The 57,671-nt window shown below is 71.5% G+C and carries 49 protein-coding genes (1 of these 49 running past the window's edge); 26 read left to right on the plus strand and 23 right to left on the minus strand.

All coding sequences use genetic code 11. The annotated features are described in order from the left end of the window. Positions 1-773: 773 nt before the first annotated feature. Entirely contained in the window at positions 774-836 is a 63-nt protein-coding gene (locus IE145_RS33905) for an albusnodin family lasso peptide (RefSeq protein WP_373296573.1), read from the minus strand. A 69-nt stretch (positions 837-905) separates the two neighbouring features. Then, entirely contained in the window at positions 906-1,604 is a 699-nt protein-coding gene (locus tag IE145_RS33910) for an ATP-binding protein (RefSeq protein ID WP_373296570.1), read from the minus strand. A 142-nt stretch (positions 1,605-1,746) separates the two neighbouring features. Between IE145_RS33910 and IE145_RS05230 the strand changes: the two genes are divergently transcribed. The 4 genes from IE145_RS05230 (at position 1,747) to IE145_RS05245 (ending at position 7,568) form a co-directional block, all read left to right on the plus strand. Further along, a complete protein-coding gene (locus tag IE145_RS05230) occupies positions 1,747-3,024 on the plus strand; it encodes an NsdA family TPR-like regulatory protein (protein ID WP_229825359.1) in 1,278 nt (425 codons plus the stop codon). Positions 3,025-3,147: 123 nt separating this feature from the next. Next, positions 3,148-3,288, plus strand: a complete 141-nt coding sequence (locus tag IE145_RS05235) for a hypothetical protein (protein WP_189519840.1) — start codon at positions 3,148-3,150, stop codon at positions 3,286-3,288. Positions 3,289-3,541: 253 nt separating this feature from the next. Continuing rightward, a complete protein-coding gene (locus tag IE145_RS05240; RefSeq protein WP_189519302.1) occupies positions 3,542-4,333 on the plus strand; it encodes a putative protein N(5)-glutamine methyltransferase in 792 nt (263 codons plus the stop codon). A gap of 238 nt (positions 4,334-4,571) precedes the next feature. Beyond that, entirely contained in the window at positions 4,572-7,568 is a 2,997-nt protein-coding gene (locus IE145_RS05245) for a bifunctional [glutamine synthetase] adenylyltransferase/[glutamine synthetase]-adenylyl-L-tyrosine phosphorylase (protein ID WP_189519304.1), read from the plus strand. A gap of 319 nt (positions 7,569-7,887) precedes the next feature. Here the strand turns inward: IE145_RS05245 and IE145_RS05250 are convergent, their stop codons facing one another. Both IE145_RS05250 and IE145_RS05255 read right to left on the minus strand, forming a co-directional pair. Continuing rightward, complete coding sequence (locus tag IE145_RS05250) at positions 7,888-8,922, minus strand: phosphatase PAP2 family protein (RefSeq protein WP_189519306.1); 1,035 nt, start codon at positions 8,920-8,922, stop codon at positions 7,888-7,890. Positions 8,923-8,998: 76 nt separating this feature from the next. Beyond that, entirely contained in the window at positions 8,999-10,042 is a 1,044-nt protein-coding gene (locus IE145_RS05255) for a LacI family DNA-binding transcriptional regulator (protein ID WP_189519308.1), read from the minus strand. Between the two features lie 357 nt (positions 10,043-10,399). On the opposite strand from IE145_RS05255, the gene IE145_RS05260 reads away from it, so the two are divergent. The 9 genes from IE145_RS05260 (at position 10,400) to IE145_RS05300 (ending at position 27,158) form a co-directional block, all read left to right on the plus strand. Continuing rightward, positions 10,400-11,671 (plus strand): extracellular solute-binding protein, encoded by a 1,272-nt coding sequence (locus IE145_RS05260; protein WP_189519310.1) that lies wholly within the window; start codon positions 10,400-10,402, stop codon positions 11,669-11,671. A gap of 19 nt (positions 11,672-11,690) precedes the next feature. Further along, the gene (locus IE145_RS05265) at positions 11,691-12,710 is read left to right on the plus strand and encodes a carbohydrate ABC transporter permease (RefSeq protein ID WP_189519312.1); all 1,020 of its coding nucleotides are present in this window, start codon (positions 11,691-11,693) and stop codon (positions 12,708-12,710) included. Further along, positions 12,707-13,585: a sugar ABC transporter permease gene (locus IE145_RS05270; protein WP_150195309.1), complete on the plus strand. Its 879-nt coding sequence runs from the start codon at positions 12,707-12,709 to the stop codon at positions 13,583-13,585. The genes IE145_RS05265 and IE145_RS05270 overlap by 4 nt, the downstream gene beginning before the upstream one ends. Positions 13,586-13,695: 110 nt before the next feature. Continuing rightward, entirely contained in the window at positions 13,696-15,372 is a 1,677-nt protein-coding gene (locus tag IE145_RS05275) for a glycoside hydrolase family 13 protein (RefSeq protein WP_150195307.1), read from the plus strand. Next, positions 15,357-16,412 (plus strand): LacI family DNA-binding transcriptional regulator, encoded by a 1,056-nt coding sequence (locus IE145_RS05280; protein ID WP_189519314.1) that lies wholly within the window; start codon positions 15,357-15,359, stop codon positions 16,410-16,412. The genes IE145_RS05275 and IE145_RS05280 overlap by 16 nt, the downstream gene beginning before the upstream one ends. A gap of 437 nt (positions 16,413-16,849) precedes the next feature. Next, positions 16,850-18,586 (plus strand): carbohydrate-binding module family 20 domain-containing protein, encoded by a 1,737-nt coding sequence (locus tag IE145_RS05285; RefSeq protein ID WP_189519316.1) that lies wholly within the window; start codon positions 16,850-16,852, stop codon positions 18,584-18,586. Between the two features lie 80 nt (positions 18,587-18,666). Next, on the plus strand, positions 18,667-23,985 hold the full coding sequence (pulA, locus tag IE145_RS05290; protein WP_189519318.1) for a pullulanase-type alpha-1,6-glucosidase: 5,319 nt from the start codon (positions 18,667-18,669) through the stop codon (positions 23,983-23,985). 160 nt (positions 23,986-24,145) lie between these two features. Further along, positions 24,146-26,296: an ATP-binding protein gene (locus IE145_RS05295; RefSeq protein WP_189519805.1), complete on the plus strand. Its 2,151-nt coding sequence runs from the start codon at positions 24,146-24,148 to the stop codon at positions 26,294-26,296. A 157-nt stretch (positions 26,297-26,453) separates the two neighbouring features. After that, positions 26,454-27,158 (plus strand): DUF2470 domain-containing protein, encoded by a 705-nt coding sequence (locus tag IE145_RS05300; protein ID WP_189519320.1) that lies wholly within the window; start codon positions 26,454-26,456, stop codon positions 27,156-27,158. A gap of 14 nt (positions 27,159-27,172) precedes the next feature. On the opposite strand, the gene IE145_RS05305 is transcribed toward IE145_RS05300, so the two are convergent. The 3 genes from IE145_RS05305 to IE145_RS05315 all read right to left on the minus strand — a co-directional run bounded on the left by IE145_RS05305 (position 27,173) and on the right by IE145_RS05315 (position 30,024). Next, positions 27,173-27,901 (minus strand): TetR/AcrR family transcriptional regulator, encoded by a 729-nt coding sequence (locus IE145_RS05305; RefSeq protein WP_189519322.1) that lies wholly within the window; start codon positions 27,899-27,901, stop codon positions 27,173-27,175. Positions 27,902-28,017: 116 nt separating this feature from the next. After that, positions 28,018-29,115, minus strand: a complete 1,098-nt coding sequence (locus IE145_RS05310) for a PDR/VanB family oxidoreductase (RefSeq protein ID WP_189519323.1) — start codon at positions 29,113-29,115, stop codon at positions 28,018-28,020. Between the two features lie 3 nt (positions 29,116-29,118). Next, complete coding sequence (locus IE145_RS05315; RefSeq protein WP_189519324.1) at positions 29,119-30,024, minus strand: metal-dependent hydrolase; 906 nt, start codon at positions 30,022-30,024, stop codon at positions 29,119-29,121. 91 nt (positions 30,025-30,115) lie between these two features. Here IE145_RS05315 and IE145_RS05320 point away from each other — a divergent pair, with 91 nt between their 5' ends. Together IE145_RS05320 and IE145_RS05325 are read left to right on the plus strand one after the other, a co-directional pair. Beyond that, the gene (locus tag IE145_RS05320; RefSeq protein WP_189519325.1) at positions 30,116-30,868 is read left to right on the plus strand and encodes a class I SAM-dependent methyltransferase; all 753 of its coding nucleotides are present in this window, start codon (positions 30,116-30,118) and stop codon (positions 30,866-30,868) included. A gap of 27 nt (positions 30,869-30,895) precedes the next feature. Beyond that, a complete protein-coding gene (locus IE145_RS05325) occupies positions 30,896-31,384 on the plus strand; it encodes a hypothetical protein (protein ID WP_189519326.1) in 489 nt (162 codons plus the stop codon). Positions 31,385-31,417: 33 nt separating this feature from the next. On the opposite strand, the gene IE145_RS05330 is transcribed toward IE145_RS05325, so the two are convergent. Together IE145_RS05330 and IE145_RS05335 are read right to left on the minus strand one after the other, a co-directional pair. Beyond that, the gene (locus tag IE145_RS05330) at positions 31,418-32,962 is read right to left on the minus strand and encodes a DUF1996 domain-containing protein (RefSeq protein WP_189519327.1); all 1,545 of its coding nucleotides are present in this window, start codon (positions 32,960-32,962) and stop codon (positions 31,418-31,420) included. Between the two features lie 76 nt (positions 32,963-33,038). Beyond that, positions 33,039-33,584, minus strand: coding sequence for a carboxymuconolactone decarboxylase family protein (locus tag IE145_RS05335; protein WP_189519330.1), 546 nt, complete (start codon positions 33,582-33,584; stop codon positions 33,039-33,041). Positions 33,585-33,616: 32 nt separating this feature from the next. Between IE145_RS05335 and IE145_RS05340 the strand changes: the two genes are divergently transcribed. Beyond that, complete coding sequence (locus IE145_RS05340; protein WP_189519332.1) at positions 33,617-34,111, plus strand: MarR family winged helix-turn-helix transcriptional regulator; 495 nt, start codon at positions 33,617-33,619, stop codon at positions 34,109-34,111. A gap of 16 nt (positions 34,112-34,127) precedes the next feature. Here the strand turns inward: IE145_RS05340 and IE145_RS05345 are convergent, their stop codons facing one another. Further along, positions 34,128-34,775, minus strand: a complete 648-nt coding sequence (locus tag IE145_RS05345) for a LuxR C-terminal-related transcriptional regulator (RefSeq protein ID WP_189519334.1) — start codon at positions 34,773-34,775, stop codon at positions 34,128-34,130. Next, entirely contained in the window at positions 34,760-36,028 is a 1,269-nt protein-coding gene (locus tag IE145_RS05350) for a sensor histidine kinase (protein ID WP_189519336.1), read from the minus strand. Before IE145_RS05350 ends, IE145_RS05345 begins: the two co-directional genes overlap by 16 nt. Positions 36,029-36,273: 245 nt before the next feature. Here IE145_RS05350 and IE145_RS05355 point away from each other — a divergent pair, with 245 nt between their 5' ends. Beyond that, the gene (locus tag IE145_RS05355; RefSeq protein WP_189519338.1) at positions 36,274-38,391 is read left to right on the plus strand and encodes an MMPL family transporter; all 2,118 of its coding nucleotides are present in this window, start codon (positions 36,274-36,276) and stop codon (positions 38,389-38,391) included. Between the two features lie 94 nt (positions 38,392-38,485). On the opposite strand, the gene IE145_RS05360 is transcribed toward IE145_RS05355, so the two are convergent. The 4 genes from IE145_RS05360 to IE145_RS05375 all read right to left on the minus strand — a co-directional run bounded on the left by IE145_RS05360 (position 38,486) and on the right by IE145_RS05375 (position 43,410). Continuing rightward, on the minus strand, positions 38,486-39,157 hold the full coding sequence (locus tag IE145_RS05360) for a winged helix-turn-helix domain-containing protein (RefSeq protein ID WP_189519340.1): 672 nt from the start codon (positions 39,155-39,157) through the stop codon (positions 38,486-38,488). A gap of 407 nt (positions 39,158-39,564) precedes the next feature. Next, complete coding sequence (gene glnII / locus IE145_RS05365; protein ID WP_189519342.1) at positions 39,565-40,599, minus strand: glutamine synthetase; 1,035 nt, start codon at positions 40,597-40,599, stop codon at positions 39,565-39,567. Between the two features lie 131 nt (positions 40,600-40,730). After that, positions 40,731-41,873: an ARPP-2 domain-containing protein gene (locus IE145_RS05370; RefSeq protein WP_189519344.1), complete on the minus strand. Its 1,143-nt coding sequence runs from the start codon at positions 41,871-41,873 to the stop codon at positions 40,731-40,733. 64 nt (positions 41,874-41,937) lie between these two features. Continuing rightward, on the minus strand, positions 41,938-43,410 hold the full coding sequence (locus IE145_RS05375) for a hypothetical protein (RefSeq protein WP_189519807.1): 1,473 nt from the start codon (positions 43,408-43,410) through the stop codon (positions 41,938-41,940). A gap of 253 nt (positions 43,411-43,663) precedes the next feature. Between IE145_RS05375 and IE145_RS05380 the strand changes: the two genes are divergently transcribed. After that, positions 43,664-44,578, plus strand: coding sequence for a Gfo/Idh/MocA family protein (locus tag IE145_RS05380; RefSeq protein WP_189519347.1), 915 nt, complete (start codon positions 43,664-43,666; stop codon positions 44,576-44,578). Here IE145_RS05380 and pdxR read toward each other — a convergent pair. Then, a complete protein-coding gene (gene pdxR, locus IE145_RS05385) occupies positions 44,535-46,043 on the minus strand; it encodes a MocR-like pyridoxine biosynthesis transcription factor PdxR (RefSeq protein WP_189519348.1) in 1,509 nt (502 codons plus the stop codon). The two genes, IE145_RS05380 and pdxR, sit on opposite strands and share 44 nt — an antisense overlap. Before the next feature lie 50 nt (positions 46,044-46,093). Between pdxR and IE145_RS05390 the strand changes: the two genes are divergently transcribed. After that, positions 46,094-46,642, plus strand: a complete 549-nt coding sequence (locus IE145_RS05390; protein WP_189519350.1) for a carboxymuconolactone decarboxylase family protein — start codon at positions 46,094-46,096, stop codon at positions 46,640-46,642. A 142-nt stretch (positions 46,643-46,784) separates the two neighbouring features. Here the strand turns inward: IE145_RS05390 and IE145_RS05395 are convergent, their stop codons facing one another. Then, the gene (locus tag IE145_RS05395) at positions 46,785-47,828 is read right to left on the minus strand and encodes a hypothetical protein (RefSeq protein WP_229825360.1); all 1,044 of its coding nucleotides are present in this window, start codon (positions 47,826-47,828) and stop codon (positions 46,785-46,787) included. 52 nt (positions 47,829-47,880) lie between these two features. Continuing rightward, entirely contained in the window at positions 47,881-48,246 is a 366-nt protein-coding gene (locus tag IE145_RS05400) for an arsenate reductase family protein (protein WP_189519352.1), read from the minus strand. Between the two features lie 119 nt (positions 48,247-48,365). Between IE145_RS05400 and IE145_RS05405 the strand changes: the two genes are divergently transcribed. From IE145_RS05405 to IE145_RS05430, 6 genes are all read left to right on the plus strand, one after another. Continuing rightward, the gene (locus IE145_RS05405; protein ID WP_189519354.1) at positions 48,366-48,671 is read left to right on the plus strand and encodes a hypothetical protein; all 306 of its coding nucleotides are present in this window, start codon (positions 48,366-48,368) and stop codon (positions 48,669-48,671) included. A gap of 134 nt (positions 48,672-48,805) precedes the next feature. Beyond that, positions 48,806-49,279, plus strand: a complete 474-nt coding sequence (locus IE145_RS05410) for a hypothetical protein (protein WP_189519357.1) — start codon at positions 48,806-48,808, stop codon at positions 49,277-49,279. Between the two features lie 34 nt (positions 49,280-49,313). Continuing rightward, positions 49,314-50,141 carry a M55 family metallopeptidase gene (locus IE145_RS05415; protein WP_189519359.1) on the plus strand — a complete coding sequence of 276 codons (828 nt, stop codon included), beginning with the start codon at positions 49,314-49,316 and terminating at the stop codon, positions 50,139-50,141. 62 nt (positions 50,142-50,203) lie between these two features. Next, entirely contained in the window at positions 50,204-50,737 is a 534-nt protein-coding gene (gene cpt / locus IE145_RS05420) for a chloramphenicol phosphotransferase CPT (protein WP_189519361.1), read from the plus strand. Positions 50,738-50,793: 56 nt separating this feature from the next. Next, on the plus strand, positions 50,794-51,360 hold the full coding sequence (locus IE145_RS05425) for a GNAT family N-acetyltransferase (protein ID WP_189519363.1): 567 nt from the start codon (positions 50,794-50,796) through the stop codon (positions 51,358-51,360). A 201-nt stretch (positions 51,361-51,561) separates the two neighbouring features. Then, positions 51,562-51,957: a cupin domain-containing protein gene (locus IE145_RS05430; protein ID WP_189519365.1), complete on the plus strand. Its 396-nt coding sequence runs from the start codon at positions 51,562-51,564 to the stop codon at positions 51,955-51,957. A gap of 225 nt (positions 51,958-52,182) precedes the next feature. Here IE145_RS05430 and glnA read toward each other — a convergent pair whose 3' ends face one another. After that, positions 52,183-53,592 carry a type I glutamate--ammonia ligase gene (gene glnA / locus IE145_RS05435; protein WP_069737923.1) on the minus strand — a complete coding sequence of 470 codons (1,410 nt, stop codon included), beginning with the start codon at positions 53,590-53,592 and terminating at the stop codon, positions 52,183-52,185. A gap of 297 nt (positions 53,593-53,889) precedes the next feature. Between glnA and IE145_RS05440 the strand changes: the two genes are divergently transcribed. Then, the gene (locus IE145_RS05440; RefSeq protein ID WP_189519811.1) at positions 53,890-54,297 is read left to right on the plus strand and encodes an RDD family protein; all 408 of its coding nucleotides are present in this window, start codon (positions 53,890-53,892) and stop codon (positions 54,295-54,297) included. A gap of 182 nt (positions 54,298-54,479) precedes the next feature. Here the strand turns inward: IE145_RS05440 and IE145_RS05445 are convergent, their stop codons facing one another. The 4 genes from IE145_RS05445 to lipB all read right to left on the minus strand — a co-directional run. Further along, positions 54,480-55,187 (minus strand): DUF4191 domain-containing protein, encoded by a 708-nt coding sequence (locus tag IE145_RS05445; RefSeq protein WP_006123960.1) that lies wholly within the window; start codon positions 55,185-55,187, stop codon positions 54,480-54,482. 101 nt (positions 55,188-55,288) lie between these two features. Beyond that, complete coding sequence (locus tag IE145_RS05450; protein ID WP_189519367.1) at positions 55,289-55,489, minus strand: SCO2195 family GlnR-regulated protein; 201 nt, start codon at positions 55,487-55,489, stop codon at positions 55,289-55,291. A 269-nt stretch (positions 55,490-55,758) separates the two neighbouring features. Then, complete coding sequence (lipA, locus tag IE145_RS05455) at positions 55,759-56,736, minus strand: lipoyl synthase (RefSeq protein WP_189519369.1); 978 nt, start codon at positions 56,734-56,736, stop codon at positions 55,759-55,761. Positions 56,737-57,015: 279 nt separating this feature from the next. Beyond that, positions 57,016-57,671 carry the 3' portion of a lipoyl(octanoyl) transferase LipB gene (lipB, locus tag IE145_RS05460; RefSeq protein WP_189519371.1) on the minus strand. 181 nt of this gene lie beyond the right edge of the window, so only the last 656 of its 837 coding nucleotides appear in the window; its start codon lies beyond the right edge, outside the window; it ends in the stop codon at positions 57,016-57,018.

Raw genomic sequence — 57,671 nt, forward strand, 5'->3', positions numbered from 1 at the left:
GACGCCTCACCGAAGACCTCAACCGCGAGTGATCAACGGCTTACCCAACACTTTCTGAGAGGTCGCAGGAGACCATGGGATCTGACATGACCCTCTCGGCCACGGCTTCGAAGAGCGCCGTACGCAAGCGTTCCGCGGGTGGCAGGAACTCGCACGGATCCGGTCTCCACACTGATGTGGTGTGTGGGGCGCCTCCGTCGATCGGTAGCACGATCCGGCTCCCGGGCGGGAGCTGCTCAACGCCGGAGAAGAAGGTTCGTCCCGCGGAGAGTGCGGGGACCGACGGCAGGAAGATCGAGCAGGCGAGCCGTTCGACGTCCACCGCAGCACGAGTGAGCGAGGCCAGGGCACGGGCTGAGCTGGACCACACCCACCCGCCGTCGTACCCGACGAGGTAGATGGGGCGAGCCGAGGCAGGGTCGGTATGGATGACGACAGTCTCCTCGGATTCCTCGATGACCGTGTAGGTGCCGGGCCACTTCCAGGTGACGTCGTCGGGCAGCGTCGAGCTCAGGCGACGTAAGTCGGAGTCCTTCGCTCCGCACCGTCCGAGAATGAGCACCTGCCGCCGACCGTCCGGGCAAGTCACTGAACGGGCGGGAACGGCACCGAGTGCCCATGTGTGAAGCCGCGAAGTGAGATGGCGTGAGCCCATGGGCCGGAATCCCGGCCGGGAAGGGGAACCGCTACCACCGAAGATCATGATCAGAGCTCCAGAGTTGAGGACGCTTCTGTGGGTGCGGACGCCGGGGTCCGCACCCACAGAGCACGAGTCAGCAGTTGTAGGCGCGGCGCTTGTCCTCGCTCTGGCCGCCGCCCTGGCCCTCGGTGAGCACGGTTGCTTCACCCGATCTCGACGGGGAGCAGGTCGCTTTCGTCGGTGTGCTCCGCGGTCTGAAGCGGGTTCATGTTCTCTCCTTCTGGTGGGGTGATGAGTGACTTGCTGCCGGGTCGGACAGACCGGGTCGGACAGACCAGGTCGGACCTGAGGCAGACGGTCCGTCAGCGGCCGCTGACAGCCGTCGGTTCGCCGGGCTTCGTACGGAAGGGGGGCGGAAGGCGTTGAGGAGCCGTTCCACGATGGCGGGCGGCGGGCCGAGACATTCGAAGGCCCGCCATCGCCCCGCCGATTCCCGGGGCAAGGTCAGCTCTGCCCAGACCCGCTTGCCGCGCACGGTGTTCTCGGCCCCGCAGGCGATCGACAGGTGTCCGACGAGCACCATGCCCCGGCCGCTTTCGGAGTCAGGACCCGGGCAGTGGAGCAGGGGCAGAACCGGGGAGTTGTCGTGGACTTCGAGCAGGAGCCTGCTTCTGCGCGTGTCGGCGCGCACGGTCACGCTGAGCGTGTCGCCTGTCCCGTGGGAGACGGCGTTGGTGACCAGTTCCGAGACCACGGTGGTCATGGCCGTACGGCTGTCCTCGTCCTCGGGCAAGCGCCACATGCTGACGAGTTCCACAAGCCGCCGACGGCTGATCTGTGCCGCAGTGGGGGCGCGGACCAAGAGGAAGCTTTGGCTGCTCACATGCCTCACAGGGACCCCTTCGTCGGAACGTGTGACCTGGAATCGATTGGGAAGCCCGTCCTTGGGAAAGGGGTGTTCCATCCACCGGTCACGTCTGCTGGTGTTTACTCAACTCCGTTACCGGCTGCCGGTCGTGGGCCATCCGGTGGTGCGAATTTCTGCCGGGGGCCGCTTTGGGGGGCCAGAATCCGATGGCGAATTTCCAGAGGCTTGGGGGACGGGCATGATGGCACCGGAAGGCATCGGGGCACTGCTGAGGGGAATCCGTGAAGCGGCTGGTCTGACGCGTGAGGAACAGGCGTCGGCGTTACAGGCCGCCCAGGGTGGAAAGTGGTTCGATCCGGAGAACCTGAAGCGCTGGGAGACCGAACGGCGTCTGCCCACACCGATGTGGCATGCGCTGCTGGCCGAGTGTTACGGCAGGTCCACGGAGGAAATCGTTCGTGCCGTCGTGGCCAGCCGACGCCACCGAAGGCTCCATCGGCTGATTGATCAAGAAAAGAGGGAGGAGGGCCCGGTAGTGGAACGACGGAAGTTTCTCGGCGTGGCAGCGGCGGCTACGGGAATGGCGGGCGTGCCGGAAATCTCGGAGGCGCGGCACGGGATCAACGCGGGCCTGTCCGCCTCGGACAGCAGTGATCTCGCCTATCTGAACGGGGCGTTCGAACGCCATCGCGGAGGATATCGAGGACGTCCGCCCCACGAGGTGCTGGAGCTGATGAAAGTTGATCTCGACCTGCTGAGGGAGCTTCTCGGTCGTCCTCACCCGGCTGCGGTCCGCAAAGACCTGGCGCGCACGGCAGCAGGCATCACCGGGCTGGTGGCTGTCATCCAGCATGATCGAGGCGAGCAACGGGACGCGGTCGGCTGGTTCGCCACGGCAGAAAAGGCGGCTCGCGAATCAGGCGATCGGCACATGCTCGCCTGGGTGCTCAGCCGGCACGCGATGGTGCCGCTGAACTATGGAGCGCCGAATGCCGCCGCAGCTCTGGCCATGCGAGCCCGTGCCGAAGCCGGCCGCTCGCCGAGTGCTGCCGCCGCCCTGGCCGCAGCCGTGGCCGCGCGGTCACTCGCCTCCGTCGGAGACCGGGAGGGAGCGCTGCGAGCGGTCGGTGACGCCCGCGCCACCGCTGCAAAACTCGATTCGGTCCAGGAAGCCGACACCTGGTTCGGCTACCCGCCGCAGAAGCACCACGTACACCTCTCCCAGGCATTCACGCTCATGGGGCGGACCCGTGAGGCGTATGCCGAGCAGGAGTCCGCACTCGCGCTCACCAAGGCCCCGTCCGTCATGACCCGCGCTCTGGTCGCCGTCGATGGGGCGGCCTGTGTCCGGGCGGACGGCGATCCGACCGCCGCGGCCGGCCTCGCTCTCGACGTCTGGCGTCAGCTTCCGCCTGCTTACCGGGGCGGCTTGGTCCGCTCCCGGGTCGAGTCGTTGTGCCAGTCACTTCCCGGACGTACGGGGAACACGTTGCGCGAGGCGCTGGCCAGCCGCTGAGGCATCGCGGGGGAGGCCAAACCCCGCCCTCACGTGAACCCCCGCCCCCTCGTCCAGGACCTTGTCGATCACCGCCGCCGGCTCCCGCGCCAGGTCCTCCTCGATCCACATCCGCATCGCGGCATGCCGATGCAGAACCTGGCGCCCGTCCCCCGGAACACCGTGCCGCTCAGCGGGATCGGCGCGGCCGGTATCGCCGTGATCGGTGTCATCGCGTCGCTGTTCCTGACGCCCGCCAAGCTGCGGGACAGCGTGGATCCGTGAGCCGCCCGCACGGCTCGTGCAGCCCGCTTCCGCGCCCCGCACGGGTGCGGAAGCGGGCTGTTGTACTGTTACGACCCCCGTACGCCACGGGGAACGAGAAGACCGGCCGAGGAGGTGAGACCCATTACCGCTGGATCAGGCTGGGTGCTCACCCCGCGCGATCACGTCGGACGACCGGCAGCAGCCGAAGCTGACCGGACGGACTAGAACGATCGTCGAGCGCCCATCGGTTTGACCGAAAGGCTTCGCTCGCATGTCGGTTCACCCCATCAGCTCCCTCTCCACCACCGTCCTCGCCCTCCGCCGTGCCGGTTGCGTCTTCGCCGAGGACGAGGCCCTCCTCCTCCACGAGGCCGCCGCGTCCCCGGACGAACTGGCCACCCTCGTCGAGCGCCGCGCCGCCGGGCTCCCGCTCGAACACGTCCTGGGCTGGGCGGAGTTCCACGGCCGCCGCATCGCCGTGGACTCCGGTGTCTTCGTGCCTCGGCGGCGTACGGAGTTCCTCGTGGCGCAGGCCGCCGCCCTCGCACCCCGCCGGGCCGTCGTCGTCGACCTCTGCTGCGGTTCGGGTGCGCTCGGCGTCGCCCTCGCCACCGCCCTGGACCGGGTCGACCTGCACGCCTGTGACGTCGAACCCGCCGCCGTACGCTGCGCCCGGCGCAACGTCGGCGAGCTGGGGGAGGTGTACGAGGGTGACCTCTTCGCCCCCCTTCCCGCCCGCCTGCGCGGCCGCGTCGACGTGCTCGTCGCCAACGTCCCGTACGTCCCGACCGCCGATGTCGAGCTGCTCCCCGCCGAGGCCCGCGTGCACGAACCGCGCGTCGCCCTCGACGGGGGCGGCGACGGCCTCGACGTCATGCGCCGGGTCGCGGCCGAGGCGCCAGCGTGGCTCGCCCCGGGCGGCAGCCTGCTGATGGAGGCCAGTGAGCGGCAGCGGGACGTGGCGGTGGAGATCCTGCGCGCCGCGGGGCTCGTCCCGCGGGTCCGGGTCTCCGAGGAGCTGTACGCCACCGTCGTCATCGGGACGGCCCGGCCGGTCACGTGAAGCGCTGGCGCGTCGCACGGGGGTGCACCGCGGACATCGGAGGAGGGCGGACCGCGAGCACCTGGGCGCGGCCCGCCCCGCCTGGCCGGAACGGGGTGCTGTCAGGTGTTTTCCCCGTGGGTGGACTCCGCCGCAGCCCCGAATCCATCGGCACGGGACTAGGCTCGGAGAGCTGTGACGCGGCGAGGAAGCGGCGAGCAGTTACGCAGTTCGGGTTCGGCTGGCAGGAGAGCACGGGATGACGACCTCGCCGGGGCGCAGAAGCAGTACGTTCACCAGGCTGCTGCGGCACGGTTTCACCGACCCGTCCGCAGCCGAGCAGCTCCTCGACCTGGACGCGCTCGCCTCCGTACGGTCCGATCCGGTCCTCCTGGAGGCGCTCGGGGCCACCGCCGACCCCGATCTGGCCCTGCGCGGACTGGTCCGGATCGTGGAGGCGGGTCAGGAGAGCGAGCGGCAGGTGCTGCTCGACACCCTCGTCACCGCCAAGCCCCTGCGCGACCGGCTCCTCGGGGTCCTCGGCGCCTCCGAGGCGCTCGGGGACCACCTGGCCCGGCACCCGCGCGACTGGCAGGCGCTCGTCACGTACGAATCGGCCGACCTGAACCCCGGCGTCGCCGAGTTCGAGCAGGGGCTCGCCGACGCCGTCGACCCGGACTCGCTGCGGGTCGCCTACCGCCGGTGCCTGCTCACCCTCGCCGCCCGGGACGTCTGCGGGACGACCGGTCTCGCCCAGACCGCCGCCGAGCTGGCCGACCTCGCCACCGCCACCCTGCGCGCCGCGCTCGCCATCGCCCGCACGGCGGCGCCCGAGGACGCCGCGCGGTGCCGGCTGGCCGTCGTGGCGATGGGCAAGTGCGGCGGGCAGGAGCTGAACTACGTCTCCGACGTCGACGTGATCTTCGTCGGGGAGGCGCGCGACGGGGTCGACGAGACCAAGGCCATGCAGGCCGCCACCCGGCTGGCCGCGCACATGATGCGGATCTGCTCCGACACCACCGTCGAGGGCACCATCTGGGAGGTCGACGCCAACCTCCGCCCCGAGGGCCGCAACGGGCCGCTCGTGCGCACCCTCAGCTCCCACCTCGCCTACTACCAGCGCTGGGCCAAGACCTGGGAGTTCCAGGCCCTCTTGAAGGCCCGGGCGGTGGCCGGCGACCCCGAGCTGGGCGCCGAGTACGTCGAAGCGGTGTCGCCGCTCGTCTGGGGGGCCGCCGACCGGGAGAACTTCGTCCCCGACGTGCAGAAGATGCGCCGCCGGGTCGTCGACAACATCCCCGCCGACCGCATCGAGCGCGAGCTGAAGCTCGGGCCCGGCGGGCTGCGGGACGTCGAGTTCGCCGTCCAGCTCCTCCAGTTGGTGCACGGGCGCAGCGACGCCTCGCTGCACAGCGGCTCCACCCTGGAGGCGCTGCGGGCGCTCGCCGAGGGCGGGTACGTCGGCCGCGCCGACGCCGCCCAGCTGGACGAGGCGTACCGCTTCCTGCGCGCCATGGAGCACCGCATCCAGCTCCACCGGCTGCGGCGCACCCACCTGGTCCCCGAGGACGAGGCGGATCTGCGGCGGCTCGGCCGGTCGCTCGGGATGCGCACCGACCCGGTCGCCGAGCTGAACAAGGCATGGAAGCGGCACGCCTCCGTCGTACGCCGGCTGCACGAGAAGATCTTCTACCGGCCGCTGCTGGACGCCGTCGCCCAGCTGGCCCCCGGCGAGTCCCGGCTCAGCGCGAAGGCCGCCGCGATCCGCCTGGAGGCCCTCGGGTACGCCGACCCGGCGGCCGCCCTGCGGCATCTGGAGGCCCTCTCCTCCGGGGTGACCCGCAAGGCCGCCATCCAGCGCACCCTGCTGCCGGTGCTGCTGGGCTGGTTCGCGGACTCCGCCGACCCGGACGCCGGGCTCCTCGGCTTCCGCAAGGTGTCCGACGCGCTCGGCAAGACCCCGTGGTATCTGCGGCTCCTGCGCGACGAGGGCGCCGCCGCGGAGAACCTCGCCCGGGTCCTCTCCGCCGGCCGCCTCGCCCCGGACCTGCTGATGCGGGCGCCCGAGGCGGTGGCGATCCTCGGCGACCCGGAGGGGCTGAAGCCGCGCACCCGGGAGCACCTGGAGCAGGAGGTGCTGGCCGCGGTGGGGCGCGCGGGTGACGCGGAGTCGGCGGTCGCGGTGGTGCGCGGGGTGCGCCGCCGGGAGCTGTTCCGTACGACGGCCGCCGACCTCATCGGTTCGTACGGCACCGAGGACAGCCCCGCCGAGCAGGACCACGGGGCCCTCGTCGACCGCGTCGGCTCCGCCGTCACCGACCTCAACGCCGCCACCATCGCGGGCGCGCTGCGGGCCGCCGTCCGCGAGCGGTGGGGGGACACCCTGCCGACCCGGTTCGCCGTCATCGGCATGGGCCGCTTCGGCGGACACGAGCTGAGTTACGGCTCCGACGCCGATGTCCTCTTCGTCCATCAGCCGCGCGAGGGCGTGAGCGACGAGGAGGCCGGGCGGGCGGCCAACGCCGTCGTGGGCGAGATGCGGCGACTGCTCCAACTGCCGACCGCGGACCCGCCGTTGCTCATCGACGCCGATCTGCGCCCCGAGGGCAGGACCGGGCCGATGGTCCGCACGCTGAAGTCGTACGAGGCCTACTACCGGCGCTGGTCGCTGGTCTGGGAGAGCCAGGCGCTGCTGCGGGCCGAACACATGGCGGGCGACGAGGAGTTGGGGCGGGCCTTCGTCGAGCTGGTCGATCCGCTGCGGTATCCGATGGAGGGGCTCGGCGAGGACGCCGTGCGCGAGATCCGCCGGCTCAAGGCGCGGATGGAGTCCGAGCGGATGCCGCGCGGCGCGGACCCCACGCTCCACGCGAAGCTGGGGCGGGGCGGGCTGAGCGATGTCGAATGGACCGTGCAGCTGATCCAGATGCAGCACGGGTGGGCGGAGCCCGGCCTGCGCACGACGCGTACCCGCGAGGCGCTGGCCGCCGCGTGCGCCGCCGAGCTGATCCCGGCCGAGGAGGCGCAGACGCTGGACGAGGCGTGGGTGCTGGCGGCGCGGGTGCGCAACGCGGTGATGCTGGTGCGGGGGCGGCCGGGCGACACGTTCCCGTCCGACGCGCGGGAGCTGGCGGCGGTGGGGCGGTACCTGGGGTACGAGCCGGGGCATGTCGGGGACATGCTGGACGACTACCGGCGGATCACTCGGCGGGCCCGGGCGGTGGTGGAGGAGCGGTTCTACGGGGCGGCGGGCTGAGAGGCGGGTGCTCCCGGGGCCCGGCCCCCGGGTCCTTCTCGGGGCCCCGCCCCGGGCCCCGCTCCTCACGCCGGAGGGGCTGGACGCCGGGCCGCCCGGAAGCGCGTCGCCGGGCTCTGCCCGGACTGCGTCGCCGGGTCGGCCTCGCGGGCCGTCTCAGCCGTCGCCCACGCTGCCCTGCAGGGTGAGGAGCCGTTGCGCGGGGGCGCCGGACCCGGTCAGTACTCGGCCGGACGCGCTCCGTGACCCCGTGGAGCCCTTCGCCTTGTCGTGGTCGTGTGCGCGCAAGAGGGTCTCCCGGGCGTTCACCGTGCGAGGACTACGACCTGCGCGCCCCGGCCGCCGTCCGCTCGGCTTCCGCCTCCGCCTCGGGCCCGGCACCCGGCTCCGCCCCCGTCTCCGGCTTCGGATCCGGCTCGGACGCCGGGCGGGGCAGGCGTGCCGCGCGCAGTCCGGTCAGCCGGCCCTGCGCCGCCCCGGGCACCCGCTTCGGCAGCCGGTGCGGCAGCGAGCCGTACCAGACGCGGGAGACCGCGTAGCCGAACGCGAGGCAGGCCATGCCGCCCACCGCGTCCAGCCAGAAGTGGTTGGCGGTGGCCACGATGACGACCAGGGTGAGCGTCGGGTAGAGCAGGCCCAGGACGCGGGCCCACGGCACCGAGGCCAGGGCGAAGATCGTCAGACCGCACCAGAGCGACCAGCCGATGTGCATCGACGGCATCGCCGCGTACTGGTTCGACATGTTCTTGAAGTTGCCCGACGCCATCGAGCCCCACGTCTCGTGGACGAGCACCGTGTCGATGAAGTTCGCGCCGTTCATCAGACGGGGTGGTGCCAGGGGGTAGAGGTAGTAGCCGAGCAGGGCCACGGCCGTCGTCGCGAAGAGGACGAGCCGGGTCGCGGCGTAGCGGCCGGGGTGGCGGCGGAACAGCCACACGAGGACGCCGATGGTCACGACGAAGTGCAGCGTCGCGTAGTAGTAGTTCATCGACACGATCAGCCAGGTCACGGAATTGACCGCGTGATTGACCGATTCCTCGAAGGCGAGACCCAGGGTCTTCTCCGCCGACCAGATCCAGTCCGCGTTGCGCAGGGCCGCCGCCTTCTGCTCGGGGACGGCATTGCGCACGAGCGAGTACAGCCAGTAACTGACTGCGATGAGCAGGATCTCGAACCAGAGCCGGGGGCGGCCGGGCATCCGCAGCGAGCGGATGCGGGCCTGCCAGCCGGTCTTCCCGGGGGCCGGGGGAGGGGCGGACGGGGCGTCGGCGGTCCTGGGGGCCACCTCGGCCGCGATGGGTGAAGGACCGACCGTCGACCGGCCTTCCTGTGCTGTCACCTGTGTCTCACCCATAGGCAGAGAGTCTTCCATAGAGCTTCCTCTGCCTACGATCATCCTCCGGTCGGGTTCCGGTCGCACGTCCTGCGCCTCAAGGACGAGAAGCCGACCCCGACCCGCCTGCGGGTCCGGCGGCCGTCGAGCCGCGTACCACCAGCTCGGGCATGAAGACGAACTCGCTGTGCGGGGCCGGGGTTCCGCCGATCTCCTCCAGGAGCGTACGGACCGCGGCCTGGCCCATCGCCGTCACCGGCTGGCGGATCGTGGTCAGCGGCGGGTCCGTGAACGCTATGAGGGGCGAGTCGTCGTAGCCGACCACGGAGAGGTCCCGGGGGACCTCCCGGGACTCCCGGCGGGCCGCCCGGATGGCCCCGAGCGCCATCATGTCGCTCGCGCACACGACCGCCGTGCAGCCGCGCTCCATCAGGGCGGCGGCGGCGGCCTGGCCGCCCTCCAGCGTGTACAGGGAGTGCTGGATCAGCTCCTCGATCTCCTCCTCGGACAGGCCCAGCTGCTCCCGCATCGTCGCGTGGAAGCCCTCGATCTTGCGGAGCACCGGCACGAAGCGCTTGGGGCCGACCGCCAGGCCGATCCGGGTGTGGCCGAGCGCCACCAGATGCGTCACCGCCAGCCGCATCGCCGCCCGGTCGTCCGGTGAGATGAACGGCGCCTGCACCTTCGCGGAGAAGCCGTTGACCAGTACAAAGGGGACCCCCTGGCCGCGCAGTTGCTCGTAGCGCTGCATGTCGGCCGAGGTGTCCGCGTGCAGTCCGGAGACGAAGATGATGCCCGAGACGCCCCGGTCCACTAGCATTTCGGTGAGTTCGTCCTCGGTGGAGCCGCCGGGGGTCTGGGTGGCCAGCACCGGGGTGTAGCCCTGCCGGGTCAGGGCCTGGCCGATGACCTGGGCCAGCGCCGGGAAGATCGGGTTCTCCAGCTCCGGGGTGATCAGGCCGACCAGCCCCGCGCTGCGCCTGCGCAGCCGCACCGGGCGTTCGTAGCCGAGGACGTCGAGCGCCGCGAGGACGGATTCGCGGGTGGCCGCCGCGACTCCGGGCTTGCCGTTCAGGACTCGGCTGACCGTCGCTTCACTGACCCCCGCCTGAGTTGCGATATCGGCAAGCCGTGCGGTCATGGGATGCGACTGTACCGGGCCCGTGTCGGATTGCCCACTGTGTGCGGGGCTGTACGGAGGCCGTACGGGAGGGAGGGCCGGGGCGGCTTCCGGCAACGGCTTGCAAGGACTTGCGGCGCCGGATCGCGGAGCGCGGTCGGGACGTCGCCCTGCGGTGATGGCCAGGCCCGCCCGCCTCTGGCAGAGGAGAGTGGCTGCCGTCAAGGGGCTTGACGGCAACCTTGAGGACACGCGAATGTAACGATCATCAAGGCTTGCAGAAATCTTCCGCAAGGTCTTTCGGTCGTCTTTCATCCTTGTTACGTTCACGTTGACCCGGCGCCGCGACGGAGCGGTACGGCAGTTGAAGGAGTTCAGATGCGACGTGGCATAACGACCACCGCCCTGGTCGCGGCCCTGGCGCTCGCGGCGACCGCCTGCGGCAGCGACGACGAGTCCGGCGGCAGCAAGAGCTCGGGCGAGCTCTCCGGCACCGTCACCTGGTGGGATACCTCCAGCGTCGGCAGCGAGGACAAGGTCTTCAAGAAGCTCGCCGAAGGCTTTGAGAAGAAGCACCCGAAGGTCGACGTCAAGTACGTCAACGTGCCCTTCGGTGAGGCACAGAACAAGTTCAAGAACGCCGCCCAGGCCGGCGACGGCGCGCCCGACGTGATCCGCTCCGAGGTCGCCTGGACGCCGGACTTCGCCAACCTCGGCTACCTGGCCCCGCTGGACGGCACCGCCGCCCTGAAGGACCAGGACGACTTCCTCAAGCAGGCCGTCGCGTCCACCAAGTACGAGGACAAGACCTACGCGGTGCCGCAGGTCATCGACTCCATGGGCATCTTCTACAACAAGAAGATGTTCAAGGAGGCCGGTGTCGAGGTGCCCGCCAACCTGGACGATCTCAAGACCGTCGCCAAGAAGATCAAGGACAAGACCGGCAAGACCGGCCTCTACCTCCGCGGCGACGACCCGTACTACTTCCTCTCCTTCCTGTACGGCGAGGGCGGCGACATGGTCGACGCCGGCTCCAAGAGCGTCACCATCGACAAGCCCGAGGGCGTCAAGGCGTTCAAGGCGGTCAAGGAACTGGTCGACGACGGCACCGCGAAGACGGACGCCTCGGACGGCTGGGAGAACATGATGCAGGCGTTCAAGAACGGCGACGTCGCGATGATGATCAACGGCCCCTGGGCCGTCGCCGACACCCTGACCGGCAGCGAGTTCACGGACAAGGACAACCTGGGCGTCGCCCCGGTCCCGGCCGGCTCCGCCGCCCAGGGCGCCCCGCAGGGCGGCCACAACCTCGCCGTCTACGCCGGCTCCAAGAACCTCGACGCCTCCTACGCCTTCGTCGAGTACATGACCTCCGTGGACAGCCAGGCCACCGCCGCCGGCGAGCTGAACCTGCTGCCCACCCGCACCTCCGCGTACGCCAAGAAGGAAGCGGTCAACAGCGAGATCGTCGGCTTCTTCAAGCCGGTCGTCGAGACCGCCGTCGAGCGCCCCTGGATCCCCGAGGGCGGCAGCCTCTTCGAGCCGCTGCGCGTCGAGTACACCAAGGTCCTCACCGGCCAGACCACTCCGGAGAAGGCCGCCAAGGCCACCGGCGACGCGTACCGCAAGCTCCTGAAGGACTGGAAGTAACAGGAAGGTTGGCCGACTCATGGCTGTCCACACCAGCCAGTCGGTGGTGAAGGCCGCGGGCGGGAACACCGCCCGCGGCCGGAGCCGCGGCACTGGCACCCCACCGCCGGCCCACGGCCGCCTCCGGCGCGCCCTGTCGGTCCACTGGTACGCCTGGGCCATGGTCGCCCCGGTCGTCCTCGTGATCGGCGTGATCATCGGCTACCCGCTGGTCCGCGGCATCTACCTCTCGATGACCGATGCCGACGAGCGCAACGTCGCCCGCTCCATCGGGGTCAACGAGATCCCCGCCACCTACGAGTTCATCGGCGTCGACAACTACGTCGACGCGCTGACCGGCTCGCAGTTCCTCGGCACGCTCGGCTGGACACTGGTGTGGACGGTCTCCTGCGTGAGCATCACGTTCGTCCTCGGCATGGCCCTGGCGAACATCCTCAACCGCCGCATCGCCGGACGCTCCGCCTACCGCATGGCCCTCATCCTGCCCTGGGCCATCCCCGGCTTCGTCTCGGTCTTCGCCTGGCGCTTCCTCTACAACGAGGAGCGCGGCCTGCTCAACAAGATCCTCGGCGGCGCCGGCATCGACGCCGTCCCGTGGCTCAACGACCCGACCTGGGCGAAGTTCGCGGTCATCGCCGTCAACGTCTGGCTCGGCGTCCCGTTCATGATGGTCGCCCTCCTCGGCGGCCTCCAGTCCATCCCCTCCGAGCAGTACGAGGCGGCCGAGATGGACGGCGCGACCGCCTGGCAGCGCTTCCGCCACGTCACGCTGCCCGGACTGCGCCCGGTCTCCACCACGGTGGTCCTGCTCTCCACCATCTGGACCTTCAACATGTTCCCGGTGATCTTCCTGCTGACCCGCGGCGGACCCGGTGAGGCGACCCAGATCCTGGTGACCCAGGCGTACAAGTTCTCCTTCGAGATCAGCCCGCGCGACTACGCGCAGTCCTCCACGTGGGGCGTGCTGATCCTCGTCCTCCTGATGGTCTTCGCCGTCGTCTACCGGCGGGTCCTGCGCTCCCAGGGAGACAACTGGTGACCACCGTGACCGACACCACCGCCCGGCACGCCGTCCGCAAGGTCCGCCTCCGCGGCGAGCGCTCCCCGCTCGCCTCCGTCGGCCTCCACCTCACCCTGATCGCCGCCTCGGTGATCGCGGTCTTCCCGGTGCTGTGGGTCCTGCTGACCTCGCTCAAGCCCGCCAAGTACGCGACCACCACGGACTTCTTCCGCGAGACGACGTTCGTCAACTACACGAACCTCATCCGCGACACCGAGTTCCTCAACTGGTTCGCCAACTCCGTGATCATCTCCGCGCTCTCCACGGCGATCGGCGTCTTCGTCGCCGCCACCACCGGATACGCCGTCAGCCGCTTCCGCTTCCCCGGCAAGCGCGGACTGATGTGGACGCTGCTGATCACCCAGATGTTCCCGGTCGCCGTCCTCATCGTGCCGATCTACAACATCATGTCGACCCTGGGGCTGCTCAACCAGCCCACCGGACTCGTCATCACCTACCTCACCATCTCGGTGCCGTTCTGCGCCTGGATGATGAAGGGCTTCTTCGACACCATCCCGCGCGAGATCGACGAGTCGGGCGAAGTCGACGGCCTCACCCCCTTCGGCACCTTCTTCCGGCTGATCCTCCCCCTGGCCAAGCCGGGCCTCGCGGTCACCGCGTTCTACTCCTTCATCACCGCCTGGGGCGAGGTGGCCTACGCGTCCGCCTTCCTGGTCGGCGACGAGAACCTCACGCTGGCCGGCGGGCTCCAGAAGTTCGTCAACCAGTACGGAGCCCAGTGGGGCCCGATGACCGCGGCCTCCGTGCTCATCGCCATCCCGGCCGCCCTGGTCTTCCTCTTCGCCCAGAAGCACCTGGTCACCGGCATGTCCGCCGGAGCAGTCAAGGGCTGACACCACCAGGACGCCCGAACCCCGCACGCACCACCGCACCCGTCACGGCGGCGCCGGAAACCCCGACCCGGTCCCGGCGCCGCTTCCCACCCAGACACCCCAGGGACGACATGACCCAGCACCTCGCTGCCCCCTCCACCGGCACGTCCGACGACGCCCCGGGCCACCGCACCGGCTGGTGGCAGGACGCGGTGATCTACCAGGTCTATCCGCGGAGCTTCGCCGACGGCAACGGCGACGGGATGGGCGACCTCCCCGGCGTCACCGCCCGCCTGCCCCACCTCAAGGACCTGGGCGTCGACGCGGTGTGGCTCTCCCCCTTCTACGCCTCCCCGCAGGCCGACGCGGGCTACGACGTCTCCGACTACCGGGCCATCGACCCCATGTTCGGCAACCTGCTGGACGCCGACGCCCTGATCCGCGAGGCACACGCCCTGGATCTGCGCGTCATCGTCGACCTGGTCCCCAACCACTCCTCCGACCAGCACGAGTGGTTCAAGCGCGCCCTGGCCGAGGGCCCCGGCTCCGCCCTGCGCGAGCGCTACCACTTCCGCCCCGGAAAGGGCGCGAACGGCGAACTCCCGCCCAACGACTGGGAGTCCATCTTCGGCGGCCCCGCCTGGACCCGTACGGTGAACCCGGACGGCACCCCCGGCGACTGGTACCTCCACCTCTTCGCCCCCGAGCAGCCCGACTTCAACTGGGAACACCCGGCCGTCGCCGACGAGTTCCGCTCCATCCTGCGCTTCTGGCTCGACATGGGCGTCGACGGCTTCCGCGTCGACGTCGCCCACGGCCTCGTCAAGGCCGAGGGCCTGCCCGACCTCGGCGCCCACGACCAGCTCAAGCTGCTCGGCAACGACGTCATGCCGTTCTTCGACCAGGACGGCGTGCACGCCATCTACCGCAGCTGGCGCACCATCCTCGACGAGTACCCGGGCGAGAGGATCGCCGTCGCCGAGGCGTGGACGCCGACCGTCGAGCGCACGGCCAACTACGTGCGCCACGACGAGATGCACCAGGCGTTCAACTTCCAGTACCTCTCCACCGCCTGGGACGCCGCCGAGCTCCGCAAGGTCATCGACTCCTCGCTCGACGCCATGCGCCCGGTCGGCGCCCCCACCACCTGGGTGCTCTCCAACCACGACGTCACCCGGCACGCCACCCGGTACGCCAACCCGGCCGGCCTCGGTACCCAGATCCGCACCCCCGGCGACCGCGAACTCGGCCTGCGCCGCGCCCGCGCCGCCTCCCTGCTGATGCTCGCCCTGCCCGGCTCCGCCTACGTCTACCAGGGCGAGGAACTCGGCCTGCCCGACGTCACCGACCTGCCCGACGAGGCCCGCCAGGACCCCTCGTTCTTCCGCGCCGAGGGCCAGGACGGCTTCCGCGACGGCTGCCGTGTCCCGATCCCCTGGACCCGCGAGGGCACGTCGTACGGCTTCGGCGAGGGCGGCAGCTGGCTCCCGCAGCCCGCCGGCTGGGGCGAGCTGTCCGTCGAGGCGCAGACCGGCGTGGAGGGCTCCACCCTGGAGCTGTACCGGGCCGCCATCGCCGCCCGCCGCGACCACCCGGGCCTCGGCGCGGGCACGGACGTCGAATGGCTGGACGGCCCCGAAGGCGTCCTCGTCTTCGCCCGCCCCGGCTTCGTCTGCACCGTCAACACCACCGGCGCCCCGGTCCGGATCGCCGCCCGCGGCCAGGTGCTGCTCGCCAGCTCCCCGGTCGCCGTGGACGGCGCCGAGGCCGAGCTGCCCGCCGACACCACGGTGTGGTGGACGGTGTGACACTCCCCGCGCCCAGGACCACGGCCACGCCCCGCCTCTCCGACATCGCCGGCCAGGCGGCGGTCAGCGAGGCGACGGTCAGCCGGGTCCTGAACGGGAAGCAGGGCGTCGCGGACTCCACCCGTCAGCGGGTGCTCGCGGCGCTCGACATCCTGGGCTACGAACGCCCCGTACGGCTGCGGCAGCGCAGCGCCGGACTGATCGGCCTGGTGACGCCCGAACTCACCAACCCGATCTTCCCGGCGTTCGCGCAGTCCGTCGAACAGGTGCTGGCCGGGCACGGCTACACGCCCGTGCTCTGCACCCAGCTCCCGGGCGGGGCCACCGAGGACGAACTCGTCGAGCAGCTCGTCGAGCGGGGCGTCGGCGGCATCGTCTTCCTGTCCGGGCTGCACGCGGACACCTCCGCCGACCCGGGGCGGTACGCCGCGCTCACCGAGCGCGGCGTACCGTTCGTCCTGATCAACGGCTACAACGAGCGCATCAGCGCCCCGTTCGTCTCGCCCGATGACAACGCTGCCGTCAGGATGGCCCTCCAGCATCTCGCCGATCTCGGCCACCGCCGGATCGGCCTGGCCATCGGCCCGCAGCGCTACGTCCCCTCCCGCCGCAAGCGCGACGGGTTCGTGGAGGCGGCCGTCTCGATCCTCGGCATGGACCGCTCCGAGGCCGAAACACTCGTCTGCTCCACGCTGTTCAGCGTCGAGGGCGGTCAGGTGGCGGCGGGCGCCCTGCTGGACGCGGGGTGCACCGGCATCGTCTGCGGCAGCGACCTGATGGCACTGGGCGTGGTCCGCGCCGCCCGGGGGAGGAGACTCGACGTACCGCGCGACGTCTCCGTCGTCGGCTTCGACGACTCCCAGCTCATCGCGTTCACCGATCCGCCGCTGACCACTGTGCGCCAGCCCGTGCAGGCGATGGCGGCGGCGGCCGTGGGGGCGCTGCTGGAGGAGATCGGCGGGAGCCCGGTGCAGCGCACGGAGTACGTCTTCCAGCCGGAGCTGGTCGTACGGAGCTCGACGGCGGCGGTACGCGCGTAGGAGCCGAGAGGGACACGTACAGGAGAGGCACCAGGAGTCGGCCCAGGGAGGGCCGGCGGGGAGTTGTAGCGACTCCGGGTGCCTCTCTCTGTCGTGACCGGCCCGGCCGGCCGGGCGCGTGGGGTCCGGAACCCACCCCTGCGGACGGGGACCGGAACCCTCGGCCGACCGGACCGGAGTCGGATGCAACGTAACAGGCCCGCAATGTCTTGCGAAAGACCTTGCAGCAAGAAACCGCGAAGAAGAATGGCTTGTTTCGTGGATGTGAGCGCTGGATGTCCAAAGGGTTGACCGGTGCCTGGCGGCCTCGTACGGTCTGGTCCGCAGCAAGGTTTGCATTCTTGCAGCAAGAACCTTCAGGAGCCTTGAGGGCATGGCGCGTTGCCGACTGAGGCTGCACCGTCACCCGCGTTTCCCCCACCCGCAGGAGGAAAGACATGGCACGCAGACCACTGTCTGCCGCTCTCGCCCTCGTGGCCGGCGCCGCCGCCCTCGTCGTCCCCACCGGATTCGGCGCCGCGTCCCCCGCGCAGGCCGCCGCTCCGGGCGACAAGGACGTCACCGCCGTGATGTTCGAGTGGAAGTTCGCCTCAATAGCCAAGGCCTGTACGGACACCCTCGGTCCGGCGGGCTACGGCTACGTCCAGGTATCCCCGCCCCAGGAGCACATCCAGGGCGGCCAGTGGTGGACCTCCTACCAGCCCGTCAGCTATAAGATCGCCGGCCGGCTCGGTGACCGGGCCGCCTTCTCCGCCATGGTCAACACGTGTCACGCGGCCGGTGTGAAGGTCGTCGCCGACTCCGTCATCAACCACATGTCGGCCGGGAACGGCACCGGCACCGGCGGCTCCGCGTACACCAAGTACGACTACCCGGGCCTGTACTCCGGCGCCGACATGGACGACTGCCGCACCCAGATCGGCAACAACTACAACGACCGGGGCAACGTCCAGAACTGCGAACTGGTCGGCCTCGCCGACCTGGACACCGGCGAGGACTACGTACGCGGCAAGATCGCCGGGTACCTCAACGACCTGCTCTCGCTCGGCGTGGACGGCTTCCGCATCGACGCCGCCAAGCACATGCCCGCCGCCGACCTGGCCAACATCAAGTCCCGGCTGACCAACCCGAACGTCTACTGGAAGCAGGAGGCGATCTACGGGGCGGGTGAGGCCGTCTCGCCCTCCGAATACCTCGGCACCGGGGACGTCCAGGAGTTCCGTTACGGGCGGAGCCTCAAGCAGGTCTTCCTCAACGAGAACCTCGCCCACCTGAAGAACTTCGGCGAGGGCTGGGGCTTCATGGAGTCCGGCAAGGCCGGTGTCTTCGTCGACAACCACGACACCGAGCGGGGCGGCGACACCCTCAACTACAAGAACGGCTCCGCCTACACGCTCGCCAACGTCTTCATGCTGGCCTACCCCTACGGCTCCCCGGACGTCCACTCCGGCTACGAGTTCAGCGACCACGACGCCGGACCGCCCGGCGGTGGCCAGGTCAACGCCTGCTACAGCGACGGCTGGAAGTGCCAGCACGCCTGGCGCGAGATCTCCTCCATGGTCGGCTTCCGCAACGCGGCCCGCGGCCAGTCCGTCACCAACTGGTGGGACAACGGCGGCGACCAGATCGCCTTCGGCCGGGGCAACAAGGCGTACGTCGCCATCAACCACGAGGGCTCCGCGCTGAACCGGACCTTCCAGACCTCTCTGCCCGCCGGTGACTACTGCGACGTCCAGTCCGGCAACGGCGTCACCGTCAACGGCTCCGGCCAGTTCACCGCCACCGTCCCGGCCGGCACCGCCGTCGCCCTGCACGCGAACGCCCGTACGTGCTCCGGGGGCGGCGGCACCAACCCCGACCCGGGCCCCGGCAACGGCTCCTCCGGCGCCTCCTTCGGCGTCAACGCCACCACCCAGCCCGGCCAGAACATCCACGTCACCGGAGACCAGTCCGCCCTCGGCAACTGGAACCCGGCGAACGCCCCCAAGCTCGACCCGGCCACGTACCCCGTCTGGAAGCTGGACGTCGCCCTGCCCGCCGGGACCACGTTCGCCTACAAGTACGTCCGCAAGGACGCGGCCGGCAACGTCACCTGGGAGAGCGGCGCCAACCGCACCGCCACCGTCCCTGCCTCCGGGAAGGTCACGCTGACCGCCGACGTCTGGCGCGGCTGACCCGTACCCCTCGCCCGACGGGCCGGTGGCATCGCCACCGGCCCGTCTCCGCACCGATCAAGCCCCGAGGAGCACCCTCCGTGTCCCGAACGACCCTCAGACGAGGGGCGGTGGCCGCCCTGTGCGCGGCGCTGCTGCCCGTCGTCCCGGCGGCCACCGCCGCCGCATCGCCCCGGCCGCCGTCCCCGCCCTCGGACGCGAAGCTCGCCCGTGAGGCGGCCCGGCACGACCTCACGCGCGAGCAGTTCTACTTCGTGCTGCCCGACCGCTTCGCCAACGGCGACGCCTCCAACGACCGGGGCGGGCTGACCGGTTCGCGCCTCGACCACGGCTACGACCCCACGGACAAGGGGTTCTACCAGGGCGGCGACCTCAAGGGGCTCACCCAGAAGCTCGACTACATCAAGGGCCTCGGCACCACCGCCATCTGGATGGCCCCGATCTTCAAGAACCGGCCCGTCCAGGGCACCGGCAAGGACGCGTCGGCGGGCTACCACGGCTACTGGATCACCGACTTCACCCAGGTCGACCCGCACTTCGGCACCAACGCCGACCTGGAGAAGCTGATCGACAAGGCCCACGCCAAGGGCATGAAGGTCTTCTTCGACGTCATCACCAACCACACCGCCGACACCGTCGACTACGCGGAGAAGGCCTACGGCTACAAGCCCAAGGGCGCCTTCCCCTACCTCGACGCGACCGGCCGCCCCTTCGACGACCGCGAGGGCGTGAAGAAGGTCGACCGGGACTCCTTCCCGTACACCCCGGTGCAGGCCCCCGGCACGGGCAAGAAGGTGCCGTCCTGGCTCAACGACCCCACCATGTACCACAACCGGGGCGACTCGACGTGGGCCGGCGAGTCCAACGAGTACGGCGACTTCTCCGGGCTCGACGACCTGTGGACCGAGCGTCCCGAGGTCGTGAAGGGCATGGAGAAGATCTACGAGAAGTGGGTCCGCGACTTCGACATCGACGGCTTCCGCATCGACACCGTCAAACACGTCGACCTGGACTTCTGGACCCAGTGGGCCACCGCGCTCGACGCCTACGCGGCCAAGCGCGGCCGGGACGACTTCTTCATGTTCGGCGAGGTCTACTCCGCCGACACCGAGATCACCTCGCCGTACGTCACCCGGGGCCGCCTGGACTCCACGCTCGACTTCCCGTTCCAGGACGCCGCCCGGCAGTTCGCCTCCCAGGGCGCGCCCGCCGACAAGCTCGCCTCGGTGTACGGCAACGACTTCCGCTACACCACCGACAAGGCCAACGCCTACGAGCAGGTCACCTTCCTCGGCAACCACGACATGGGCCGCGTCGGGACCTTCCTCAAGCAGGACAACCCGAAGGCCGATGACGCCGAACTGCTCAAGCGGGCCCGGCTCGCCAACGAGCTGATGTTCTTCGGGCGCGGCAACCCGGTGATCTACTACGGCGACGAGCAGGGCTTCACCGGCGCGGGCGGCGACAAGGACTCCCGCCAGACCCTCTTCGCCTCGAAGACCCCCGACTACCTCGACGACGACCAGCTCGGCACCGACCGCACGCACGCCTCGGACGCGTACGACACCAAGCACCCCGTCTACCGCTCCATCGCCGCCCTCTCGAAGCTCACCAAGGAGCACCCGGCGCTGCGGGACGGCACCCAGATCGAGCGGCTCGCGGACGGCTCGGTGTACGCCACCTCGCGCATCGAGACGAAGCGGCCGTACGAATACCTCGTCGCCTCCAACAACGGCACGAGCCCGAGGAAGGTCCAGCTCGCCACCGAGTCGGCCGACATGAACTTCCGTACGCTGTACGGCGGGTCCGGCGCGGTCCGCAGCGGCAAGGACAAGAAGGTGACCGTCACCGTCCCCGCGCTGTCCAGCGTCGTGCTGAAGGCGGACCGGACCGTCGGCGCGCCCGCCGCCAAGCCCGCGATCTCGCTGAAGGCTCCGGCCGCCGGTGCCACCGGCACCGTCGAGATCGCCGCCGACGTGGACGGCGGACAGCTCAACCGCGTCGTCTTCGCCGCCCAGGTCGGCAACGGCAAGTGGCAGACCCTCGGCACCGCCGACCACGCCCCGTACCAGGTCACCCAGCACCTCGACGAGACCGTCAAGGCGGGCACCCCGCTGCGCTACAAGGCCGTCGTCGTCGATCGCACCGGGCGTACGTCCAGTGCCCTCGCCTCCACCACCGCCGGGCAGGCCCCGCCGCCCGGCAAGCCCGTCGCCGTCGAGCGCGACCGGGCCGTCGTCCACTACCAGCGCCCCGACGGCGACTACGACGGCTGGCAGCTCAAGTCCGGTGACAAGACCGCCGCGTTCATCGGGCGCGACGCGTACGGCGCGTTCGCCTGGATCGACCTGGAGAAGGGCACCGACTCCGTCCCGTACACCGTCGAGAAGAACGGCACGGCCGACGGACCGCGGCGGACCATCGACCTCGGCGTGACCGGGCAGGTCTGGATCGAGCAGGGCAAGGACGGGCAGACGGCCGAAGCCCCCGAGACCCCGCCGCAGGACACCACCAAGGCGGTCCTCAACTACCACCGCCCCGACGGGAACTACGACGGCTGGGGGCTGCACACCTGGGCCGGCGCCAAGGAGCCCACCGACTGGGCCAAGCCGCTGATGCCGGTGAAGAAGGACGCCTACGGGGTCACCTTCGAGGTGCCGCTCGTCGACGGGGCCACCAGCCTCAGCTACATCCTGCACAAGGGTGACGAGAAGGACCTGCCCAGCGACCAGTCCCTCGACCTCGCCACCTACGGCCACGAGGTCTGGATGCTCGGCGGCAAGCCCGGCTACCTCCTGCCGCAGACCGGCGGCGGCGCGGCCCCCGACCTGTCGAAGGCCGAGGCGCAGTGGATCGACGCGAACACCGTCGTCTGGAAGGTGAAGGCCACCGACGCCACCAGCCAGCAGCTCGTGTACGCGAAGAAGGGCGGCATCTCCGTCGTCGACGGGGCGCTCTCCGACGAGGGGCAGTGGCTGCGGCTCCAGCAGGGCGAGCTGAGCGACGCGCAGAAGGCGAAGTTCCCCCACCTGAAGGACTATCCGGCGTTCACCGTCGACGCCCGCGACCGCGACCGCGTCCGCGAGTCCCTGCGGGGCCAGCTGATCGCGACCCAGCGCGCCGCCAACGGGGCCCTGCTCGCCGCCACCGGCGTACAGACGGCCGGGATCCTGGACGACCTGTACGGCAAGAAGGCCGCCTCCGCCGAACTCGGCCCCGTCTTCGCCAAGTCCAGGCCGACCCTCTCCGTCTGGGCGCCCACCGCACAGACCGTCGCCCTCGAACTCGACGGCCGTACCGTCCCGATGAAGCGCGACGACCGCACCGGCGTCTGGTCCGTCACGGGGAAGAAGAACTGGCGGGGCAAGCCCTACCGGTACGCCGTGACCGTCTGGGCCCCCACCGTCCAGAAGCTGGTGACCAACAAGGTCACCGACCCCTACTCCACAGCCCTGACCGCCGACTCCGCCCGCAGCCTCGTCGTCGACCTCACCGACCCGAAGCTCGCGCCGCGCGGCTGGTCCGGCCTGAAGAAGCCCGCCGCCACCCCGCTGCGGGACGCCCAGATCCAGGAACTGCACGTCCGGGACTTCTCGATCACGGACCGCACGGCGAAGCACCCCGGTGAGTACCGGGCCTTCACCGACACCCGTTCGAAGGGCATGCGGCACCTCAAGAAGCTCGCCGACTCCGGCACCAGCCACGTCCATCTGCTGCCCGTCTTCGACATCGGGACCATCCCGGAGAAGAAGAAGGACCAGGCGGCCCCCGACTGCGACCTGACCGCCCCCGCACCCGACTCCGAGAAGCAGCAGGAGTGCGTGAGCAAGGCCGCCGCCAAGGACGGCTTCAACTGGGGCTACGACCCGTTCCACTACACCGTCCCCGAGGGCTCCTACGCCTCCGACCCGGACGGCACCCGGCGCACGGTCGAGTTCCGGCAGATGGTCCAGGGCCTGAACAAGGCCGGGCTGCGCACGGTCATGGACGTCGTCTACAACCACACCGTCGCCTCCGGGCAGGACGACAAGTCGGTCCTTGACCGGATTGTGCCCGGCTACTACCAGCGGCTCCTGGAGGACGGCACCGTCGCCACCTCCACCTGCTGCGCCAACACCGCGCCCGAGAACACGATGATGGGCAAGCTCGTCGTCGACTCCGTCGTCACCTGGGCGAAGGAGTACAAGGTTGACGGCTTCCGCTTCGACCTGATGGGCCACCACCCCAAGGACAACATCCTTGAGGTCCGCAAGGCGCTGGACCGGCTCACCCCCGCCAGGGACGGCGTCGACGGCAAGAAGATCATCCTCTACGGCGAGGGCTGGAACTTCGGCGAGGTCGCCGACGACGCCCGCTTCGTCCAGGCCACCCAGAAGAACATGGCCGGCACCGGCATCGCCACCTTCTCCGACCGGGCCCGCGACGCCGTGCGCGGCGGCGGCCCCTTCGACGAGGACCCCGGTGTCCAGGGCTTCGCCTCCGGCCTCTACACCGACCCCAACTCCTCGCCCGCCAACGGCACCCGCGCCGAGCAGAAGGCCCGGCTGCTGCACTACCAGGACCTGATCAAGGTCGGCCTCACCGGCAACCTCGCGAACTACACCTTCACCGACACCTCCGGGCGCACGGTCAAGGGCTCCGACGTCGACTACAACGGGGCGCCCGCCGGATACGCGGCGGTGCCCGGCGACGCGCTCGCCTACTCCGACGCCCACGACAACGAGACCCTCTTCGACGCCCTCGCCTTCAAGCTCCCGGCCGGTTCCACGGCCGCCGAGCGGGCCAGGGCCCAGGTGGTCGCCATGGCCGCCTCCGTCCTCTCCCAGGGGCCCTCGCTCTCCCAGGCGGGCAGCGACCTGCTGCGCTCCAAGTCCCTGGACCGCAACTCCTACGACAGCGGCGACTGGTTCAACGCCCTGCACTGGGACTGCCGCGACGGCAACGGCTTCGGACGGGGCCTCCCGCCCGCCGCCGACAACCGGGACAAGTGGCCCTACGCGGGGCCCCTCCTGGCCGCCACCGGCACCATCGCCCCGAACTGCGGCCAGATCGGCGGGGCTTCGGCCGCCTACCGCGACCTGCTCACCATCCGCTCCACCGAGAAGGAGTTCTCCCTGCGCACCGCGGACCAGGTGCAGTCCGCCCTGTCCTTCCCGCTCTCCGGCAAGGACGAGACCCCCGGCGTGATCACCATGCGCCTGGGCAAGCTCGTCGTCGTCCTCAACGCCGCCCCGGACACCGCCACCCAGCGGCTCGCCGCACCGGCCGGGAAGACGTACGCGCTGCACCCGGTCCAGGCCAAGGGTGCGGATCTTACGGTCAAACGAGCCAGGTACGACGGGAAATCGGCCACTTTCACCGTCCCGGGACGCACCGCGGCCGTCTTCACTCTGCGCTGACCACCCGCGGCACTACGGTGACGGCAGACGTCGGCAACGGAGCCGCGACAGCCGTACCCGGTACCGTCCGGCCGGCCCCGCCCACCCCTTTTGGGGAAGGGCGGGGCCGGCCCGCGGCCGTCGGCCCGCCGGCGCACCCTGCCCCAGCGTGCGGACGGTGATGATGACCAAGGTGGGACACCTTCCCGAGGAGACGAGCAGCTTCGTCGGGAGGCGGGCCGAACTGACCCGGCTGCACACCGCGTTGACCACCCGCCGGATGACCACCCTGATCGGCCCCGGCGGGGTCGGCAAAACCCGGCTCGCGCTCCGGGCCGCTCGCGCGGCCGCCGACCGATACGCGGACGGCGCCTGGTGGGCCGACCTCTCCCCGCTCCACGACGACCGGCTGCTGCTCCCCACGGTCTCCGACGCGGTCGGGCTCGCCGACCACACCCTGCGGATGCCCGTCGAGGCGCTCTGCGAATGGCTCGGCGACAAGCAGCTCCTGCTCGTCCTCGACTCCGCCGAACACCTCCGCGCCCCCTGCTCGCACCTGCTGGCCGAGATCCTCACCACCTCGCCCGCCCTGACCGTCCTGGTCACCAGCAGGCAGCCGCTCGGCACCCGCGGCGAGTACGTCGTCGAGGTGCCGCCGCTCCCGGTCGACGGCGCGCCCGACGCCCTCCAGCTCTTCGCCGACCGGCTGCGCGCCACCGACCCCCGGGCCGGCCTCGACGCCCCCGGGGACGAGGCGGCCGCCGCCGCGATCTGCCGCCGCCTCGAAGGCATCCCGCTCGCCATCGAACTGGCCGCCGCGGGGATCGGCCGCCACAGCGTGGCCCAGCTCGCCGCCCGGATCGGCACCCGTTTCGACGCCCGGGGCGTCACCGTCGGCGTGCCCGGGGCGTACGGCTCCTCCGGCGCGGCCGGGCTCCCGGGCGGCCCCGGGGCCTCCCCGGCCCCCGGCACCTCCCGGCTCGACCTCCTCGCCGACGAGACGGTCTGGCCCCGCCGCCACCGCACCCTGCGCACCGCCATCGGCTGGTCCCACGAGCTGTGCTCCCCGCTGGAACGCCTCCTGTGGGCCCGGCTCACCCCCCTGCGCACGGACTTCGACGCCACGGTCGCCCGCGAGGTCTGCGCCGGGGGGCCGCTCACCCCCGACGCGGTGGACCGGGCGCTCCAGGGCCTCGTCGCCCAGTCCGTCGTCCAGCGCGACGGCGACCGCTACCGGATGCTCGACACCCTGCGCGAGTACGGCCGGATGTGGCTCACGGAACTGGGGGAGGCCCGCGCCGCCGCCGACCGGCACGCGCGAAGCTTCCTCGGCCTGGCCCGCCGCGCCCACGAGGGCTGGACCGGACCGGACCAGGTGTCCTGGTACCACAAGGTGGCCGACACCCACCTGGATCTGTGCGCCGCCCTGGAGCACCTGCTCGCCCACGACGTCGGCGGCGCCCAGGAGATGGCGGGCCGGGTCGGCTTCTTCTGGGCCTGCTGCGGCCACCTCGCCGAGGCCCGGAACTACGCCCGGCGCGCCCTGGACGCCGGCCCCGTCGAAGGGCCCCACCGGACCAGGCTGCACTGGGTCCTCGGCGTCGCGGCCCTGCTCCAGAGCGACTTCGCGACCGCCGAGAAGTACGGGGCGCTCTGCACGGCCGCCGCCCTGGACGACCGGGACGACGAGGGCATGCTCGGCGCCACGTATCTCACCGGCCTCACCCGGCTGATGACCGGGGAGCCCGAGGCGGCCCTGGAGGCGACCGGGCGCGTCCTGCGGATGACCGAGGGCGTCCCCGTGGACTCCGGTCACCGGCTGCGCTGCCGCCTCGTCATCGTCTTCGCGCTCACCGCGCTGGGCCGGTTCGCCGAGTCCGAGGCGGCGGCCACGGCGCTGCGCCGGGCCTGCGAACGCGGCGGCGAGTTCTGGACCCGCTCCTACGCGGACTACCAGCTCGCCCTGATCGCCCTGCTCCAGGGCCGCCCGGACGCTTCCGCCGCACACGCCCGGGCGATGCTCGCGGGCAAGCACCGGCTCCGCGACAGATTCGGCATCGCGCTGGGCCTGGACCTGCTGGCCGCCGCCATCGCCGCCCAGGGTGCGGGCGCCCAGGCCGCCCGGGTCTACGGCACCGGGCACGCGTACTGGCGGATGGTCGGCCACCCCCAGCGCGGCACGCCCGAGCTGGGCCCGGTCCGCGAGCGGTGCGAACTCCAGGCGCGGGCGGCCGTGGGCGACGAGGCGTACCAGCGGGCCTTCGAGCGCGGTCAGTCGGACAACGCGGAGGTCGGTCTCGCCGCCGCCCTGCGCACCGAACTACAGCTCTGAGCGGGCCGGCCCCCTCTCACCGGGGCCGAACCGCGACTCCGACCAGAGCGTGAGCGGCACTCGGGGCCCCGGACTACCCGCATCCACCACTTGTGGGTAAGGTTAGGCATACCTAAGTAGCCGCTTGGGTTCCGCTGCCCCTCCCTGGAGAACTCGGATGCGTCTTTCCCGCCCCCGCGCCACGCAGCCGACCCGCGCCGAGCGCGTCCGGTCGATCCTGACCGTCGCCCACTCCATGACGGTGGTCAGCGACGGGACGCACACCGAAGTCCGCCGCCTGGACGGCACGGGAGCGATGGGCCACATCCACCTGCATGCCCCGAACGACGGCAACCACGCGGTCGGCGCCGAACGCGTCCCGGCCCGCCTGGAGTTCACGGACATCGCCGCCACTCCCGTACGCGACCGGCTGCGCGCCCGCGTCACGGTCACCGGATTGCTGGCCGCCCCGTACAGCACCGACACCGAGCAGTCCACCTGCATGGAGTTCGGCCAGGCCGTCCTGGAGGACGCCGAGGGGCGCACCTTCGTCACCCTGGACGAGCTGGAGGAGGCGGAGACCGACCCGATCGCCGCCTGCGAGGCGGGCATGCTCACCCACCTCGTCGACGACCACGCCGAACTGGTCCCGCTCCTGCTGCGCCTGGTCCACCCCCGCCCCGAGCGCGGCATGACCCGGGCCGTGCCGCTGGCGATGGACCGGTACGGCGTCACCCTGCGGCTCGAATACCCGGGCACCCACGAGGACGTCCGGCTGCCGTTCCCCCGTCCCGTCACCGAGATCGACCAGGCGGGCCCGCAGATCCACGCCCTGCTGGCCGCCGCCCGCCGCGTCTCCCACCGCAACGGCCTGCCCGCCTGAGCCGACGACGCGCCCTACGGCCTCGGCAGCCGCTGCGCCGGTACGGCGGGCGCGTCCGGGCCGAACGCGGAGAGCCGGGCCAGCAGATCCCCGAACAGGCCGTCCGCCGGCTCCTGCGACAGCACCCGCAGCACGATGTCCGCCATCTCCTGGTCGTACGCGGCACTGACGGCGGCCAGCGCCCCGAAGTCGTGCACCAGCTGCATCTCCAGCTCCTCGCGCGGAATGCGCCGCCCGTCCAGCCAGATCAGCGCCGTCGACTCGGCGAGCGACACCCAGGAACGGACCACCAGCTCCAGCCGGGCGGGCGGTTCGGTCACCCCGAGGTGCGTGATGATCTGCTCGTACGCGGCCTGCCGCACCCCGTCGATCATGGCGTTCGCCGTCGAGGAGCCGACCGCGGGCCCGCCGCGCATCAGCGCCGAGAACCCGGGCCCGTGCTCGTCGACGAAGTCGAAGAACCGCCCCATCACCCGCAGCAGCCGCGTGGCCAAAGGCCCTTCGAGCGGCTCCAGGAAGCGGGCCGCCAGCTCGTCGGCGGCCCGCCGCAGCGCCGCCTCGTACAGGCTCTGCTTCCCGGGGAAGTAGTGGTACACCAGCGGACGGGAGATCCCCGCGGCGGCGGCGATCTCATCGATCGACACGTCCTCGGGCGAGCGGCGGCTGAACAAGTCCAGCGCGACGCCGATCAGTTGCTGTCTGCGCTCGTCGACGCCCATCCTGCGCCGCACCCCGGTCGTCATGCGATCAGCCTAGCGGGGGACCGGCCCCGATGACCCTAGGTCCTGTCGTCAAACTGCCGTCGTCGCCCGGAGGGCGGCCGCGCGGCGCGCGGCAGACGGCAGTTCGACGACAGGACCTAGAGGTCCAGGACGAGACGCCCGCCCCGGCACCGCGAGACGCAGATCAGCATCGAGTCGCCCCGCTCGTCCTCGGTCAGCAGCTCGTCCCGGTGGTCGATCTCGCCCTCCAGCACACGCTGTTGGCAGGTCCCGCAGAACCCCTGCTCGCAGGAGTACGCCACATGCGGCAGCTCCGCGCGGACGGCCGCCAGCACCGACTGCCCGGCCGCGACCGGCACCGTACGCCCGCTGCGCCTCAACTCCACCTCGAACGCCCCGGTGCCACCGGAGCCGTCGCCGGAGCCCGCCGTGCCGCCCGTCGCCGCCGAGAACCGCTCCAGGTGCAGGACGCAGCCCTCGGGCAGTGCGGCGGTGGCGGCGGCCATCAGCGGCTCGGGGCCGCAGCAGTAGACCGCCGTCCCCGGGGCGAGGTCCGCCAGCGCCCCCGCCACGTCGGGGTGGCCCGCCTCGTCCTGGGCGACGACCGTGACCCGGCCGCCGTCCGCGCCCAGCTTCTCGATCTCCTCCAGGAACGGCATCGACGCCCGCGACCGCCCCCCGTACAGCAGCCGCCACTCGGCCCCCGACGCGGCCAGCGCCCGGAGCATCGGCAGGACCGGGGTGATCCCGATGCCGCCGACGACGAAGACGTAACCCGGCGCCTCGGTCAGCGGGAAGCGGTTGCGCGGCCCCCGCACCTCGACCTCCAGACCCTCCTGGAGCTGTTCGTGCACCTCCCGCGAACCGCCCCGGCCGTCCGCCACCAGCCGGGCCGCCACCGTGTACGCCCCGGTGTCCTCCGGGTCGCCGCACAGTGAGTACTGCCGCACCAGACCGGACGGCAGCACCAGGTCCAGATGGGCGCCGGGCGACCAGCGCGGCAGGGCGGGCCCCTCCAGCCGGAGCTGGACGACCCCTTCGGCGACCTCGGTCCGCCCGGTGACCAGCAGCTTGCGGACCGCCGTCGCGCGCCGCTTCGAGTGACCCGACACCGGCTCGGGCAGGGCGGGCAGCGGCCACAGCGGGGACCGGGCGATGCGGCGTTTCAGGGCGCGCCGGGTGAGCAGGGCGGCGCCGGAGACCAGCACGACGGTACGGAGACGGGGCAGCGCCATCGGTCAGGCCCCCTTCGCCGTCTCGGCCTCGGCGGCCAGAGCGGCGGGGGAGCGGGTCAGATAGTCCACGGCCTGGGCCGTACTGCCCTCCTGCGAGGGGTGGTAGGACCGGCTGAGATAGCTGGGGACCGAGCGCAGGATCGAGCCCGTGCTCGGCAGCGTGCCCTGCTTCCCGCTCGCGTGGAACGCCTTGAAGGACGCTTTGCCGTCCAGCAGCGTGGGGTCGTTCTCCATGAAGAACCGGGTGCCGCGCTGCCACAGGAACACCAGCGCGGCGAACGCCGCCGCCCAGGTGCGCACCCGCCGCCGGTAGCCGCCGTCCACATGCATGAAGACGTCGAAGGCCACCGACCGGTGCTCCACCTCCTCGGCCCCGTGCCAGCGCAGCAGGTCCAGCATCGTCGCGTCCGCGCCCTTGCGGTCCAGGGCCTCGGCGTTGAGGATCCAGTCGCCGAGGAACGCGGTGTAGTGCTCGATCGCCGCGATCATCGCCACCCGCTCCATCAGCCACCACCGCGAGGCCCGCCCCGGCGGCAGCGTCCGGTCCCCGAGCAGCTTCTCGAAGAACCAGTCGACCTGCGCGGTGTACGGGGTCGGGTCGAGCCCCAACTCCCGCAGATGCGGCAGCACATCGTCGTGCGCCTGGGAGTGCACGGCCTCCTGCCCGATGAACCCGATGACGTCCTCGCGGAGCCGGTCGTCGTGGATGTACGGGAGGATCTGCCGGTAGACGTGGATGAACCAGCGTTCCCCGGCGGGGAGCAGCAGATGGAGCACGTTGATGGTGTGCGTGGTGAACGGGTCGCCCGGCACCCAGTGCAGGGGGGTCTTCTCCCAGGCGAAGGACACCTTGCGGGCCTTGAGGTGCGTCCGCTCCGACGCGACCGCCGCTGGCTGCGTGTTAGACATGCTGTCAATGTACTGAGGGGTATGCGGGCGGACCAGAGGCGTGCAGGGACTTTCCCTGCGGCTCCGGAAGGCGTCGCGCGATGATCGCTGTATGACGAAACCCTTGCAGGCCCGCTCCTTCGACGCCGTCGCCGCCGCCTACGACGCCCACCGCCCCTCCTACCCGCCCGCCCTGTTCGACGCCGTCGAGGAGCTGGCCGGGATCCCGCTCTCCGGGGCCCGGGTCGCGGACGTCGGCGCGGGCACGGGGCTCGGCACGGCCCGGCTGCACGAGCGCGGGGCCCGGGTCACGGCGGTGGAGCCGGGCGACGGGATGGCCGAGCAGTTCGCCCGGAGCCTGCCGGACGTGCCGCTGGTCCGGGGCGACGGGAACAACCTGCCGCTGCGGACCGGGTCGATGGACCTGATCACGTACGCCCAGGCCTGGCACTGGACCGACCGCGCCCGCTCGGTCCCCGAGGCCCGCCGGGTGCTGCGGCCGGGCGGGGCGCTCGCCCTGTGGTGGAACGACGGCGACCCGGCCGTGGAGTGGCTGGTCGAGCAGGAGAACCGGATGCGGGTCTTCTTCGGGGTGGACGTCCCGGCCGTCCCCGACGTACGGGCCCGTCACCGTGCCGTGCTGCCCGACGGGCTGGACTTCCGCACCCGGCAGGTGGCGTGGAGCCGTCGCGTACCGCTGGAGGTCCATATCGCCAACATGGCCACCCACTCCGACTTCCTGATCGGCGACCCGGTGGCGGTCCGCGACTTCTTCGACCGCGAACGGGCGCTGCTGACCGCCCTGTTCCCGGACGGCCAGGTCGAGGAGGCGTATCTCGTGAGTCTTGCCGTAGCCCACCCCTGAGCCCTGATCCGGGTGCAGGATGGGCCGATGGCGACCGAACCGGAATGGCGAGACGCGCGGCACGGCGGGGTAACTGCCGTGGTCCTGGCGGGATTTCTGCTGCTGGCCGGGTGCAGCACGGAACCGGCCGACGACAACGGCGGCCGGGAGCGGCCCACGCCGAAGCCGGCCGCGACGGGCACGCTGGAGGAGCTGGCGAGGAAGGCCGGCTGCGACCCGAACGTGCAGACCGACGCGGCCGAGCTCCGGCAGGCCAACTGCAGGACGCAAGACGGCCGTTACATCCTCACCACCTTCGCCGCCGACCGCGGTCAGTGGGAGTGGATCAACGAGGCCAAGAACTACGGCGGCTCGTACCTCGTCGGACGGCGGTGGGTGGCCGTCGGCGATCCGGAGGTGGTCGCGGCGCTGCGCGGCCGGCTCGGGGGGACGGTGGAGACCGCCTCGCCTCACCACTCGGGGGACAGTGGCGGAGGGGGGAGCGAGGACGGGCACTCCGGTCACCACCCGGGCTGACCGCGCAGGTTCACGGGGGCCGTGCGCGCCGCGTCAGCGGCAGCGGCGGCCGTCGTTGATGCACCGCACCATCTTCTTCATCAGCCGGTCGTCGAAGACGTTGATGAAGTCACCATGATCGGTGATCGGCTTGTGCAGTTGCTCCGGGAAGGAGTCCACGGCGAAGCCCGGCCCCGGCGGAACGTCGTAGACGATGCGCTGCACCAACTGCGGCACCGCCCGGAACCCGTCCGGGCACCGGCCGTTCCGCTGCGCGAACGCCACATGGGTGCGGTGGTTGGCACTGTCGGTGTTCTGCCCGTCCCAGCAGTTCTGGAAGGCGAACGTCCGCACCACCTGACTGCCCTCGGGGCAGATCGGATACTTGTCCGTCAGCCGGCGGTCCTCGAATCCGGTGCAGCTCCACGAGGCGTTGGCGTTGGCGTCGCCGTTGGTGAACGCCTTGGCGTCCCCGGTGATGATCCGCAGGAAGCGCGGCATCGCGGTGACCCGGCCGACGGGCGAGCCGACGAACTTCAGTGTCACCTGGGCCGGGGTCTGGATCTCCCCGACGTTCTGGTCCCGGCCGCCGCCGTCCGCGTTCACGTCGTCCTCGTCCTGCCCGTTCTGCAGGCGCAGGACCGGCCAGTAGTAGGTCGAGCGGTCGCCCTGGTTGCGGCAGGTGGTCGCGCCGTCCGCCAGATCGTCGTCGCTCGCGAAGGCGTCGTTGGCCTGGTTGCCGATGTAGTCGTGCATGTGGTGCGCGCCGTTGCTCACGCCGGGCGCGACGATGACGTTGTCGGGGTTGAACTTCCCGTTCTCATTACGGCCGCAGTCGGTGGTGAACGTGCCCCGGGACGCGCCCCGGCGCTGGCGGGGCCGGTCGACGTTGGGCTGGACGGACTGGATATCGACGGAATCGGCGGCCACGGGCCCGTTGCCGCCCTGGCCCTGGTCCTGCCCGGGGTCCTGCCCCTGGCCGGGGTCCTGCCCGGGGTCCTGGCCCTGCCCTTCGCTCTGACCCTGATTCTGGCCCTGGTCCTGGCCTTGGCCGTCATCCTGGCCGCCGTCGCCGCCCTTGCCGTCACCGTTGCCGTAACCGTCGCCGTTTCCGGGGCGGCTGCCGTCGGCGCGCAGGCTGCACCCGGCGAGGCTCTCCAGTCCCTCCGGCCGCTCGCCCACGCGTCCGATGGCGATGGCGATACGGTCCAGGCTCGCCGTCCGCTTGCTGCGCAACGGGCCGAGCACGGCGTTCTCCGCGAGCCCGGGGTCGCGGGCCATCTGCTCCTTCCGGTCCGCGAACTGCCGGTAGGCGTCGGTGATCTGGGTGTCCATCGCCGCGAGTTCACGGTCGACCTCTCCGCGTGCCCCGTCCGGCACCTCGGGCAGTCCGTTGACGGCTTCGGGGCAGTCGATGGTGGACAGCCGGCTGCCGGCGTTCTGCGCCCGCGTGGGTGGAGACGAACCGGACGGCCCTTCGCCCGCGGAGGCGTAGACATTGACCGCGACCAGCCCACCTCCCCCCAGGATCAGGGCTACGGCGGCGGCGATGGCCCGGTTGGCCGGCGTGGAACGTTTCTTGCGCGATATGCGTCGCATGGGACTCCTCTGCTTCGAGGGAGAAGCGTGACGTCCCATACGGACGGGGCGGCCGACCCGTTCACCCGGCCCCCGACTATCGCGCGAACGCCGCCAGTCGCTCGTCCACCGGGGCCCCGGTGAGCCGGTTGGCCAGGGTCGACAGGGTGTACGCGCCGATGCCCAGGACCACTTCCAGGGCGTTCTGCTCGGTGTGACCGTACGCCAGGAAGTCCCGCAGGTCCGCGTCGTCCACCGCACCGGCCGAGGCGAGCACCGCCAGCGTGAACCGCCGTACGGCATCGAGGCGTTCGTCGGGCAGCGGGACCTCCGTGCCGTCGCGCAGGGCGGCGATCAGCGGCGGGTCGGCCCCCAGGGCGGTCAGTTTCGCGGTGTGCATCGCGACGCAGACATGGCAGTCGTTGCGGGTGGCCATGGTCATGACGACGACCTCGCGGGAGAGCGGCTCCAGCGTGCAGGCGTCGAAGATCGCGCTGATCTTCAGGAAGCCGTCCAGCGTGTGCGGCGAGGCCGCGAGCCGGGCGACGGCGGCGGGCCGGTAGCCGAGGCGCTCCGTCACGGCCGCCATGGCGCGTCGCGACGCGGGCGGGGCGGTATCGGGGGTGAGATCGGCAAAGGGCATGGCGAACCTCTCGCGGAGATAGGATCGACAACATGGTTGACGAAAAAAAGGTAAACCAGGTTGTCGAAACTCGCAACGGCTTCGAGCTGCCGCTGCTGCTCTTCGCCGGCTTCCGCTCGATCATCGACGCCCTGCACCGGGACCTCGCCGAGCACGGGCACCCCGAGACCCGCCCCGCGTACGGCTTCGCCCTCCAGGCGGTGGGCCCCGACGGCGCGGCCATCAGCGAGATCGGGCGGCGCCTCGGGGTCTCCAAACAGGCCGCCGGGAAGACCGTCGACAAGCTGGAGACCCTCGGCTACGTGGAGCGCGCCCCGGACCCCGCCGACGGCCGGCGCACCCTGATCCGCCTCACCCCGCACGGCGTCGACCTGCTGAGCCGGTCCGCCGAGGGCTTCGACCGGCTGCGGGCGGAGTGGGCCCGGACGCTCGGTGAGGACCGGCTGACCGCCCTGGAGCGGGACCTGCTCACGATGGCCCCGGGCGGCGCGTTCCGGCTGGACGCGGCGGGCTGGTTCACCGGCTGAACGGAGGAGAAGCGGCTCAGCCGCGGTCCAGGTACGCCAGCACCGCCAGCACCCGGCGGTTGTCGTCGTCCGACGGGGGCAGGTCCAGCTTCCCGAAGATGTTCGACGTGTGCTTGGCCACCGCCCGCTCCGTGATGACCAGCTGCGCGGCGATGGCGGCGTTCGACCTGCCCTGCGCCACCAGCTCCATCACCTCCAGCTCGCGCGGGGTGAGCCCGCCGATCGGCTTGTCCTGCGAACGGCGCGACAGAAGCTGGGAGATGACCTGCGGGTCCATCGCCGTTCCGCCCGCCGCCACCCGCCGTACCGCGTCGATGAACTGGTCCGCGTCGAAGACCCGGTCCTTCAGCAGATACCCGACCCCGCCGTTGCCGTCCGCCAGCAACTCCCGGGCGTACAACTGCTCCACGTGCTGCGAGAGCACCAGCACCGGAAGCCCCGGCCGGGCCCGGCGGGCGGCCAGGGCGCACTGGAGACCCTCGTCCGTGTGCGACGGCGGGAGCCGGACGTCCACGACCGCGACGTCCGGCTCCAGCTCTGCGAGTGCCCTGGTCAGTTCGGGCCCGGTCTCCACAGCCGCGGCGATCTCGAAGTCGTACGCCTCCAGCATGCGCACCAGGCCGTCGCGCAACAGGAAGAGATCTTCGGCTAGGACAACTCGCAAGGGATCTCCATGGTCACCATGGTGGGGCCGCCCGCGGGACTGCTGACGGCCAGGACGCCGTCGAATGTACCCAGTCGCCTCTCGATCCCGCTCAGGCCCGACCCCGATCCGATCGCCGCTCCACCCTTGCCGTCGTCCGTCACCAAGATGCGGAGCATCCCCTCCGCATGGTGCAGGTCCACGTACACCCGCTCGGCCTCCGCGTGCTTCACCGTGTTCGTCAGGGCCTCGCTGACCGCGAAGTACGCCGCCGACTCCACCGGGGCCTCCGCCCGCCCCGGCAGCTCCACCGCGACCTCGGAGGCGAGCGGCAGCCGCAGCGCCAGCGCCCGGACCGCGTCGCCGAGGCCCCGCTCCGCGAGGACCGGCGGATGGATGCCCCGGACCAGGTCGCGCAGTTCGGTGAGCGCCTCCGCCGACGACTCCCGGGCCATCGCCAGCATCTTCCTCGCCTGCGCCGGATCCTTCTCGATCAGCGCCTCGATCGTGCCCAGGTTCATGCCCATCGCCACCAGCCGGGCCTGCGCCCCGTCGTGCAGATCCCGTTCGATGCGCCGCAGTTCGGCGGCGGCCGTGTCCACGGCCTCGTGCCGGGTCTCGGTCAGCCGCTCGACGCGCTGCGCCAGCTCCTCGTCCTGGGTCGGCGCCAGCACCGTACGGGCGAGCGAGAAGTGCAGCCGCAGCAGCGGCCTGTTCGCCCAGAGCCCGACGTGGAAGAGCACGATCCCCAGCGCCAGGGCCGCGAAGGCCGTCGCCTGGCTGTCCACCGGCACGAACCCGTACCAGTACGGATCGTCCCTGAACACCCGCCACAGCCCCGCCGCGAGGACTAGCCCCTCGACCGGGTAGACGATCAGCGCCGCACCCATGAACGCCACCACCGCGCCGACGGTCATGTCGATCAGCAGCCACTGCAGGTCCCGCCAGGTCGCCGGATCCCTCAGCATCAGCGTGGTGCGCTCCACCTGACCGGTGACGCCCGTCCGCAGATCCCTCGGGAACGGCCGGTACGGCACCGGGATCCGCACGTCCGACCAGGTCATCGCCCACAACCGCCGCTGGTTGGCGTGCTTGCGGACGGCCTCCAGCACCACCGGGGTGGTGAACACGCCGATGCCCAGCAGGATGAAGGAGATCGAGACCACCGCCAGCACGAACAGGGTGACGGACACCGTCATGGCGGCCACGAACAGCAGCAGCCCCCGTCCCGCCGCCAGTATCGACGGCCGCAGCCGCCCCGTGATCACCTTCATTGTGGATCCTCTCCCCTCGCCGGAGCCGGGCCGGTCCCCGGTCCGGGTGCCAGTCTCGCTCGATCCGCCCCCGCCGCGTCAGCCGGTCCACCACCGTCTCGGGGTGTATCTGGCACCACCCCCGCATCCACCCCCTGCCCCACCGCGACCGGGGGCTTCGACGGCTGGGGCGGACCGCCGCCGATTCCTAGATTCGAAGCGTCCCGATCCACTTATCTGACGCTTACCTCCGGGGGAGAGACCACATGAGGCGCAACCTCGCCGCACGCATCGGCGTGTGGAGCACACACCATCGCAAGACCGCCGTACTCGGCTGGCTGCTCTTCGTCGTGCTCGCCACGGGCATCGGCGGAGCCACCGGCATGGTCGAGATGACCAACGCTGAGAACGGCGCCGGAGATTCCGCCCGTGCCGAGCAGATCCTCCTCGACGCGGGACTCGACAAGCCCGCGGGCGAACTCGTCATGGTCTCCTCCCCAGCCGCGGGCGACTGGAAGCCGGCCGCCGACGCTCTCGCCACCGCCGTACGGGAGACCGGCGAGGCACAGAACATCGCCCCGCCCGTCGCCTCGAAGGACGGCAAGGACGCCCTGATCACCTTCGAGATGAAGGGCGATGCCGCGACCTCGTCCGACCGGGTCCAGCCCGTCCTGGACGCGGTCGCCGCCGTGGGCGACGACCACCCGGACGTCGAGATCCACCAGTTCGGCGAGGCCAGCGCGGGCAAGTGGCTCGGCGACCTCCTGGCCGACGACTTCAAGAAGGCCGAGTTCACCGCCGTACCGCTGGCCCTCGGCATCCTCGTCGTCGCCTTCGGCGCGATCGTCGCCGCCCTGCTCCCGGTCGGGCTCGCCCTCACCGCGTGCATGGCCGCCTTCGGCCTCCTCTCGATCGCCAGCCACCAACTGCACCTGTTCCAGACCACGTACTCGGTGATGTTCCTGATGGGCTTCGCCGTCGGTGTCGACTACTGCCTCTTCTACCTGCGCCGCGAACGCGACGAACGCGCCGCCGGACGGGACGCCGAGACCGCCCTGCGCATCGCGGCCGCCACCAGCGGCCGGGCGGTCCTCGTCTCCGGCCTCACCGTGATGGTCGCGATGGGCGGCATGTTCCTCTCCGGACTCCTGCTGTTCAAGGGCTTCGCGCTCGCCACGATCATCGTCGTGTTCATCGCCATGCTCGGTTCGGTCACCGTCCTGCCCGCCCTGCTCTCCTGGCTCGGCGACCGCGTCGACGCGGGCCGCATCCCCCTGCTGAACCGCCGCGCGAAGCACGGCCACTCGGGCAGCGGCCGCATCACCGGCCGGCTGCTCGGTCCCGTCCTCGCCCGCCCCCGCACCTTCGCCGTCGCCGCCGTCGTCCTGCTGCTCGCCCTCGCCGCGCCCGCCCTCGGCATGAAGACCGAATCCCTCGGCCTGGAGAAGCAGTTCGGCTCCGACTCGCAGCTCTCCATCGCCCACACCCGCATCACCGACAGCTTCCCCGGCGGCCCCGCCCCCGCCCTCGTCGTGGTCACCGCGCCCGACATCACCGCCCCGGAGGTCGCCAAGGCGCTCGACGGCTTCGAGGACGTCACCGTCCACCGAGACAAGAACGTCGCCGAGATCGAGATCCCCCTCCCCGGCGGCAGCACCGACCTCACCGAACTCCGCGAGAGGACCCTGCCCGCCGCCTTCGACGGTACCGGCGCGAAGACCCGGGTCACCGGCGAGATCGCGGGCTCCGTCGACTTCAACGACCAACTGCGGCGCGGCATCGTCCCCGTCTTCGCCTTCATCACGGCGGTCACCTTCCTGCTGATGCTCCTCTGCTTCCGCAGTTACGTCATCGCCATCACGTCCATCGTCCTCAACCTGCTCTCCGTGGCCGCCTCCTACGGCGTGATGACCGCCGTCTTCCAGCACGGCTGGGGCGCATCCCTCATCGGTTCGGAGGGAGTCGGCGCGATCGAGGCGTGGATGCCGCTGTTCGTCCTCGTCGTCCTGTTCGGCCTCTCCATGGACTACCACGTCTTCGTCGTCTCCCGGATCCGCGAGGCACGCGGCGCCGGCCTGGACAACCGGTCCGCCATCGAGACCGGTATCCGCCGCACGGCCGGGGCGGTCACCGGAGCGGCGGCGATCATGGTGGCGGTGTTCGCGGTGTTCGGGACGCTGTCCATGCAGGACATGCAGCAGATGGGCGTCGGCCTCGCCGTCGCGGTGCTGCTGGACGCCACCGTCGTACGGATGGTGCTGCTGCCCTCCGTGATGCTGCTGCTGGGCGAGCGCAACTGGCGGACCCCGCGCGGGCTTTCGCGGCTGCCGAGCCTGGAGCACGAGGAGCCCGTCGAGCCGGTGGGTGACACCGTACGGGTCTGAGCGGACGCGTACGGGCAACGGGTCGGCCCCGGAGCGCGGTGAACGAGAACCGTGCTCCGGGGCCGCCGGAGATGCGTTATGCCGAACCGGCCGGTCAGGGCGTGTACTTGTACCCGACCCGGCGGACCGTCTGGATCGAACGGCGGTACTCCGCGCCCAGCTTGCGGCGCAGCCGGGCGACATGGACGTCGACGGTGCGGCCGTCGCCCACATGCCCGTAACCCCAGACCGTCGTCACCAACTGGTCGCGGGTGTGCACCCGGTGGGGGTGGGCCACCAGATGGGCCAGCAGCTCGAACTCCAGGTACGTGAGATTGAGGGCGACGCCGTCGACGGAGGCCGTACGCCGGGCGGTGTCGACCCGCACCGGCCCGGCCGGCACCTCCTCGGCACCGACGGCGGTGGCAGTGGCGCCGGAGCCCGCGTCGGCCGCCGGCCGGAGCGGGTCGCCCGCGGCGGCCCCCGCGAGCGCGGGCTGCCGGTCGGCCGGCACGAGCACCAGGTACCCGATCATCGGCGGCCGGCCGGGCAGCGAGGGCAGGGTGTGCGGCGGGGCCGGCAGCCACGTGGCCCCGGGCGGGAGGAAGTCCGCCACATCGGCCGGGGCCGCGACCTCGTCGCGGTCGACCGCGCGCAGCCGGTGCCGGTTCGGGTCCGCGGGCAGGGAGCGGGCGGGGACGGGACGGGCGGGGGGGCGGGCCGCAGCGGATGCCGGGGATGCCGCGGTGGCGGCGGACGCGGCGGAGAAGGTACGAGTGTTCGCCATGAGGGTCAGCTCTTTCGCGCGAGAAGTCGTCAGGGACGGACGTTCGTCGTACGCGCGGACCGAAGGCCGGGGTGAGCGGCTTTAGTGGGCCTGCGCGTTCCACGCGCGGCAACACACCCGGTCGAAATCATGGTGCTGACGGGAAGGCCAGAACGGTTCGAGGTCGCTGCGACCCGACGCGATGTACTGGAAGCTGGCCATGTGCTCCATTGAAGCAGAGATCGCGGCGGTGCATCAGACTCCTCTCGGCCTCGATACGGACGCTCCGCGTCACGTCCCTCACGCGACGCCCGCCGGACCGTACGGGAGGGGCCCGCGCGGTCCGGCAGGAGGGCCCGCGCGCTCACGTGGGAGGGGCCCACCGGCGAACCGGCGGGCCCCTCCCACGTGAGCGGTCGGCGTCGGGATCAGACCTGGTCGGCCTTCTCCAGCGCGGTGCAGCAGGTGTCGACGATCAGCCGCGTGACGACGTACGGGTCGACGTTGGCGTTCGGCCGGCGGTCCTCGATGTACCCCTTGCGGTCCTGCTCGACCTGCCACGGGATACGGACCGAGGCGCCGCGGTCGGAGACGCCGTAGCTGTACTCGTTCCACGGGGCGGTCTCGTGCAGACCGGTGAGCCGGTCGTCGATGCCCGCGCCGTAGTTCTTGACGTGGTCCATCGGCTTGGAGCCCTCACCCAGCGACTCGCACGCGGTGATGATCGCGTCGTATCCCTCGCGCATCGCCTGGGTGGAGAAGTTGGTGTGCGCGCCCGCGCCGTTCCAGTCGCCCTTGACCGGCTTCGGGTCCAGCGTCGCGGAGACGTTGAAGTCCTCGGCGGTGCGGTAGAGCAGCCAACGGGCCACCCACAGCTGGTCGGAGACCTCCAGCGGGGACAGCGGGCCCACCTGGAACTCCCACTGGCCGGGCATGACCTCGGCGTTGATGCCGGAGATCCCGAGCCCCGCCGCCAGGCAGTTGTCGAGGTGCTTCTCCACGATCTGCCGGCCGAAGATCTCGTCCGCGCCGACCCCGCAGTAGTAGCCGCCCTGCGCGGCCGGGAAGCCGCCCTCGGGGAAGCCGAGCGGCCGGTGGCCGTCGAAGAAGGTGTACTCCTGCTCGATCCCGAAGATCGGGGTCTGGCCCGCGAACTGCTCGGCGACCGGGCGCAGCGCGGCCCGCGTGTTGGACTCGTGCGGCGTCATGTCGATGTTGAAGACCTCGCACAGGACGAGGACGTCCGCGCCGCCGCGGATCGGGTCCGGACAGGTGAAGACGGGCTTCAGCACCCGGTCGGACGCGTGGCCCTCGGCCTGGTTGGTGCTGGAGCCGTCGAACCCCCAGATGGGCAGATCCGCCACGTCCCCCGACGGCGCACCGTCCATGATCTTCGTCTTGGAGCGAAGCTTGGCGGTCGGCTCGGTGCCGTCTATCCAGATGTACTCAGCCTTGAATGTCACGGACGCCATCCTTTGCGGGTGCAGCGGTCTATGCAGCGCAGCTTGGCAAGACGCGATTTCCCGTCCGTTGCCCGGATGTGAACCCCGTGTTACCGAGGTTTCCCGCGGTTTTCCGTAGGACCACGGAGGGCTCAGAGACTGCTCCTGAGCAGAGCCGAGAACCCGGCCGCCCGCATCCGGCGCACCAGCTCCTCGCGGCTCGACCCCAGCGCGGCGGCCGCCCGGTCCAGCTCCCAGCCGGCCCCGGCCACGGTCCGCAGCAGATGCCCCCGGCGGATCTGCGCATCGGAGAGCCGGAACGTCTTGAGGTAGGCGACCCGCCCCTTGTGGTCGGTGATCGTCTCCCCGATGTGCTGCCCGCCACCGTCCCGGACGAACGGCGGCAGGAAGCGCCACAGGGTGAAGGACTTCATCCGGTACACCCGGTCGAACGCGTACGAGGTGTCCAGCAGCTCCCGCGCGAACAGCGTGCCGTGCGCCTCCGCCCACGCCCGCTCCTGCGCCCGCGCGGCCGCCCGCAGCTCGCCGAGGTCCCGGATGTGCTCCTCGCCCCCGATCCGCACCGGAGTCCCGGCCACCGGGGCCCCGTACAGCGCGTACTGGTGCACCAGCTCCCCGTAGAGGTCCTCCACCAGCGAGGCGTGCAGCAGGCGGTAGTCGTCCGGGTGCGGCACGGCGAACGCGGCGGCGAGCGCGTCGGAGACGTACACCATCACCCCGCACTGGCCCGGATGGATCTCGAAGATCCGCAGCGCGTCCCCGAGCCCGCGCACCGACCGCCCGAGGTAGGCGTCCTCGGCGCGCGGCGAGAGCCCGTCGCGCAGGGCCGAGCGCGACCACTCCTCCCAGGCGGTCGACGGACCGCCGAAGTGCAGCGCGAGATAGCCCTCCAACGCCAGGTGCAACGGCAGGAACCGCAGCCGGTCGCCGGACCGCCGCTTGGCCATCCGGTGATGTGGCACCGGCGGCAGGGGCACGGCCCGGGGCACGTCACCGCCGCCGAACTGAGTCCCGTACGCGGCCGACGGCCGGCCCGCCCCCGGGGCCCGGCCGTCCTTCTCGCCCGACCAGTCGGCGACCAGCCCGTGCGGAATGTACGAGATGTAGTGGCCCCGGGGCCCGAGCTCGACGACCCCCGCGCCGAGGCCGTCGTACACCTCGCGATGCAGCCGCAGCCCCTCCACCGGCGCCTCGCGGACCAGCGGGACGAGCCGGACACCGCCCCACACCTGCGACGGCCGGGTGGTGAATCCGGTCAGCTCCAGCCGGTTCACGGTGTCACGTCCTTTCCGGGCGCCCGCGCGGCGCGGGCGGTCGTCGGTGCCGGTTCCGGCCGCTTCACGAGGCCGGCTCCTTTCCGGTGAACCGGGCCACCCGCCGGTCCAGGTACGCGTACAGCTCCGCCGGTCCCGTACGCCCCTCCGCGAACCGGGCGATCTCCACCAGGGCGGGCAGATCCTCCGCGTCCCGGATTCCGGCCGTCGCCACCCCCGCCGCCAGCCGCCGCACGTCGAAACCCTCCGCGTCGTATACGGGGTTGACGTGCACCACCGCCGTCCGCCGCGCCGGATCCAGCCGACGCCGCCACACCCGCAGCACCTCGCCCGCCAGCCCCGCCGGGGCGTTGTCCCAGCCGTCCGAGACGATCACCAGCCGGTCCGGAGCGGCCCCGTCGGCCCCCGGCTCCAGCGCGTCCAGGATCCGCATCCCCAGCGGGGTCGGCCCCCACGGACGTACGAGCAGGGCGTCGCCCGCCCCCGAGGTCCACAGCCCCCGGTACGCACCCGGCGCGGCCAGCACCTCCAGCAGATGGTGGCAGGCCAGCGCCACGGCGAGCGGCCGACGCCGCTTCTGCCCCGACCCGGACGAGGAGAAGCTGTCGTCCAGCACCGCGTGCACCCGCCCCCAGCTCCCCGCGTGCGCGCCCGCCGCCCGCCGGGCCGCCGCGCGCAGGGCGCCGGTCAGCTCGGCCCGGCGCCCTGCGCGCTCCTCGAAGCCGAGCGACAGCACGTACAGGGCGAGCCGGGTCAGCGGCATCGCGGTCAGCTCGACGTCCGGCCGCCGGCCGTCCACCGTCCGCTGCTCCTGGGTGCGCAGCCGCTCCAGCCGGGTCATCCGGGGCGCTGCCCGCTTCAGGAACACCTCGCGCTTCATCCCGTGCCGGGCGGCGAACCCCTCCGCCACGGTGAACGGCAGCTCGGCCACGGCCCCCTGCTCGTAGTGGGCACGCCGCCAGGCGTCCAGCAGCGGGTGCTCGTACCGGCGGGCCCGACCGGGCCGGAACAGGAACGCCCCGATCTCGGCGAGCGGTTCGTCCCGCTCAGGACAGGCCAGGTGGATGTGGCGGGCGACGGTCTTCAGCCCGGCCCGGTACTTCACGGCGTCATGGCCCAGATCCGGCCGGCCCGCCAGCCAGTCCCGGATGATCGCCCGGGTACGGCGGTTGTTGACCCCGGCGCGGCGCAGCTCGCCGAAGAGCCGGTAGACACGCTGCGGCGGCAGCAGGGCAAGCCGCGCCGCGATGAGCCGGCCCTCGCGGCGTCGCTCCTCCGGGGACGCCTCGTCCGCGGTCTCCAGCAGCCGGCGCACGATGAGCGCCGCGTTGTGGTGGTTGATGTCCAGAGCCAGCGAAGCCGCGTACACCTGGCGGTAGTTGACCTGTACGTAGGTGTGCAGGAAGTCCAGGGAGAGCTGCTGGTCGACGGCGCGAGAGCGGAACTCGCGCTGCCCGGTCGCGGTGATCGCCGCGTTCACGAAGAGGAGGACGTCCTCGGCGGTGACAAGGTCGGCAGGGCTGTCGGGCGTGGTCATCATGGTCGTCCCCCGGGTGGCTGGAGCGCCGGCCGGGGAATGGGGGCGCGAACAGCGAAATCATTGCTTCACAGGCACGTCTCGGAAGTCGCACCGGAGTCCCGCGGCCGGCTCGGGAAACGTAACGGGGCGGGCCTGCTTCGCGCCACCGCATTCAGGGCCGGGTCCCGACGCTGTTCGTGGTCGGAGCGACGTGGGCCCCGCGCCCCGGGCCCCTGTCCGCCCGCCCGCCGCGCCCGGCACACTGGCACGCATGACGACATCCAGCACCACTCCTGCTCTGCGCATCGGCCTCCTCGGTGCCGGTCCCTGGGCCCGTAACACCCAGGCCCCCGCGCTCGCCGCCCACCCCGGCGTCGAGCTGAGCGGAGTGTGGGGCCGCAGGGCCGAGGCGGCGGACGCCCTCGCCGCCGCCCACGGGACCCGGGCGTACACCGGCGAGGAGGGCATCGACGCGCTGCTGGAGGCGAGCGACGCGGTGGCCTTCGCGCTGCCGCCGGACGTCCAGGCCCCGCTGGCGGTCCGGGCCGCGGAGGCGGGCCGCCACCTGCTGATGGACAAGCCGGTCGCCACGACGGTCGCCGGGGCCCGTGCGGTGGCGGAGGCGGCGGAGAAGTCAGGAGTGGCGTCGGTCGTCTTCTGCACGCTGCGCTTCGCGCCCGAGACCGCCGCCTGGATCGCCGAACAGGCGGCGGTGGACGGCTGGTTCACGGCACGTGCGCAGTGGCTGGGGTCGCTCTACGCTGCCGGTTCGAGCAGCGAGTACGCGGACTCCCCGTGGCGGCGCGAGAAGGGCGGCCTGTGGGACGTCGGCCCGCACGCGCTGTCCGTGCTGATCCCGGTCCTGGGCGACGTCGAGCACCTGACGGCCGCCGCGGGACCGGCCGACACCACCCATCTGATCCTGCGCCACACCTCCGGCGCGTCCAGCACGGTGACCCTCGGGCTGAGCGCCCCGCCCGGCGCGGCGGGTGTCGAGATCGAGCTGCGGGGCGAGCGGGGTACGGCGTCGGTCCCCGGCTGGGCCGGTGCGGAGACCGCGTTCCGGGGTGCGGTGGACGCCCTGGCCGAAGCGGTACGCACGGGAGTGCCGCACGCCTGCGACGCGCGCTTCGGCCTCCACCTCACGGAGCTGCTGTCGGCGGCGGAGGCGCAGGCGCGGGCGTAGCGGCAGACGGGGGCGCAGCGGCAGGCGGGGCGGCCGGCGGCAGGGAGCGGCACAGGGCTTCGAGCGCCTCCGGGTAGGCGGATTCGGCGGGGGTGGCGTACCCGACGACGAGCCCGTCGCGGCGGGGGGCTGGGGTGTCGTCGGCGGGAGCGGCAAGAAGGGCGTTCTCCGCACCCGGGTGCAGATAGTCGCCCAGGCCCTCCACCGCGAGCCCCTGCCAGGCCGCCGCCCGGACCGCCGACCGCTCGGTGCCGGGCGGCAGCTCCACCACGGCGTGCAGCCCGGCCGCGATCCCGGTGACCCGGACGTGCGGGGCCCGCGCGTGCAGGGCGGCCACCAACTGGTCCCGGCGGCGACGGTGGCGCTGCCGCATCCGGCGTACCTGCCGGTCGTACGCGCCCGACTCGATGAAGTCCGCGAGGGTGAGCTGCTCGGTGGCGCTGGAGAACTGCTCGCGCTCGCCCTTGGCCGCGACGACGGGGGCGACGAGCCGTTGGGGCAGCACCATCCACCCGATCCGCAGAGCAGGCGAAAGACTCTTGCTCACCGACCCCACCAGCACCACATGCTCGGGATCGAGCCCCTGGACGGCCCCCACGGGCTGCCGGTCGTAGCGGAACTCCCCGTCGTAGTCGTCCTCGACGACGAGCCCGCCGGTGGCCCGGGCCCAGTCGACGACGGCCGCCCGCCGCGCGGGGTGCAGCGGCCCGCCGGTGGGGAACTGGTGGGCGGGCGTGAGGAGTACGGCCCGGTCGCGGCGGGTGAGCCCGTCGACCCGGGCGCCGTCCGCGTCCACGCCGAGCGGCCGGGTGCCCACCCCGTGGGAGGCGAGCAGTTCGCGGTGGAAGGGCAGCCCGTACTCCTCCGCCGCCCACGGCCCGCCCACCACCTCCGCCAGGAGCCGCAGCCCGTGCGCGGCGCCCGAGCAGATCACGATGCGCTCCGGCGTGGCCCGCACCCCGCGCACCCGGGCGAGATAGCCGGCCAGCGCCCGCCGCAGCTCGGGCCGGCCGTGCGGATCGCCGGGCCCGAACGCGTCGTCGGGGGCGGCGGCCAGCGCACGCCGGGCCGAGGCCAGCCAGGCGGTGCGCGGGAAGACCGAGGGGTCCGGCTGCCCCTGGACCAGGTCGTGGACCGGGCGGGCGGCGCGCTCGGGGGTACGGGGCCGGTGCACCGGGGTCACGGGGGCGGCCCGCTCGGCGACCCGGGTCCCCGAACCCTGCCGGGCCGCCAGCCACCCTTCCGCGACCAGCTCCGCGTACGCGTCGGCGACGGTGTTGCGCGCCAGACCCAGGTCGGCGGCGAGGGAACGGTAGGGCGGCAGCCGGGTGCCCGGGGCGAGCCGCCCACTGCGCACGGCCTCGCGGAGCGCGTCCATCAGCAGGGCCCGGCGGTTACCGGTGCCGGAGAGTTCCAGGGGCAGATCGCTGCCCAGGATCTCCGCCGAATTGACCCATGAATTCATCACAGAAGTGCACCCCACACCCAGTCGCTTGTCGCCTTAGATTCGTACCCATGACGACGACGGAGATCAAGACGAACGACCGCACCTTCACCGAGGCCACCACCGTCCGGCCCAACATGACCACGACCACGACGACGGCTGCGACCGCGACCACCCCCCGGCTGAACTTCGCGAAGGCGGCCCCGAAGGCGTTCCGGGCGGTGATCGGCCTGGACGCGGCGGCCCGCGAGGGCCTGGACCCGGCCCTGGTCGAACTGGTCCAGATCCGCGCCTCGCACCTGAACCGGTGCGCGTACTGCCTGCACATGCACACCACGGACGCGCGCAAGGCGGGGGAGAGCGAGGAGCGTCTGCACATGGTCGCGCTGTGGCAGGAGGCGGACCACTTCTTCACGGCCCGGGAGCAGTCCGCCCTGGCCCTGACGGACGCGGTCACCCGGATCGGCGACGCCGGGGTGCCCGACGAGGTCTACGACCGGGCGGCGGCCCACTTCACCCAGGAGGAGCTGGCCCACCTGCTGGCCCTGATCTTCACGATCAACACCTGGAACCGCATCGCCCTGTCCACGGCCAAGCGAGCGGGCACGGACGAACGCTGAGGCGGGGGCCCGGCCCGAGGCCGAGCGCTCGCGACCGTCGGCCCCGGGCGCTCGCAACAGCCGGCCCCGGGCGCCCACATCAGCCGGCCCGGGCGCTCACATCAGCCGGCCCCGGGCGGTGACAAGAGCCGGCCCCGGGCGCTCACATCAGCCGGGTCCGAAGCTCCAGCCAGGCCTCCACCTCGGCCCGCAGCGCACGGTCCCGTACCCGGGGCAGCAGCTCACCGGCCGCGAGGGTGAGCCGCTTGGCGGCCCGGGAGGCGTTGACCGCCACCAGGTTCTCCCGTGCGTACGGAGTCGACTCGCGGGTCGCCACGTCCGCCCTGGACACCGGGACGGCGTCCAGGCAGGCCCGTACGGCCGCATCCGGTTCGAGCAGCCCGTACCGGACGATCTCGCAGACGGCATCCGTACGGTCGAGGACTCCGGCGCTCTCGCACGCGCCGAGCAGCCAGAGCGCCAACACCTCCCAGACAGACCGATCGTGCCCGAATCTCCGCTTGCCCTCGTCCGGCAGAAGCGGCCTGCACGCGACCCACAGAAACCACCACCGGCGCGCCGCTTCGTCCGCCTCGTCGGGCTGCCGCCGCGCCCAGGCCTCCCGCTCCGCCGCACCGAGCCCGACCAGATGCCGGACCCGGTCGCGTCCGGCCTCCCGGGACCAGGGCGACCGCTCGCCCCGAGGACCGGGCGCGAACCAGGCGGGTGCCGTCAACGCCAGCACCTGGCCGCTGCCTTCGTCGACCAGTACCCCCACCCGGCTGTCCGCCCGGACGAAGCGCCGGCATCCGACCCCGTCGGGCGCGACCTCCACGAGCGGGAAGCCGGCCCGGTCCAGGTCCGCGGCGAGCTCGTCGACCGGCAACGGGACGTCGAGCCGGTGTGCCTGCACGGTGATGCAGAAGCCGCGCAGGCCGTCGCCTTCCCGCTCCCACGCGAACTCCACCAGGTCGTAGCAGCGCAGCAACTGCCCCAGCCCGGTACGGCTCTCGACGAACCCGTCGCCGAGAAGCGCGGTCACCTCGGCCGGCGTACTCGTGGCGTCGGCACCACGCACGGCACCGGTGACGACGAAGTCGGTGAAGAACGCCATTCCGGGGGAGCCCTGCCACACCGCCGACGGTCCCACGCCCCCGGACACGACGCCCCCGGACACGACGCCCTCGGGCACTGCGCCTTCAGGCACCACACCCTCGAACACCACGCCCTCAGGCACCACGCCCTCAGGCACTGCGCCTTCAGGCACCACGCCCCAGCGCGTCCCGCACGGCCTCCTCGCTCCGCGCGACCACGGCCGTGCCGTCCTCGGCGGTGATGATCGGCCGCTGGATCAGCTTGGGGTGCTCGGACAGCGCGGTGATCCACCGCTCCCGCGAACCGGCGTCGCGGGGCCACTCCTTGAGCCCCAGCTCCTTGGCGGCCGCCTCCTGCGTCCGCGTGATGTCCCACGGCTCCAGCCCGAGCCGGTCCAGCACGGCCCGGATCTCCTCGGGCGAGGGCACGTCCTCCAGGTAGCGGCGGACGGTGTAATCGGCCCCTTCGGCGTCCAGCAGAGTCACCGCGCTGCGGCACTTGGAACAGGCGGGATTGATCCAGATCTCCATGGGGCCAAGGGTACGTGAGGGACTGCCGAAAACGCCTCTGGCCAGGGGCGATTGTCAGTGGGGGGCAGTAAAATGGAGGGAGTTCGTGAGGGTTCCACCACGCTGCCAGGAGGATGCCGATGGCCGTCGCCACAGCCACGACCGAGCCGCTCGACCGACAGCTCCCGATGCCCTTCCGCCCGCCGCTTCCCGCGCCGCCCGCGAAGAAGCGGCTGCCCGCGGGCCGCCCCCGCGAGTGGTACGTCTCCCACAACCGCCGCCTCAAGGCCATGCGCCTGGCCATCGCCCTGCTCGACAGCGGGGTCTACCAGCCCTCCAGCGCCGGCAACCACCGGATACGGATCGCCGCCGAGCGCATGGGCATCCACCCGCCGTCCGACACCACCTGCCGCATGGTCCGCGCCCTGATCCGCTACGGCCGCTGACCGAACCGACCACCGCCCCGACCACTGCCCCCGGACTCGTCGAGCGACGAGTCCGGGGGCACCCGGCTGCCGGGCGCCACCCGTACGGGACCATGGCTCCGACCGCACAAGGGCACGGGGGAAGGGGCATCACCATGGCTGCCGATCTATGGACCTCGGTCGTCTCGCTCGCAGGCGTGGCGCTGGGCGGCGGCCTGACGGCCCTCGCCCAACGCGCCACGCAACGCTCGGCGGAACGCACGGAGGAGCGTCGCCAGGCCGCCGCCACTACGGAGAGCCGCAGGGCCGAACAGATCGACGTCCTCAAGGAGTTCGTCTCCTGCGCCCAGGCCGCGGAACGGGCCGCCTACCGCCGCCCCGATCCGTGGGGCGACGACGAGGGCGGCTGGATGACGGAGACGGGCCCGGTCATGACCGCGCTGTGGACCGCGTCCGGCAATGTCACGCTCCTGTGCGACGAGGCCCTGCGCGAGCCGGTCAGAGCGTACGGCCACGCGCTGAACGCCGCCGTGTGGCGCGACATCGGGGACGTCGAGGTCAACGAGCACCTGGAGGAGGCCAAGACGGCGTTCATGAACGCGGCCCGGGCGAGCCTCGCGGGCGCCTGACCGGCGGAACGACGACAGGTAGGATCCCAGCCCCATGAAGGCACTCATCTCGGTCGACATGGAAGGCATCTCGGGGATCGTCCACTCCTCCGAGACGAACCCCGAGCGCTACGACTACCAGCGCGGCCGGGAGCTGATGACGGCCGACGCGAACGCGGTGATCGCGGGGGTCCTGGACGCGGAGCCCACGGCCGACGTCCTGGTGGCGGACGCGCACGGCACCTTCCGCAACCTCCTGCCGGAGCGACTCGACCGCCGTGCCCGCCTGGTCCGGGGCAAGCCGCGCGCGCTGAACATGCTCGCCGGGCTCGACGAGGAGACCGACGCGGCGCTGTTCGTCGGCTACCACGTCCGCGCGGGCGAGGGCCCGGGAGTGCTGGCGCACACCATGAACGGCGAGATCCTCGACGTACGGGTGGCGGGCCGCTCGCTGGGCGAGATCGGGCTCAACGCCGCCATGGCCGGCCACCTCGGCGTACCGGTCGTCCTGCTCAGCGGCGACGACGCGGCCTGCGCCGAGGCGACCGACCTGCTCCCCGGGACGGTCACGGTCCCGGTCAAGGAGGCCCTGGGCATGGCGGCGGCAGTGACCCTGCACCCGGAGGAGGCCCGGGACAGGCTGCGCCGGGCGGCGGCGGACGCGGTGACCCGCCGCACGGAGATCCCGCCCCTGGCCCTCACCGGTCCGCTGGACGTGGAGGCCGACCTCGCGAGCCCGCACACCGTCGACCTGGCGACGCTCGTACCGGGCGTCTCGCGCGCGGCGGGTGCCCGTACGGTCGCCTTCACGGCCCCCGACTACGGGAGCGCGTACCGCCTGATTCTGCTGCTCGCGCAGCTGGCCACGATCAGGCCCGCGTAGACCGCGCGGGGGAGACCCGAAAACAGGTCGAAGGCCGCACGCGTTGCCTCTACCGTGTCCGGATGACGACCCAGGTGATCGTGCTGAACGGCGGCTCCAGCTCCGGCAAGTCCGGCATCGTCCGCTGCCTCCAGGCGGAGCTCCCGACCCCGTGGCTCGCCGCCGCGATCGACACCTTCGTGGACTCCCTGCCCGCGTCCCTGAGGTCGGCGGGCGAAGGCATCGAGTTCGCGGCGGACGGCGGCGTGACCATCGGCGAGGAGTTCCGGAGACTGGAGGCGGCCTGGCGCGAGGGCGTGGCCGCTACGGCCCGGGCGGGCGCGCAGGTCATCATCGACGACGTGTTCCTCGGCGGCCCGGCCTCCCAGGAACCGTGGCGGAAGGCGCTGACGGGCCTGAACGTCCTGTGGGTGGGCGTCCACTGCGAGGGCGCGGTCGCGGAGGCCCGCGAGATCGCCCGGGGAGACCGCCCGCGAGGCATGGCGGCGGCACAGGCGGAGAAGGTGCACGAAGGGGTGTCGTACGACGTGGAAGTGGACACGACACACAGGGAGTCCCTGGCCTGCGCGAGGACGATCAAGTCCCACGTAGCCTGACCGACCACCCGACCTGCCCCCACCCCCTCACCCCCTCACCATCCGGCTGGAGCGAGATGACTGACCTGTGGACCGGCGAGAGAGTACGCCTGCGAGGCATCGAACCGCAGGACTGGGAGGGCTTCCGGGCCCTGGCCCTGCACACCGTGGACGCCCGCAACGCCGACGTGGTCGAGCCCCCGCGCTCGGACGAGAGCTTCCGCGCCTGGGCCACCGAGCGCGCCGGCCGCACCCCGAACGCGTCCGCGTACCAACTGGTCATCGAGACCCGCTTCGAGCACGCCTTCGTCGGCGCGGTGTCGGTCGGCGAGACGGACACCCGGGCGGGCCGCTTCCGCACGGGCATCGAGGTCACCCGCGAACACCGCCGCCAGGGCTACGCCTTCGAGGCCACGGAACTGATCCTCACCTACATGTTCGCCGAACAGCGCTGCCACAAGTGCGAGGTGGAGGTCTACGCCTTCAACGACGCCTCCCTGGCCCTCTACCGCAAACTCGGCTTCGTGGAGGAGGGCCGCCTGCGCCAGCACGAGTACTTCGCGGGCACGTACCACGACGTGGTCCTGCTGGGCATCACGGCGGACGAGTACTGGGCGGGACGGGCACGGCCTTTGCTGCGGTGAGGTCTTCCGGGGGGACCGTATGAACGTACGGAGGCCGAGCTACCCGGCGCAGCGAACACGTGGCATGCGCCGACGGAGAGCGCGTCCTGAGCGCAGGAGAGATCAGCTTCCCCCGCGAGGCGGACCGGTGGGTGGTGGACGAGGTCAGTAACTCGTCGACACCGCGTCGCCGCATGACCCGCGCTGCTAGCGTTCCCCCACGTGAGCGACAACGTGTACGTGGGCAAGGCGGGCAAGGACGCGGCACTGGACCGCGGGTGGCTCCTGGGGCATTTCAAGGACGCCCACGACCCACGCCACAGCGATGCCGTGGAGATCAAATGGGGCGTCCACCCCCGCGCCGACAGGCGATCGCAGTGGGTGAGGGGCGAGGAGCGCACGGCCCTGCTGGTTCTCATCAGTGGCCGCTTCCGCGTCGAACTGCCGGGCCGTGACGTCCTGCTGGAGGAGCAGGGCGACTACGTCGTGTGGGGACGCGGAGTCGATCACTCGTGGTTCGCGGAGGAGGAGTCGGTGGTTCTGACGGTCCGCTGGCCGTCCGTGCCGGGCTACGCGGTGCCGGAGAAGGACGGGGAGCACGGTCACAGGCACATGTGAAGCCCCCGACGATCAACGTTTCTGACAGCGGTATGACGCTGTGGGATCGCGAAAATGCCCTGTTGCGGCGCGACAACGAGATGGTGCGTGAGGCGCTGAGCGCGCACGAGGGATGGGATCGGGGCGGAGCTCCCCCGACATCCGCCCCGGGGGAGCAGAAAAAGGCCGTCGGCCGCGCCCCCGGAGGGGCACGGCCGACGGCCTGCGGTCTGTGTGACCCGTGGCTTAGATGTCGAAGTACAGCTCGAACTCGTGCGGGTGCGGCCGCAGCTGGATCGGGGCGATCTCGTTCGTGCGCTTGTAGTCGATCCAGGTCTCGATCAGGTCGGACGTGAAGACGCCGCCCGCCTGGAGGTACTCGTTGTCCGCCTCCAGGGCGTCGAGCACGGCCGGGAGGGACGTCGGGACCTGCTGGACGTTGGCGTGCTCCTCGGGAGCCAGCTCGTAGAGGTCCTTGTCGATCGGCTCGGCCGGCTCGATCTTGTTCTTCACGCCGTCCAGGCCCGCCATCAGCAGCGCGGAGAACGCGAGGTACGGGTTGGAGGACGGGTCCGGGGCGCGGAACTCGACGCGCTTGGCCTTCGGGTTCGAGCCGGTGATCGGGATGCGCATCGCGGCGGAGCGGTTGCGCTGCGAGTACACCATGTTGACCGGGGCCTCGAAGCCGGGTACCAGGCGGTGGTAGGAGTTCACCGTCGGGTTGGTGAAGGCCAGCAGCGACGGGGCGTGCTTCAGGATGCCGCCGATGTAGTAGCGGGCCATGTCCGACAGACCGGCGTAACCCTGCTCGTCGTAGAAGAGCGGCGAGCCGCCCTGCCACAGCGACTGGTGCACGTGCATGCCCGAGCCGTTGTCGCCGAAGATCGGCTTCGGCATGAAGGTCGCGGTCTTGCCGTTGCGCCAGGCGACGTTCTTCACGATGTACTTGAAGAGCATCAGGTCGTCGGCCGCGGCGAGCAGCGTGTTGAACTTGTAGTTGATCTCCGCCTGGCCGGCCGTGCCGACCTCGTGGTGCTGGCGCTCGACCTGGAGGCCGTTCTTGTCCAGCTCCAGGGAGATCTCGGCCCGCAGGTCGGCGAAGTGGTCCACCGGCGGAGCCGGGAAGTAGCCGCCCTTGTAGCGGACCTTGTAACCCCGGTTGTTCTCCAGCGCACCCGTGTTCCAGGCGCCGGCCTCGGAGTCGATGTGGTAGAAGCTCTCGTTCGCCGACGTCTGGAAGCGGACGTTGTCGAAGACGTAGAACTCGGCCTCCGGGCCGAAGTACGCGGTGTCCGCGATGCCGGTCGAGGCGAGGTAGGCCTCGGCCTTCTTGGCGATGTTGCGCGGGTCACGGCTGTACTGCTCGCCCGTGATCGGGTCGTGGATGAAGAAGTTGATGTTGATCGTCTTGTCGCGGCGGAAGGGGTCCACCCGAGCCGTCGACAGGTCAGCGCGCAGCGCCATGTCCGACTCGTGGATGGCCTGGAAGCCGCGGATCGACGAACCGTCGAAGGCCAGTTCCTCGGCCGGGTCGAAGGTCGCAGCCGGGATCGTGAAGTGCTGCATCACCCCGGGCAGGTCGCAGAACCGGACGTCGATGAACTTGACGTCGTTGTCCGCTACGTACTTCTGCACTTCGTCGGCGTTCTGGAACATCCAACTCCTCCTCCTCCCGACCCGGGAGGGGCGGGGGTTGTGTAGCTCGTGGTGCGGCCAGTGCGGTGGCGCACGCTGGACCCGACCATAGGCAGACTCGATTTCTCAAGCGTGACCCATTTGTTTCGCCCAAGTTAACCGGGCCGGTGGTGAGCGGCATCTCAGCGGCGGTCTCCGCGCGGCTGTCTCCGTGCCCCGCCCGGCCGGGCCCAAACCCGGGCGCAGTACCGTGGACGGGTGGACAACAGGCAAGCAATCGGATCGTGGCTCTCGGGGCCCCGCGCGGCCGCCGAGGAGATGGGCGCCGACTTCGGCTACCGGGGCAAGGGCCTCGGGCTGCCCGAGGAGGGGCCCGGCTCGATCGCGCCGCTGGGCCGGCGCTTCGGAGCCATCTTCATCGACTGGACCCTCTGCATGCTGATCGCATACGGGCTGTTCGCTCGCGGTGACCAGCAGGCGGCGGGCAACTGGGCGCTCGGGATCTTCCTCGTGATGAGCCTGCTGACCGTCGGCACCATCGGCTGCACCCCCGGGAAGCGGCTGCTGGGCGTGCGCGTGGTCGCCCAGGACGGCGGGCGGCTCGGGTTCGTGCGCGTGGCCGTGCGCACCGTGCTGCTCCTGCTCGTCATCCCCGCGCTGGTCTGGGACCGCGACGGGCGTGGGCTGCACGACCGGCTGTCGCGGTCCGTTCAGATCCGGATGTGACCTCTCCGTACGGAGACGAGGACCTCTTCCGTACGGACACGAGGGCCTCTTCCGTACGGAGACGTGGACCTCTTCCGTACGGCCACGAGGGGCCTCTTCCGTACGGGCATGGGAAACGGGGTGGCCCCGGACCGGTGAAGGTCCGGGGCCACCCCGTCGTGTACGTACGTCGGCCGCAGCCGTCAGCGCATCTTTCCGCCGCGCGGCATCCGCATGCCCTTCGGCATCGGGCCCTTCGGCAGCGGCATGTTGCTCATGAGGTCGCCCATCGCGCGCAGCCGGTCGTTGGTGGTGGTCACCTGCGGGCCGGTCAGGACGCGGGGGAGCTTCAGCATCTTGGTGCGGACCTTCTTCAGGGGCACCTGACCCTCGCCGTTGCCGACGATGATGTCGTGCACCGGCACGTCCACCACGATGCGGGCCATCTTCTTCTTCTCGGCCGCCAGCAGGCCCTTCACCCGGTTCGGGTTGCCCTCGGCCACCAGCACGATGCCGGCCTTGCCGACCGCCCGGTGGACGACGTCCTGGCTGCGGTTCATCGCCACCGCGGGGGTGGTCGTCCAGCCGCGTCCGATCCGGTCCAGGACGGCGGCCGCCGCTCCGGGCTGGCCCTCCATCTGGCCGAAGGCCGCCCGCTCCGCGCGCCGGCCGAAGACGATCGCCATCGCGAGGACGGCCAGGACGAAGCCCAGGATGCCCAGATAGACCGGGTGGCCGATCGCGAAGCCGATGCCGAGGAGGACACCGAACGTGACGATTCCGACACCCGCGACGACAAGACCGATCTTGCTGTCGGTCCGCCTGGTCATCTTGTAGGTCAGGGCGATCTGCTTGAGTCGCCCCGCGTTCTCGGCGCTGTCCGCGCCTTCAGTTTTTGCCTTCCTCGCCATGTACTGAAGTTTACGTGGCGAGGGGGCGACCCAGGAACGTGGGAGCGGTCCCGGTACGTGTGAGCGGTCCGGGGACGGGTCCGGGTCCGGGGAAGCGCGGCCTAGGAACGGTCGCCGGCCACCGCGTCCAGGACGTGCTGGGCCTCCACCCGGTCCTTGGCGCGGCGGCGGTCCTCCAGGACGGCCGTCCAGGCGTTGCGGCGGGCGGTGCGCTGGCCGCCGCTCAGCAGCAGCGACTCGACGGCGCGCAGGGCGGTGGTGACGGACGGAAGTGCGTGGGCGCGGACCGGTGCGGCCTGCATCGTGGTGTTCCCCCTCGGAATGGATGCGCCCGGTGGCGCGGATGAGCGTGGGAAGCGGTGACGGCGGCGGCTGCTGGGGTCGCTGCCGCACATGTACCCAGGGTCACTGCTCGGTGTTACCAGCGCGTGACCGGGCGGTCAAACACCAATGAAGCCCTGATTCCGGTGGAGCGCACGCCGAAGCGGTCCGTACGCGTCCCTCACCTGCGGGGAGCGCACGGACCGCTTCGGTCATGCGGTGGGGGCGTGGTGGTCGCTCGTGAGCGGATTCACACGGCCGGCGCGGCCGGGACGGCCTGGGCGGCGACACCGCGGGCGTCCATCGCCTGCTGGAAGAGACGCCCCGCGCGGTACGAGGACCGCACCAGCGGGCCCGACATCACGCCGGAGTAGCCGATCGCGTCGGCCTCGTCCTTCAGCTCGACGAACTCGTGCGGCTTCACCCAGCGCTCGACGGGGTGGTGCCGTACGGAGGGGCGGAGGTACTGCGTGATCGTGATGAGCTCGCAACCCGCGTCGTACAGGTCCTGGAGCGCCTCGCTGACTTCCTCGCGGGTCTCGCCCATGCCGAGGATCAGGTTCGACTTGGTCACCAGGCCGGCCTCGCGGGCCCGGGTGATGACCTCCAGGGAACGCTCGTAACGGAAACCGGGGCGGATCCGCTTGAAGATCCGCGGCACCGTCTCGACGTTGTGCGCGAGCACCTCGGGGCGTGAGGAGAAGACCTCGGCGAGCTGCTCGGGCTCCGCGTTGAAGTCGGGGATCAGCAGCTCGACCTTGGTCGCGCCGGCCTCCCGCTCCGCGGTGAGCGTGTGGATCTGGCGGACGGTCTCCGCGTACAGCCAGGCGCCGCCGTCCTCCAGGTCGTCGCGGGCGACGCCGGTGATGGTGGCGTAGTTCAGGTCCATCGTGACGACGGACTCGCCGACGCGGCGCGGCTCGTCACGGTCCAGCGCCTGCGGCTTGCCCGTGTCGATCTGGCAGAAGTCGCAGCGCCGGGTGCACTGGTCGCCGCCGATGAGGAAGGTGGCCTCGCGGTCCTCCCAGCACTCGAAGATGTTGGGACAGCCCGCCTCCTGGCAGACCGTGTGCAGGCCCTCACCCTTCACCAGCTGCTGGAGCTGCTTGTACTCGGGGCCCATCTTCGCCCGCGTTTTGATCCACTCGGGCTTGCGCTCGATGGGGGTCTGGCTGTTCCGGACCTCCAGGCGCAGCATCTTGCGCCCGTCGGGTGCGACAGCGGACACTCCGGCTCCCCTTTGCTCTCTGCTGCGTTGGATTCGCGTCGGGTTCGCGTGGGATGCGCGAGCGATGCGCGAGGGATTCACTTTGGATTCTTCGGCGAACACCAGGGTACGCCCCTACATCGAACGGCCTTACGTCTGGCCAACCTGCGGCCGACGGGGCCTATTCCCCGGACGGCCTACTGGTCGGTAGGGCCCGTGGTTCCCCGGCCGATGGTGATGGCCGGGCCACCGGTCGGTACGGCCGTGGCTCCCCGGGCGGGACCGTACGGCCGCGGTTCCTCACGCCGGCGCCGGGGCCGAGGCCTGCGGCGCCTGGGCCGGGGCCTGCGGCCGCTCGATCTCGCGCGGTGCGAGATCCGCGTTCTCCAGGATGTCCCGCAGGTGCCCCTCGATGACCGGCAGCACCTCCTCGATCGTGATCTCCCGCCCCAGCTCGTTCGAGAGGGACGTGACCCCGGCGTCCCGGATGCCGCACGGGACGATCCGGTCGAACCAGGTGTTGTCCGGGTTCACGTTGAGCGCGAAGCCGTGCATCGTGACGCCCTTGGCGACCCGGATGCCGATCGCGGCCAGCTTGCGGTCCTCGCGGCGCTGGCCCGCGTTGGACGGGGCGTACTCCGGACCGTTCAGCCGGGGGTCGAACTCCTCGTCCTGGAGCCTCGGGTCGAAGTCCAGCGACAGCCCGCCCAGCGCCTGGCGCTGCTCGATCGGGTCGCCGAGCACCCAGACGCCGCTGCGGCCCTCCACCCGGGAGGTCTCCACGCCGAATTCCGCGGCCGTGCGGATCAGCGCGTCCTCCAGCCGGCGCACATGGGCGACCACGTCGACCGGGCGCGGCAGCTTCTGGATCGGGTAGCCGACGAGCTGGCCAGGACCGTGCCAGGTGATCTTCCCGCCCCGGTCCACGTCGATGACGGGGGTGCCGTCCAGCGGAC

The sequence above is a fragment of the Streptomyces sindenensis genome (assembly GCF_014649035.1).
GTDB classification, from domain to species: Bacteria; Actinomycetota; Actinomycetes; order Streptomycetales; family Streptomycetaceae; genus Streptomyces; species Streptomyces sindenensis.

Coding starts and splice junctions, on each gene's coding strand:
- IE145_RS33910 (WP_373296570.1), bottom strand. CDS start 1,604: ATGGAACACCCCTTTCCCAAGGACGGGCTTCCCAATCGATTCCAGGTC.
- IE145_RS05230 (WP_229825359.1), top strand. CDS start 1,747: ATGATGGCACCGGAAGGCATCGGGGCACTGCTGAGGGGAATCCGTGAA.
- IE145_RS05235 (WP_189519840.1), top strand. CDS start 3,148: ATGCCGATGCAGAACCTGGCGCCCGTCCCCCGGAACACCGTGCCGCTC.
- IE145_RS05240 (WP_189519302.1), top strand. CDS start 3,542: ATGTCGGTTCACCCCATCAGCTCCCTCTCCACCACCGTCCTCGCCCTC.
- IE145_RS05245 (WP_189519304.1), top strand. CDS start 4,572: ATGACGACCTCGCCGGGGCGCAGAAGCAGTACGTTCACCAGGCTGCTG.
- IE145_RS05250 (WP_189519306.1), bottom strand. CDS start 8,922: ATGGGTGAGACACAGGTGACAGCACAGGAAGGCCGGTCGACGGTCGGT.
- IE145_RS05255 (WP_189519308.1), bottom strand. CDS start 10,042: ATGACCGCACGGCTTGCCGATATCGCAACTCAGGCGGGGGTCAGTGAA.
- IE145_RS05260 (WP_189519310.1), top strand. CDS start 10,400: ATGCGACGTGGCATAACGACCACCGCCCTGGTCGCGGCCCTGGCGCTC.
- IE145_RS05265 (WP_189519312.1), top strand. CDS start 11,691: ATGGCTGTCCACACCAGCCAGTCGGTGGTGAAGGCCGCGGGCGGGAAC.
- IE145_RS05275 (WP_150195307.1), top strand. CDS start 13,696: ATGACCCAGCACCTCGCTGCCCCCTCCACCGGCACGTCCGACGACGCC.
- IE145_RS05285 (WP_189519316.1), top strand. CDS start 16,850: ATGGCACGCAGACCACTGTCTGCCGCTCTCGCCCTCGTGGCCGGCGCC.
- IE145_RS05295 (WP_189519805.1), top strand. CDS start 24,146: ATGATGACCAAGGTGGGACACCTTCCCGAGGAGACGAGCAGCTTCGTC.
- IE145_RS05300 (WP_189519320.1), top strand. CDS start 26,454: ATGCGTCTTTCCCGCCCCCGCGCCACGCAGCCGACCCGCGCCGAGCGC.
- IE145_RS05305 (WP_189519322.1), bottom strand. CDS start 27,901: ATGACGACCGGGGTGCGGCGCAGGATGGGCGTCGACGAGCGCAGACAG.
- IE145_RS05310 (WP_189519323.1), bottom strand. CDS start 29,115: ATGGCGCTGCCCCGTCTCCGTACCGTCGTGCTGGTCTCCGGCGCCGCC.
- IE145_RS05315 (WP_189519324.1), bottom strand. CDS start 30,024: ATGTCTAACACGCAGCCAGCGGCGGTCGCGTCGGAGCGGACGCACCTC.
- IE145_RS05320 (WP_189519325.1), top strand. CDS start 30,116: ATGACGAAACCCTTGCAGGCCCGCTCCTTCGACGCCGTCGCCGCCGCC.
- IE145_RS05325 (WP_189519326.1), top strand. CDS start 30,896: ATGGCGACCGAACCGGAATGGCGAGACGCGCGGCACGGCGGGGTAACT.
- IE145_RS05330 (WP_189519327.1), bottom strand. CDS start 32,962: ATGCGACGCATATCGCGCAAGAAACGTTCCACGCCGGCCAACCGGGCC.
- IE145_RS05335 (WP_189519330.1), bottom strand. CDS start 33,584: ATGCCCTTTGCCGATCTCACCCCCGATACCGCCCCGCCCGCGTCGCGA.
- IE145_RS05340 (WP_189519332.1), top strand. CDS start 33,617: ATGGTTGACGAAAAAAAGGTAAACCAGGTTGTCGAAACTCGCAACGGC.
- IE145_RS05350 (WP_189519336.1), bottom strand. CDS start 36,028: ATGAAGGTGATCACGGGGCGGCTGCGGCCGTCGATACTGGCGGCGGGA.
- IE145_RS05355 (WP_189519338.1), top strand. CDS start 36,274: ATGAGGCGCAACCTCGCCGCACGCATCGGCGTGTGGAGCACACACCAT.
- IE145_RS05360 (WP_189519340.1), bottom strand. CDS start 39,157: ATGGCGAACACTCGTACCTTCTCCGCCGCGTCCGCCGCCACCGCGGCA.
- IE145_RS05375 (WP_189519807.1), bottom strand. CDS start 43,410: ATGACCACGCCCGACAGCCCTGCCGACCTTGTCACCGCCGAGGACGTC.
- IE145_RS05380 (WP_189519347.1), top strand. CDS start 43,664: ATGACGACATCCAGCACCACTCCTGCTCTGCGCATCGGCCTCCTCGGT.
- pdxR (WP_189519348.1), bottom strand. CDS start 46,043: ATGAATTCATGGGTCAATTCGGCGGAGATCCTGGGCAGCGATCTGCCC.
- IE145_RS05390 (WP_189519350.1), top strand. CDS start 46,094: ATGACGACGACGGAGATCAAGACGAACGACCGCACCTTCACCGAGGCC.
- IE145_RS05400 (WP_189519352.1), bottom strand. CDS start 48,246: ATGGAGATCTGGATCAATCCCGCCTGTTCCAAGTGCCGCAGCGCGGTG.
- IE145_RS05405 (WP_189519354.1), top strand. CDS start 48,366: ATGGCCGTCGCCACAGCCACGACCGAGCCGCTCGACCGACAGCTCCCG.
- IE145_RS05410 (WP_189519357.1), top strand. CDS start 48,806: ATGGCTGCCGATCTATGGACCTCGGTCGTCTCGCTCGCAGGCGTGGCG.
- IE145_RS05415 (WP_189519359.1), top strand. CDS start 49,314: ATGAAGGCACTCATCTCGGTCGACATGGAAGGCATCTCGGGGATCGTC.
- cpt (WP_189519361.1), top strand. CDS start 50,204: ATGACGACCCAGGTGATCGTGCTGAACGGCGGCTCCAGCTCCGGCAAG.
- IE145_RS05425 (WP_189519363.1), top strand. CDS start 50,794: ATGACTGACCTGTGGACCGGCGAGAGAGTACGCCTGCGAGGCATCGAA.
- glnA (WP_069737923.1), bottom strand. CDS start 53,592: ATGTTCCAGAACGCCGACGAAGTGCAGAAGTACGTAGCGGACAACGAC.
- IE145_RS05440 (WP_189519811.1), top strand. CDS start 53,890: ATGGGCGCCGACTTCGGCTACCGGGGCAAGGGCCTCGGGCTGCCCGAG.
- IE145_RS05445 (WP_006123960.1), bottom strand. CDS start 55,187: ATGGCGAGGAAGGCAAAAACTGAAGGCGCGGACAGCGCCGAGAACGCG.
- IE145_RS05450 (WP_189519367.1), bottom strand. CDS start 55,489: ATGCAGGCCGCACCGGTCCGCGCCCACGCACTTCCGTCCGTCACCACC.